Annotated in this window: 49 protein-coding genes and 9 pseudogenes (1 of these 58 running past the window's edge); 31 read left to right on the forward strand and 27 right to left on the reverse strand. The window is 56.6% G+C overall.

Going from position 1 to position 57,671, the window contains the following annotated elements:
* Positions 1-755 (reverse strand): LysR family transcriptional regulator (locus tag FS804_RS23845; protein ID WP_144579255.1); only part of this gene is annotated, 755 nt, incomplete at its 3' end.
* A 96-nt stretch (positions 756-851) separates the two neighbouring features.
* Here FS804_RS23845 and FS804_RS23850 point away from each other — a divergent pair.
* Positions 852-2,270: an aldehyde dehydrogenase family protein gene (locus FS804_RS23850; RefSeq protein ID WP_144579256.1), complete on the forward strand. Its 1,419-nt coding sequence runs from the start codon at positions 852-854 to the stop codon at positions 2,268-2,270.
* Positions 2,271-2,291: 21 nt separating this feature from the next.
* Here FS804_RS23850 and FS804_RS25295 read toward each other — a convergent pair whose 3' ends face one another.
* Together FS804_RS25295 and FS804_RS23855 are read right to left on the reverse strand one after the other, a co-directional pair.
* A complete protein-coding gene (locus FS804_RS25295) occupies positions 2,292-2,468 on the reverse strand; it encodes a zinc-binding dehydrogenase (RefSeq protein ID WP_371417905.1) in 177 nt (58 codons plus the stop codon).
* Positions 2,469-2,533: 65 nt separating this feature from the next.
* A pseudogene (locus FS804_RS23855) lies at positions 2,534-3,286 on the reverse strand (NADPH:quinone reductase); the annotation flags it as partial.
* A 107-nt stretch (positions 3,287-3,393) separates the two neighbouring features.
* Between FS804_RS23855 and FS804_RS23860 the strand changes: the two are divergent.
* The gene (locus tag FS804_RS23860) at positions 3,394-3,732 is read left to right on the forward strand and encodes a helix-turn-helix domain-containing protein (RefSeq protein ID WP_144579257.1); all 339 of its coding nucleotides are present in this window, start codon (positions 3,394-3,396) and stop codon (positions 3,730-3,732) included.
* Here FS804_RS23860 and FS804_RS23865 read toward each other — a convergent pair.
* Positions 3,729-4,613 carry a LysR family transcriptional regulator gene (locus FS804_RS23865; protein WP_144579258.1) on the reverse strand — a complete coding sequence of 295 codons (885 nt, stop codon included), beginning with the start codon at positions 4,611-4,613 and terminating at the stop codon, positions 3,729-3,731. The genes FS804_RS23860 and FS804_RS23865 overlap by 4 nt on opposite strands.
* Positions 4,614-4,752: 139 nt before the next feature.
* Here FS804_RS23865 and FS804_RS23870 point away from each other — a divergent pair, with 139 nt between their 5' ends.
* From FS804_RS23870 to FS804_RS23890, 5 genes are all read left to right on the forward strand, one after another.
* The gene (locus FS804_RS23870; protein ID WP_144579259.1) at positions 4,753-5,328 is read left to right on the forward strand and encodes an isochorismatase family protein; all 576 of its coding nucleotides are present in this window, start codon (positions 4,753-4,755) and stop codon (positions 5,326-5,328) included.
* A gap of 63 nt (positions 5,329-5,391) precedes the next feature.
* Positions 5,392-6,141: a pirin family protein gene (locus FS804_RS23875; protein WP_144579260.1), complete on the forward strand. Its 750-nt coding sequence runs from the start codon at positions 5,392-5,394 to the stop codon at positions 6,139-6,141.
* A 215-nt stretch (positions 6,142-6,356) separates the two neighbouring features.
* Entirely contained in the window at positions 6,357-7,517 is a 1,161-nt protein-coding gene (locus FS804_RS23880) for an ABC-three component system protein (RefSeq protein WP_246665948.1), read from the forward strand.
* Positions 7,514-8,017 carry an ABC-three component system middle component 2 gene (locus FS804_RS23885; protein ID WP_186376978.1) on the forward strand — a complete coding sequence of 168 codons (504 nt, stop codon included), beginning with the start codon at positions 7,514-7,516 and terminating at the stop codon, positions 8,015-8,017. Before FS804_RS23880 ends, FS804_RS23885 begins: the two co-directional genes overlap by 4 nt.
* A 2-nt stretch (positions 8,018-8,019) precedes the next feature.
* On the forward strand, positions 8,020-9,852 hold the full coding sequence (locus FS804_RS23890; protein ID WP_144579261.1) for a hypothetical protein: 1,833 nt from the start codon (positions 8,020-8,022) through the stop codon (positions 9,850-9,852).
* An 89-nt stretch (positions 9,853-9,941) separates the two neighbouring features.
* On the opposite strand, the gene FS804_RS23895 is transcribed toward FS804_RS23890, so the two are convergent.
* The 3 genes and pseudogenes from FS804_RS23895 to FS804_RS23905 all read right to left on the reverse strand — a co-directional run.
* Positions 9,942-10,817, reverse strand: a complete 876-nt coding sequence (locus FS804_RS23895; protein WP_144579262.1) for a hypothetical protein — start codon at positions 10,815-10,817, stop codon at positions 9,942-9,944.
* A gap of 7 nt (positions 10,818-10,824) precedes the next feature.
* Positions 10,825-12,057, reverse strand: a complete 1,233-nt coding sequence (locus tag FS804_RS23900; protein WP_144579263.1) for an AAA family ATPase — start codon at positions 12,055-12,057, stop codon at positions 10,825-10,827.
* A 307-nt stretch (positions 12,058-12,364) separates the two neighbouring features.
* Positions 12,365-12,792: pseudogene (locus FS804_RS23905) on the reverse strand (DUF763 domain-containing protein); the annotation flags it as partial.
* Between the two features lie 230 nt (positions 12,793-13,022).
* Between FS804_RS23905 and FS804_RS23910 the strand changes: the two are divergent.
* The 4 genes from FS804_RS23910 to FS804_RS23920 all read left to right on the forward strand — a co-directional run bounded on the left by FS804_RS23910 (position 13,023) and on the right by FS804_RS23920 (position 20,310).
* Positions 13,023-14,477 (forward strand): Shedu immune nuclease family protein, encoded by a 1,455-nt coding sequence (locus FS804_RS23910; RefSeq protein WP_144579264.1) that lies wholly within the window; start codon positions 13,023-13,025, stop codon positions 14,475-14,477.
* Between the two features lie 62 nt (positions 14,478-14,539).
* Positions 14,540-15,757, forward strand: coding sequence for a hypothetical protein (locus FS804_RS25300; protein ID WP_246665949.1), 1,218 nt, complete (start codon positions 14,540-14,542; stop codon positions 15,755-15,757).
* Positions 15,758-15,777: 20 nt separating this feature from the next.
* Entirely contained in the window at positions 15,778-19,308 is a 3,531-nt protein-coding gene (locus FS804_RS23915) for an ATP-binding protein (protein ID WP_246665950.1), read from the forward strand.
* 198 nt (positions 19,309-19,506) lie between these two features.
* The gene (locus FS804_RS23920; RefSeq protein WP_144579265.1) at positions 19,507-20,310 is read left to right on the forward strand and encodes a hypothetical protein; all 804 of its coding nucleotides are present in this window, start codon (positions 19,507-19,509) and stop codon (positions 20,308-20,310) included.
* Here the strand turns inward: FS804_RS23920 and FS804_RS23925 are convergent.
* The 3 genes from FS804_RS23925 to FS804_RS23935 all read right to left on the reverse strand — a co-directional run bounded on the left by FS804_RS23925 (position 20,307) and on the right by FS804_RS23935 (position 24,940).
* Complete coding sequence (locus FS804_RS23925) at positions 20,307-21,827, reverse strand: UvrD-helicase domain-containing protein (protein ID WP_144579266.1); 1,521 nt, start codon at positions 21,825-21,827, stop codon at positions 20,307-20,309. The genes FS804_RS23920 and FS804_RS23925 overlap by 4 nt on opposite strands.
* On the reverse strand, positions 21,824-23,494 hold the full coding sequence (locus FS804_RS23930) for an ATP-dependent endonuclease (RefSeq protein WP_210244462.1): 1,671 nt from the start codon (positions 23,492-23,494) through the stop codon (positions 21,824-21,826). Before FS804_RS23930 ends, FS804_RS23925 begins: the two co-directional genes overlap by 4 nt.
* Positions 23,495-23,800: 306 nt before the next feature.
* Entirely contained in the window at positions 23,801-24,940 is a 1,140-nt protein-coding gene (locus tag FS804_RS23935; protein ID WP_144579267.1) for an RHE_PE00001 family protein, read from the reverse strand.
* A 189-nt stretch (positions 24,941-25,129) separates the two neighbouring features.
* Between FS804_RS23935 and FS804_RS23940 the strand changes: the two genes are divergently transcribed.
* From FS804_RS23940 to FS804_RS23965, 6 genes are all read left to right on the forward strand, one after another.
* Positions 25,130-26,275, forward strand: coding sequence for a tyrosine-type recombinase/integrase (locus FS804_RS23940; RefSeq protein WP_144579268.1), 1,146 nt, complete (start codon positions 25,130-25,132; stop codon positions 26,273-26,275).
* A 47-nt stretch (positions 26,276-26,322) separates the two neighbouring features.
* Positions 26,323-27,486, forward strand: coding sequence for an ATP-binding protein (locus tag FS804_RS23945; RefSeq protein WP_144579269.1), 1,164 nt, complete (start codon positions 26,323-26,325; stop codon positions 27,484-27,486).
* Positions 27,487-27,596: 110 nt separating this feature from the next.
* Complete coding sequence (locus tag FS804_RS23950) at positions 27,597-28,730, forward strand: tyrosine-type recombinase/integrase (RefSeq protein ID WP_144579270.1); 1,134 nt, start codon at positions 27,597-27,599, stop codon at positions 28,728-28,730.
* 88 nt (positions 28,731-28,818) lie between these two features.
* Entirely contained in the window at positions 28,819-29,085 is a 267-nt protein-coding gene (locus FS804_RS23955; protein WP_144579271.1) for a type II toxin-antitoxin system Phd/YefM family antitoxin, read from the forward strand.
* Positions 29,082-29,504 (forward strand): type II toxin-antitoxin system VapC family toxin, encoded by a 423-nt coding sequence (locus FS804_RS23960; protein ID WP_144579272.1) that lies wholly within the window; start codon positions 29,082-29,084, stop codon positions 29,502-29,504. The genes FS804_RS23955 and FS804_RS23960 overlap by 4 nt, the downstream gene beginning before the upstream one ends.
* 37 nt (positions 29,505-29,541) lie before the next feature.
* Positions 29,542-30,186, forward strand: coding sequence for a hypothetical protein (locus FS804_RS23965; protein WP_144579273.1), 645 nt, complete (start codon positions 29,542-29,544; stop codon positions 30,184-30,186).
* Between the two features lie 134 nt (positions 30,187-30,320).
* Here FS804_RS23965 and FS804_RS23970 read toward each other — a convergent pair.
* Together FS804_RS23970 and FS804_RS23975 are read right to left on the reverse strand one after the other, a co-directional pair.
* Positions 30,321-30,975 (reverse strand): annotated as a pseudogene (locus tag FS804_RS23970) (IS5 family transposase); the annotation flags it as partial.
* 71 nt (positions 30,976-31,046) lie between these two features.
* Complete coding sequence (locus FS804_RS23975; protein ID WP_246665951.1) at positions 31,047-31,490, reverse strand: hypothetical protein; 444 nt, start codon at positions 31,488-31,490, stop codon at positions 31,047-31,049.
* A gap of 842 nt (positions 31,491-32,332) precedes the next feature.
* Here FS804_RS23975 and FS804_RS23980 point away from each other — a divergent pair.
* The 5 genes and pseudogenes from FS804_RS23980 to FS804_RS24000 all read left to right on the forward strand — a co-directional run.
* Positions 32,333-32,496 (forward strand): annotated as a pseudogene (locus FS804_RS23980) (type II toxin-antitoxin system VapC family toxin); the annotation flags it as partial.
* Positions 32,497-32,625: 129 nt separating this feature from the next.
* Positions 32,626-32,770: pseudogene (locus FS804_RS25305) on the forward strand (bifunctional transcriptional activator/DNA repair enzyme protein Ada); the annotation flags it as partial.
* 194 nt (positions 32,771-32,964) lie between these two features.
* On the forward strand, positions 32,965-33,624 hold the full coding sequence (locus FS804_RS23990) for an isocitrate lyase/phosphoenolpyruvate mutase family protein (RefSeq protein WP_144579274.1): 660 nt from the start codon (positions 32,965-32,967) through the stop codon (positions 33,622-33,624).
* A gap of 975 nt (positions 33,625-34,599) precedes the next feature.
* On the forward strand, positions 34,600-34,848 hold the full coding sequence (locus FS804_RS23995) for a type II toxin-antitoxin system VapB family antitoxin (RefSeq protein ID WP_144579275.1): 249 nt from the start codon (positions 34,600-34,602) through the stop codon (positions 34,846-34,848).
* A pseudogene (locus FS804_RS24000) lies at positions 34,845-35,257 on the forward strand (type II toxin-antitoxin system VapC family toxin). The gene FS804_RS23995 and the pseudogene FS804_RS24000 overlap by 4 nt, the downstream one beginning before the upstream one ends.
* A 15-nt stretch (positions 35,258-35,272) precedes the next feature.
* On the opposite strand, the pseudogene FS804_RS24005 reads toward FS804_RS24000, so the two are convergent.
* The 6 genes and pseudogenes from FS804_RS24005 to FS804_RS24035 all read right to left on the reverse strand — a co-directional run.
* Positions 35,273-36,046: pseudogene (locus tag FS804_RS24005) on the reverse strand (tyrosine-type recombinase/integrase); the annotation flags it as partial.
* An 81-nt stretch (positions 36,047-36,127) separates the two neighbouring features.
* A complete protein-coding gene (gene repC / locus FS804_RS24010) occupies positions 36,128-37,342 on the reverse strand; it encodes a plasmid replication protein RepC (RefSeq protein ID WP_144579276.1) in 1,215 nt (404 codons plus the stop codon).
* Positions 37,343-37,539: 197 nt separating this feature from the next.
* The gene (gene repB / locus FS804_RS24015; protein WP_144579277.1) at positions 37,540-38,565 is read right to left on the reverse strand and encodes a plasmid partitioning protein RepB; all 1,026 of its coding nucleotides are present in this window, start codon (positions 38,563-38,565) and stop codon (positions 37,540-37,542) included.
* Positions 38,562-39,785, reverse strand: coding sequence for a plasmid partitioning protein RepA (gene repA / locus FS804_RS24020; protein ID WP_186376979.1), 1,224 nt, complete (start codon positions 39,783-39,785; stop codon positions 38,562-38,564). The genes repB and repA overlap by 4 nt, the downstream gene beginning before the upstream one ends.
* A 951-nt stretch (positions 39,786-40,736) precedes the next feature.
* On the reverse strand, positions 40,737-41,942 hold the full coding sequence (locus FS804_RS24030) for an OpgC domain-containing protein (RefSeq protein ID WP_144579280.1): 1,206 nt from the start codon (positions 41,940-41,942) through the stop codon (positions 40,737-40,739).
* A gap of 597 nt (positions 41,943-42,539) precedes the next feature.
* Positions 42,540-43,460: a LysR family transcriptional regulator gene (locus FS804_RS24035; RefSeq protein ID WP_052686832.1), complete on the reverse strand. Its 921-nt coding sequence runs from the start codon at positions 43,458-43,460 to the stop codon at positions 42,540-42,542.
* Between the two features lie 111 nt (positions 43,461-43,571).
* On the opposite strand from FS804_RS24035, the gene FS804_RS24040 reads away from it, so the two are divergent.
* The 3 genes from FS804_RS24040 to FS804_RS24050 are packed head-to-tail and all read left to right on the forward strand — an operon-like array spanning position 43,572 to position 45,876.
* A complete protein-coding gene (locus FS804_RS24040; protein ID WP_144579281.1) occupies positions 43,572-44,405 on the forward strand; it encodes an oxidoreductase in 834 nt (277 codons plus the stop codon).
* Entirely contained in the window at positions 44,402-45,154 is a 753-nt protein-coding gene (locus tag FS804_RS24045) for an SDR family NAD(P)-dependent oxidoreductase (protein WP_045534893.1), read from the forward strand. Before FS804_RS24040 ends, FS804_RS24045 begins: the two co-directional genes overlap by 4 nt.
* Positions 45,155-45,168: 14 nt before the next feature.
* The gene (locus tag FS804_RS24050; protein WP_144579282.1) at positions 45,169-45,876 is read left to right on the forward strand and encodes an SDR family NAD(P)-dependent oxidoreductase; all 708 of its coding nucleotides are present in this window, start codon (positions 45,169-45,171) and stop codon (positions 45,874-45,876) included.
* A gap of 246 nt (positions 45,877-46,122) precedes the next feature.
* On the opposite strand, the gene FS804_RS24055 is transcribed toward FS804_RS24050, so the two are convergent.
* Positions 46,123-46,542: a hypothetical protein gene (locus FS804_RS24055; RefSeq protein ID WP_144579283.1), complete on the reverse strand. Its 420-nt coding sequence runs from the start codon at positions 46,540-46,542 to the stop codon at positions 46,123-46,125.
* An 86-nt stretch (positions 46,543-46,628) separates the two neighbouring features.
* On the opposite strand from FS804_RS24055, the gene FS804_RS24060 reads away from it, so the two are divergent.
* A complete protein-coding gene (locus FS804_RS24060) occupies positions 46,629-47,165 on the forward strand; it encodes a TetR/AcrR family transcriptional regulator (RefSeq protein ID WP_371417906.1) in 537 nt (178 codons plus the stop codon).
* A gap of 239 nt (positions 47,166-47,404) precedes the next feature.
* On the opposite strand, the gene FS804_RS24065 is transcribed toward FS804_RS24060, so the two are convergent.
* Positions 47,405-48,340 carry a LysR family transcriptional regulator gene (locus FS804_RS24065; RefSeq protein WP_144579285.1) on the reverse strand — a complete coding sequence of 312 codons (936 nt, stop codon included), beginning with the start codon at positions 48,338-48,340 and terminating at the stop codon, positions 47,405-47,407.
* 188 nt (positions 48,341-48,528) lie between these two features.
* Between FS804_RS24065 and FS804_RS25310 the strand changes: the two are divergent.
* Together FS804_RS25310 and FS804_RS25315 are read left to right on the forward strand one after the other, a co-directional pair.
* Positions 48,529-48,789, forward strand: a pseudogene (locus tag FS804_RS25310) (alcohol dehydrogenase catalytic domain-containing protein); the annotation flags it as partial.
* Positions 48,790-48,936: 147 nt separating this feature from the next.
* Positions 48,937-49,449, forward strand: a complete 513-nt coding sequence (locus FS804_RS25315) for a zinc-binding dehydrogenase (RefSeq protein WP_246665954.1) — start codon at positions 48,937-48,939, stop codon at positions 49,447-49,449.
* 68 nt (positions 49,450-49,517) lie between these two features.
* Here FS804_RS25315 and FS804_RS24075 read toward each other — a convergent pair whose 3' ends face one another.
* Positions 49,518-49,898, reverse strand: a complete 381-nt coding sequence (locus tag FS804_RS24075; protein ID WP_144579287.1) for a helix-turn-helix domain-containing protein — start codon at positions 49,896-49,898, stop codon at positions 49,518-49,520.
* A 47-nt stretch (positions 49,899-49,945) separates the two neighbouring features.
* On the opposite strand from FS804_RS24075, the gene FS804_RS24080 reads away from it, so the two are divergent.
* On the forward strand, positions 49,946-50,755 hold the full coding sequence (locus tag FS804_RS24080) for an SDR family NAD(P)-dependent oxidoreductase (RefSeq protein WP_063947947.1): 810 nt from the start codon (positions 49,946-49,948) through the stop codon (positions 50,753-50,755).
* A gap of 810 nt (positions 50,756-51,565) precedes the next feature.
* On the opposite strand, the gene FS804_RS24085 is transcribed toward FS804_RS24080, so the two are convergent.
* Positions 51,566-51,832 carry a DUF982 domain-containing protein gene (locus FS804_RS24085; RefSeq protein WP_144579288.1) on the reverse strand — a complete coding sequence of 89 codons (267 nt, stop codon included), beginning with the start codon at positions 51,830-51,832 and terminating at the stop codon, positions 51,566-51,568.
* A 645-nt stretch (positions 51,833-52,477) separates the two neighbouring features.
* Between FS804_RS24085 and FS804_RS24090 the strand changes: the two genes are divergently transcribed.
* A complete protein-coding gene (locus FS804_RS24090) occupies positions 52,478-53,212 on the forward strand; it encodes an SDR family NAD(P)-dependent oxidoreductase (RefSeq protein WP_210244463.1) in 735 nt (244 codons plus the stop codon).
* A 12-nt stretch (positions 53,213-53,224) separates the two neighbouring features.
* Positions 53,225-54,429 (forward strand): annotated as a pseudogene (locus tag FS804_RS24095) (TCR/Tet family MFS transporter).
* A gap of 518 nt (positions 54,430-54,947) precedes the next feature.
* Here the strand turns inward: FS804_RS24095 and FS804_RS24100 are convergent.
* The 5 genes from FS804_RS24100 to FS804_RS24120 all read right to left on the reverse strand — a co-directional run.
* Positions 54,948-55,241, reverse strand: a complete 294-nt coding sequence (locus tag FS804_RS24100) for a hypothetical protein (RefSeq protein ID WP_144579289.1) — start codon at positions 55,239-55,241, stop codon at positions 54,948-54,950.
* Between the two features lie 90 nt (positions 55,242-55,331).
* A complete protein-coding gene (locus FS804_RS24105; RefSeq protein ID WP_045534870.1) occupies positions 55,332-56,132 on the reverse strand; it encodes a GNAT family N-acetyltransferase in 801 nt (266 codons plus the stop codon).
* 22 nt (positions 56,133-56,154) lie between these two features.
* Positions 56,155-56,625 (reverse strand): GNAT family N-acetyltransferase, encoded by a 471-nt coding sequence (locus FS804_RS24110; RefSeq protein ID WP_144579290.1) that lies wholly within the window; start codon positions 56,623-56,625, stop codon positions 56,155-56,157.
* Between the two features lie 15 nt (positions 56,626-56,640).
* A complete protein-coding gene (locus FS804_RS24115) occupies positions 56,641-57,216 on the reverse strand; it encodes a helix-turn-helix transcriptional regulator (RefSeq protein ID WP_045534928.1) in 576 nt (191 codons plus the stop codon).
* Between the two features lie 403 nt (positions 57,217-57,619).
* A protein-coding gene (locus tag FS804_RS24120; protein ID WP_144579291.1) for a class II histone deacetylase crosses the window boundary here: on the reverse strand, positions 57,620-57,671 show its final stretch. 1,064 nt of this gene lie beyond the right edge of the window; only the last 52 of its 1,116 coding nucleotides appear in the window; the start codon falls outside the window, past its right edge; it ends in the stop codon at positions 57,620-57,622.

The following is a 57,671-nucleotide window of genomic DNA, read 5'->3' on the forward strand; positions in this document are numbered from 1 at the left end:
ACGTCGTCCCCGACCTGCCATTCGTTCAGATAGGCAAGTCCGGCTCCGTCGCGGGCAGCCCGGAGCATCAGGTCGCTATCATCGAGCATGAGCTTGCCCGGAACGTCGAGCGTGAAGCTCTCGCCTCGCCGCTCGAACTCCCAGCGATAGATGGTCCCGCTCGCCATTCGGGCACGGATGCACATGTGGTCTTCGAGATCTGCCGGGACCTGCGGCTTTCCATGGCGGCGGAAGTAACCGGACGACCCAACTATGGCCGGTCGGATGCTGTCGCCAATCGGGACGACCACCATGTCCGGAGGAACGGCCTCTCGGATCCTGATGCCGGCGTCAAAGCCCTTGGCGTTGACGTCGACCAGCGCCCCTTCCGTGACGATCTCCACCGACATCTGCGGGTTCCGCCGCATGTAGTCCAAGATCAGCGGAGTGAGGATCATCCGGGTCGCGCCCACCGACGTGTTAATGCGCAAGGTTCCCGTAGCTTCTGCCCGGTGCTCGTCAACGTGTTCTACGGCACTGCGGATTGCCTCCAGCGCCGGACCGACGCTCGCCACGAACTGCTCCCCCGCGGCTGACAGCACCACGCTCCGGGTCGACCGGTTGAACAATCTGACGCCCATGCGCGTCTCCAGCGCAGCGATCTGCTGGCTGAGCGAGGACGACGACATCCCTAGCTCGCGAGCCGCGGCCCGGAACCCGCCCTGGGATGAGACAGCGAGAACCGCTTCGAGTTCTGCGAGCGAGCCACGCATCATTGTCCGTAATCTCCTATCAGCCTGAGCGCTTTTCACCAGCTTATCAGGACAGTCTCGAAATGCCAGATATGACTGGACAGCTAAAAGGAGTTTGAGATGCGCAACATCGACAAGATTTATATCAACGGAAGCTTCGTCACACCGAGGGGATCGGAGACTGCTGACCTCCATAATCCATCCACGGAGGAGAAAATCGGCACGGTAAGCCTTGGCGGCATCGAAGATGCGCGTGAGGCTGTCGCCGCCGCGAAACGCGCCTTCCCCGCGTTCTCGCGAACAACAAAAGCCGAGCGTATCGAGATGCTTAAGGGTTTGAACGCAGCCGTCGCCGCGCGCGTCTCCGATCTGACAGAAGCAATGGCGCTTGAATACGGCGCTCCGCAAACCTTCACACGGTTCGCCATCCCGCATGCTGCTTCAAGCTTCCTGACGATGGCGGATGTCCTCAAGGACTATGATTTCGAGCGACAGATGGGCCGCGCCCGCGTCGTCATGCAGCCCTCCGGCGTCGCCGCTGCCATCACCCCGTGGAACAGCAATATCGGCTTCATCACCTCGAAGCTCGCAACCGCCATCGCCGCCGGCACGACCATCGTCATCAAGCCCAGCGAGATGAGCGCTATACAGACGCAGATCCTCACCGAGTGCCTTCATGAAGCGGGTTTGCCAAAGGGCGTGTTCAATATCGTCAACGGGCTCGGCAATGTCGTCGGCGCGGAACTCAGCCGGCATCCGGACATCGCGAAGGTCATCTTCACCGGGTCCACAGCGGTCGGCAGAGAAATCCTGCGAAGTGGTGCCGACACCTTCAAGCGCGTGACGCTGGAGCTTGGCGGCAAGGGTCCGAACATCATCCTCGACGATGCCGATCTGAACGCGACTATTCCCGCCGTACTGCGGATGGGGTTCATCAACAGCGGCCAGGCCTGCATCGCCGGCACCCGCATCCTGGCTCCCGCCCATCGGCTCGACGACGTTTTGGCCAGGCTGAAGCAGGAGATCGAAACATTCAAAGTCGGCGCGCCAGACGATCCGGACGCGATGATTGGGCCGATGGTCAGCCGTAAGCAGTACGATCGGGTCCAGTCCTATATCGAGCTGGGAACGCAGGAGGGTGCAAGCCTCCTGACGGGCGGGCTCGGCCGGCCGGCCGGACTGGATCGCGGCTGGTTCACGAGGCCGACCATATTCATTAATGTCGACAACCAGATGCGCATCGCGCGCGAGGAGATATTCGGGCCGGTGCTGTCGGTTATCGCCTACAGCGACGACGCCGAAGCTGTGTCGATCGCCAACGACACTCCCTACGGACTTCAGGCCTATCTGCATGGCACCGACGCCTCCCGGATGCAGGCGCTTGCGGATCGGCTCGACAGCGGACGCGTCGTTGTCAACGGTGCACCCCATGAACCGCTCGCTCCATTCGGCGGGTTCAAGCAGTCGGGCATCGGCCGCGAGTACGGCGTGTTCGGCCTCGAAGCGTTCCTGGAGCCGAAGGCCGTCATCGCCGGATGAGCTGAGATTGAGCAGGCCGCGTCACGGGTTCTGAATTCGGACGATGATCTTTCCGACGGCCGTGCCGCTCTCCTGAAACTGGTGTGCCTCTACAAGCTCGTCGAGGGCATATGTCTTCGCGATCCGCGGAGCATATGCCCCAGACGCGGCACAGGCTGAAATCTCCTCAGTTGCCTGACGCATCGCTTCTTGCGGCATGGAGTAGACGTAGACGAAACGGAACGAGAAGCCACCCAGCAGCGCCGGGAAAAGGGGATCGTCAGCATGGCCTGCGGCGTTTCCGTCGAATAGGCCGTGACGACGCCGTCGCGCGCCAGACAGGCGACTGCCACGTCAATGTTGGCGGAGATGTCCACATCGACAATTCGATCGACCCCGTGGCCACCGGTCGCCGATCGCACGGTTTGAGCGACATCCTCCTCGTGCCTGTTGACAACTAAGTCAGCCCCCGCCGCGCGCGCGACCTCAGCCTGCTCCTCGCGGCTCACCGTCGCCGCCACCCACGCTCCCGCCCATTTCGCAAGCAGGATTGCCGCATTGCCCACGGCGCCAGCTCCCCCCTGCACGAGAACCCGCTTGCCGCGCAGGTCCCCATCGGCGAACAGACACCGATGTGCCGTCATTGCCGGGACACCAAGGGACGCCCCGCTTTCGAAGGATACGTTGTCGGCCAACCTTACGGCCTGCGCGGAGGGCACGACGACAAATTCCGCCGCAGTGCCGAACGCACGACCCCATTGGCCCATGTAAATCCAGACCCGCTCGCCGATGCGCGTCTCAGGCACACCGGAACCCACCGCATCGATGACGCCCGCTCCGTCCTGATGCGGCACGATCCGCGGAAACGGCATCGCCTTGCCGCCAAATCCGGTTCGCGTCTTGATGTCGGAAGGATTGATGCCGGAGGCGACCACCCTCACCCGGACGTCTCCCGCGCCAGGCAGAGGATCGGGTATGTCTCCGACCGTCAGCACATCCCGCGCAGTCCCCTGTCGATCGTAAAAAGCAGCTCGCATCGTGCACCTCTAAAATAGTTGCCCCCAACTAGGAGCGACGCATACGAACTTGCAAGTAGGCAACAGTTCTGCCTATAGGGATAAAAAGTGCACTATTGGAGAACATGATGACCGTCGGCCCGAAATGCCCCGTCGAAACCACAGTCGACGTCACCGGCGGCAAGTGGAAGCCGATGATCATCTACCGCCTCCTCGACGGTCCGCATCGGTTCGGAGAGTTGCGCCGCCTGGTCGGCGATGCGAGCCAGCGTTCGCTGACGATGCAGCTCCGCGAACTCGAAGCCGACGGCATCGTCCACCGCGAAGTCTTCGCCGAAGTCCCTCCGCGCGTGGAGTATTCGCTCACGCCTTTTGGGCAGACGCTCGCGCCCGTGCTGATCGCCATGCGCGACTGGGGCGTGGCCTTCCAGAAGCGGCGTTCACAGTCCGAGGCTTCTTTGCGTTAAGTAGCGCGAGCGTTCGCGGAAAACCTCTCGACAAAGAAGTCGATCAGAACCCTGACTTTCCGGGACACGTGCGATCCTGGCGACCGCACGATGTAGACGCCGACTTCCGGCAGGCTATAGTCCGACATGATTGGCACAAGGGTTCCGGCTTCCAGGTAGCTCTGCGCGATGACGACAGGTAGTGCCGCGACGCCGAGCCCTGCTGCCGTGCCTTCGGCGATACCCGCAGCGCTGTTCGCCTTGAACCGTCCTTGGCCGTTGACGACAACTGCCTTGGTGCCGTCCGAGACCTTCCAGCTTTCGGTCCCCTGCAGGATGGCCTGGTGTTCGAGAAGATCTGACGGCTTCTTCGGAACGCCGTGGACCCGCAGATATTCCGGGTTTGCAAAAAGGGCTGCCGCAAAGGCGCCGATCTTGCGCGCCGTGAGGTTCGAATCCTGCAAGTAGCCAACACGGATCCCGCAGTCGAAGCCTTCAGCGACGAGGTCCACGTATCGGTCGCTATAATGCGCGTGAAGCTGCAGTAGTTGATGGCGGCGGGCGAGCTCGGCCAGTGCCGGCGCGAAATGACCGGGACCGAACGACGAAGGAACTGCCACGCGCAGCCGTCCGCGCAGCTCTCCGGTTGGCAGCATCTCTTCGCGGGCCACGTCCATCTCCAGGCACATGCGGGCGGCGTGCTCCCGGAAGGAAGCGCCCGCTTCTGTCAGGGACGCGCCTCTGGTTGTGCGCGCCAAAAGCTGGACGCCGAGCTCGCTTTCGAGGCGGACCAGCCGCCGGCTGACGATCGACTTCGGAAGCCCGAGACGTCGCGCGGCGACCGTGATCCCGCCGCCGTCCGCCACCTCCACGAAGGTCTGCATGTCCTCGAAGCTGATCATCTTGGCGTTCCATTTTTCGTTCTACAGAGTGGTCAACCATAGAGCTACTGTACCGTCGATCGCAACGCTAAATTCCAGTCATCGAGCGGATCACAACGAACTTCACCAACAGCCGCCGACATGAAAAAGGAACACGACAATGCATAAGGACGTATTCACCCCCGAGAACTCCGCCATGCTGCTGATCGACCATCAGATCGGGACGATGGCCTGGACACACTCGCACGACATCAATCTGGTCAAGCAGAACGCGCTGAAGCTCGCCCGTATCGCCAAGGCTGCAAACATCCCTGCGATCCTGACCTCCAGCATGGAAGACCAGATCCAGGGGCCACTGCTGCCGGAGCTGGAAGCCATCCTGCCGGAAGCGTTCGAGGCCCGCGTCAAGCGTCCCGGCATCGTCAACGCCATGCACCATGACGGCTTCAACCAGGCCGTCAAGGCGACCGGCCGCAAGAAGCTGTTCGTCGCCGGCGTGACAACGGAAATCTGCGTGACCTTCCCGGTTCTGCAGATGCTCGACGAAGGCTACGAGGTTCAGGTCTCCGCCGACGCCTCCGCTTCCTACACCAAGTACGGCGACGACATCGCACTGCGCCGCATGGAGAAGGCCGGCGCGATCATCACCACCGTCGACCAGATCATCTCCGAACTCGCCGTCGACTGGACGAGTCCGCTCGGTCAGAAGCTGGTCGGCATCCTGAACTACCATTGAGCGCGCAAAAGGCGCGTTCGGCGCGGGCGGCAGAGCCCGCGCCCGGATCGAAGGAAGGCAATCATGACCATCACCAAGATTCATGCAGGCCGGATGCGCGGCGATTTCAGGCAGGGCTTCGGGGTCGAGATACTCTATCCCGGATTGACGCTGACCTCGGACGATAGCGGGATCGGCCCCATAGGGAGAATTGACCGCGCGCAGGTTCAGCCCGGTCATCTGATCGGTATGCACCCTCACAAGGACGACGAGATCCTGACCTATATCCGCGGCGGCGAGATGCTTCACCGCGATACGGTCGGAAACGAGAAGACGCTCGACAAAACGCACTTCATGATGATGAACGCCGGCCATACTTTCCAGCATGAAGAGCTGATGCTCGGGAACAGTCCGGTTCGAGCGCTGCAGATCTTCCTGCGACCCAACGCTCCTGATCTTGAGCCGATGGTGCAGTTTCATGATTTCGTTGGCGAGAGCAGTGACAACGACTGGCGATTGATTGCCGGGCCACAGGAGGCGCCGCTGAAAGTGCGATCCGACGTCCGCGTGTTTGATGCCCGCATTACGAAGGGCACTCGGCTAAGCTTGCCTGTCGCAACCGGTTCTCAGACGGAGTTTCTGCTCTATGTCTTCGACGGGGCGATAGATTTCGGCGAGGTCACGATCGCAAGTGGCGAAAGCGCGTTTGCGCGTTGGGTTGATGACAAGCCCACAGCCAGGACCGATTCCGATGTCGTCCTGTTCGCGTTCGACCTTGAGGCCGAGGTATTTCGTGGCGGTATGTTCAGCGGGAACCAGAAACGCATCGGTTGAACGGCAGATGCACATTTATGGATGGCGGAGTGGAGAGATCATCGTTCTGCTCCTCCTCGCCTTGAAGGGATATGAACCGCCGGCCCTTGCATTGTTTTGCTTTGGTTGCGCACCAAGTAGCTGATAAGGCAACGATCTGCGGAAAATCTCCCACACACAAATCTTGCATTTCTGCTCGAAGACAACTAATCGATGAGGGAAACTGGTCAATAACATTGAAATCGCTAGCCGTTTCGGGGGAGACGCTGGGCAACAACTCCAAAACGCAGCTCAAAATTGCAACGGCTGAGCCGATCCCGAGCCCGACGCCTTGGCCAAACGCCAACGCGCGCCTTCTTGGGCTGGGCGTTGGCCTACCAGTTAAACCGCTCGATCGGCTTGCCCAGTTCAGTCCTCTCGAGTTCGAACGCTTCACTCTCGAATGGGCGACGGACTATCTTTCGAGTATTGAGGATGTCGTGGAAGTTCAGCAGCGTGGGGGTGCCGGTGACAAGGGTCGCGACGTAATCGTCTGGCTCGATTCCTCTGATATCAGCCCCCGGCGCTGGCGTCTTTATCAGTGTAAGCACTACGCCTCCCGTCTCGGCACGGCGACTGCTTCGAGCGAAATTGGCAAGGTTCTGTACTACACCTTCATCGGTGACTACAGTCCGCCGGAACAATATTGGTTCGTCACACATCTAGGTGTCGTCGGAACGCTGCAAGACCTCCTCGATGAACCTTCCAAGCTGAAGGCGCACATCCTGGCGAACTGGTCAGATCATTGTGCAGACAAAATAATGAAGGAAAGCGTTCCGCTGACAGCGGAACTAACCAAGCATATCCAAGCCTTTGATTTCAGCATCTTCAAGGCCAAGCAGCCGCTTGACCTCATCAACGAGCACGCGAAAACCCGCTATCACCTCCCAGTCTTTGGATTGCCGCTGGTAGATCGGCCGAAACCTCCAGCCCCTCCGTCAACGGTTAGCCCCGGTGAAATGGGATATGTGTCCCAGCTGTTCGACGTGATCGGTGAGAACCTAGGCATTTCGGTGGGGCAAGCGACGGACTTTGCGCACAGCGACCCCCATCGACGGCTTTTCGAGAGATCCCGTATCACCTTCTACTGCGCAGAGAACCTCAAGGAGCTCGCTCGCGACCAAATGGCAGACGCCGGATTTTTCGAAACCCTGGTCGATGAATTCCATGATGGACTTTACCATGTGCATACGGACGATGCCGGAACCGGTCTCAAAAACCTAAAGGCGACAATTCAAGCAGCTCAAAGCCTTCAACTTGGGGGACATGCTCTTTCCCAGCACGTCGTTGCAAACGATCGCGAGGGGATCTGCCACCACATGGCGAATGATGATCGCGTCCGGTGGTGTAAAACATGAGTTCTGACCTTCGCCGCAAATCTCGGCCATTCAACTCGCCACTCGAGTGCGGGTTGCGGATGCTCTTCATTCTCACTGCTCAAGCCGAGCGGTTCGCGGACCTGCAAAGGCTTGTGAACTACGATTATTTACTAGTGCACTCTGGAGATGTCTCCGACGGGCCTAAAAGCCTCCACCCGGATGTGCCGTTCCGCGGGAATGAGTTGCTGGTTAAGCGTGACCTTGTGCACGCCGGGTTGAATACAATGTTCTCGAGGGAGCTGATAGAAAAATCCTTTACGATCATGGGCATCATGTATCGCGCCAATGAGCTGACTTTCGCGTTTACAAAGCTCCTTCGCTCATCCTACGCAGACGACTTGCGTTCACGTTCGCAGTGGCTCGTGGAGCGTTTTGGTGACATGCCGGATCACGAGCTCGAAACATTCATGAGCGCTAATGTTGGTAAGTGGGGAGCTGAGTTCGAGCGCTTCACCGCAGCGCGAGATTTGGAACCGTAAACATGCAACTGCGCAAGATACGCCTGTCTGGGCCAGATGTACCCAAAGCCGAAATCGAGTTCAATGCGGGCGCAAATGTTCTTGCCGGTCAGTCGGACACAGGCAAGAGCTACCTTCTCCATTGCCTGGACTACATCCTCGGAGCTGATGAGCTAAGGAAGCGCATACCAGAAGCTGAACCATATTCACAACTCCACGTCGAATTTCAGGAGCCCCTTGGCGATTACCTCACACTAGAGCGCAACCTGTCAGGAGGCGAACTCGCTGTCCACAGATGCAGGATGGATGAAATCGTCGATGATGGCGAGAGGGTCATCCGGAGCAGATCTGGAAGCAGTCAGGCCAAAGATCTGACATCGGTATTGCTTCCATTTGCCGAAATGGCTGGCGAAGCGAGGCTTCGGAAGAACGATCGCGGAGAAACGCAGCGCCTGACCGTCAGGACCCTTTTGCCAATTTTTCTCGTCAACGAAATCGCAATGATCGATGAGAAATCGCCTGTCGTCGGCGATGGAACCTTTGATGCCACCGCTCGCAAACGCATGTTCGCTTACCTGTTGTCCGGCAAGGATGACACGGGGATCATTGCAGCCGAACGCCGCGATATCATCCGTGCGCGCGATCAAGCAAAGCTTGGGCTGATCGCGGACCTGCTGGAACCTCTTCAACGCAAGGTCAAGTCCTTCTCGGATGACCCTAGCGATACGATCGAGAAGGTCGAAAATGCGATCGGATCGATAACGGCCGAGCTAAATGCGACCAGCGAAACCCGCACCGCAGTGCTGCGTAACCTTAAGACAGAAATAGCGGAACTGCAGCGCGCTGAGACACAGATCATTGCAATAAGCGAAGTACTCGATCGGTACAAACTCCTGTCGGCGCGATACAAGTCTGACCTGGGGCGGCTCGACTTTATCGCTGAGGGCGCACACTACTTCGATGGCCTTCAAGAAGTACACTGCCCGCTATGCGACCAGCCAATGAGCCGAGACCATTCGCACGTCGCACAGGAAAGAAGTGCAGATGTTTATGCGGGTGCAAGAGCAGAAGCCGCCAAGATCAAGGCACTGAATACGGACCTTTCCCAAGCGATCACAACCCTCGAGGAACGGCTCGCTGACTGGCGCGAAGGCGAGGCTACATCGCAAAAGAACATCAAGGACTTCCGGGAGCGCCTGGATCGTCAGCTGGCGCCGGCGCTTTCAGACTTGAACGCCCAGCTCGAGAAACTGATACGCCGGCGCGTTGAACTCGAAGGCGCGCGAAACGACAAAGACCAACTCGAAAATCTCCAATTGATGAAGGCTGAGATCGAAAGAACGAGCACTGGCAAGACCGGCACGTCGAAGTGGGAGCCGCTGCCATCAGTCGCATTGCGAAACCTTTGCAAAAGCATCGAAACCGTTTTGATCGAATGGCAATGGAGTGCCGAACCTCGAGTTGAGTTTGATCAAGCGGATTTCGATATCGTTGTCGACGGTCAGTCGCGTCAGTCGCACGGCAAGGGTGTCCGCTCAATCCTTCATTCAGCCTTCGTGATCGGGCTTCTACGCTATAGCTCCCAATACGAGAAGCCTCACCTGGGTTTCGTCGTGCTCGATTCGCCCTTGACCAGCTATCGCAAATCTCCGTCTGTCAACAACGGAGACGGGCCGATCCCGCCAAGGATCGAAGTGGGATTTTGGAAGGCATTGGCAGAAGTCAGTTCGATGGTTCAGGTCATCGTGATCGAAAACAAGGAGCCGCCCAAAGAGGTGGCTGACGCGATTTCGTACACATGGTTCGCCGGCGACGACGCCAAACCCGGTGAGCGCAAGGCGTTTATTCCCTCATAGCGGGAAGGCTCGATCGCGTAATCCGAACCGTTTTTGAAGGTGGCTGTCGGAACGCTTTACACATTTCAGCTTAGCTCAGCCCGGATCAGCTAAAGAGCTGGCGGTGCCCGTGAGAGATCAAATCCATAGGCCAGACACATCTCGTAACCTCGCCGAGCGGCTACTGCATCGACCTCCCATAGCCTCTTGAAGGCCCGCACACATGCTGCATGCGGGACGTGCGGACCGTTCAGCTGTTCAATGGCCGCAAGTTTTTCAGCGCTCGCGGTTCCGCGATCGCGCTCTTCCAGCAGCATTCCGATCGAACCGATCATCTGCGCTCGGTCACGATGAAGCGTGTCTCGCTTGTTCAGTCCAAAGAAATCGATAATGATGCGACCGCGCAGATTGAGAGGCCCCTCGCGGTGTGTTGGCACGGCAGTCGTTAGCGTGAACGTTATTAGCTCCTCCGGATCGAGATCACCTTCTCCGAGGGGATAACATAAGAATGCTTGCTCCTGATCAACAGCATCGGTCTCGCTCAAAGCGCGTACCGCGGCTATAGGAAACCAGTTGAGCTTGAAGATGGAGTTGCACACTTTACAGGAGGCCGCGTAATTCCGCAGCTCGTAAGCAAGCCAATAATAGCCGTTCGCGGACGCTGTCCCAATATTCGTGTAGATTAAGTCGGAGTGACGCGTCGGATCTGGCCAGATATCCACATTGGATTTCGGGCGAAAATGCTCGAGGTCCCAGGTTACGGGGCCATAGGCGCCACCCTCCAGCCGCTGCTCGCAGAAAACACATTTATCGTGCTGCAGCCGCATGTAGACGGGCTTTACCGTGCTCCAGATCGATGATGCCTCTTCGTAGGCCTTCTGCGCTATGAATTTCGCAGTCCGTTTCCTAGCCTTATTCAACCAGTTTGCGTCGAGCTCGGCGACAGCCTCTTCGACCGCAGCGATGTCAAATTGATGGCGTATCATAAGGTTCTTATCCGGCGGACCGAGATGGCGACGTAACTCGCTTCAAGAATTCCAGCGCAGCCCCGGAATCGCCATCTGCGACACGTTTGAACAAGCTCTGTGATTCCTGTTCAAACGATTCCGGCCGCGTTGTCGTCAGACCGAAATAGGAAGATAGCAACATTTGTTCGACGCTTTGGCCAAATGCGTGCTCGGCGATCTGGCTAATCGTTGCAGTTCCATTCTCAGCGCGATCGGTGATGAAGATGTTCTCGCGCTTTACGCTCGTGGCGACAAGAGGACTGTGTGAGGTGAATACGAACTGAAGGCGTGGGAACGTTTTCGACAAAAGCTGTACGACCTGACGCTGCCAAGAAGGATGAAGATGAAGGTCGATCTCGTCCACAAGGACGATTCCGTTAATCGAGTTTAGCGGTTCATCCTGCGACGCAACGTCGGCAAGATGGCCAATCAGATCACCTACCCAGCCAATGAAGGCCTTGTAGCCGTCGGAGAGCGAATTGAACGGCGTCGGTGCGCCCTCGAAATCAAACAGATACTGTTCGTCCTCGGGTAGGAAAGCGCCCGAAAACGCGATGTCATTGGGCAAAACTTCGTTAAGCAGGCTCACTGCTTCAGCAAACCGCCGACTGCCTGGCTTTAGGCGGCTCAGCCACGTCGTCAGCGGTCTGAGCGCCACGTGATCCTCGAACAGGCCGGCAATACGCTGATAACGCAGACCGCGCGAGCGGCGGGCACTGCTCTCTGAATAATCTCCGGTTTCAACCCTGCGTGTGGCACCGTAACCGACCACGAAAAAAGCAGGCGAGAAATCATCCTCAAGCAGGGGCGTCACTGGAGAGTCCGGCGTATATTCGAGATATATTCGATCGAGATTGCCGCGGGCTGGCGGATCAAGCCGCGCTAGGAGCTCAATCCGGTTCTTTAGACCCAGAGCTCCTTCGTGAGAATCGGCCTTACCAATCACCTTCAAGAGGCAGTGTGAAACTTCGGGCATTCCCGGTACCTGACGGCGGACGAGACGGTATGGCACAAAACCCGACCGCTGCAGCGCTGGTGCCAGTACCGCGATTGCGAGAGCCCGAAGAACGGACGACTTTCCACCTCCATTGTCTCCGAGGATGAGGTTCACGTTCGAGATCACGGAAGAGCCTGCCGTCTTACGGCCCGGGTATTGAAGATCGAGCTTCGCTCTCTGGAAGCATTTGAAATCATAAATCGTCAGAGACTTGGCGTACACTCTGGATCCTCGGATGGTTCATCGACAGAATTATCATTAATTCGTTGTGCGGTATACTCATTAACGCGGTGGCAGGCGCCACAGACCGACTCCGGTGGGGCCCGAAAACTCGTTTTGCTGTCTTTTCCCGGCCGCCTTGCCCAAGGTGCGAATATCAGATCGTTCCGAGAATCCGGAATCTGTGTGTCGCAGTCGAACAGCGGCGGACCAAGTGTCCCTTTCCGTTAGCTTTTCCCTTGACCAAAAGAGCTTGATCCGACTGGCGGATGACCACTGCATTCTCGCCGGCGTGACCTGATTGAGATCCTCAGTTTGTGTTTCTTGTTGAACACGCGCGTCTCTCATGTGACGTCGCGGAGCCTTCCTCGACATCGACCTCATGTCCAAATATGGACCGCGCCCCAAACCCAGCCGAATGTCGGAATTCGCCCGCGATGATTTCTTTGAGATCATGCCCTGTCACGTAGCGCTCCAGTGGTCGGGCCTGGTCGTCAAGACGCTTTATGGCAATCAGCCTAATGACTTAGCTGCCCCTTCTTCACCGCCGATCTCATCACCCGGATCGTCTCATCATAGTTTTTGATTGGGACGGGATAAGGGTGCCGATCCTTTCCACCGTGGGCCAGGGAGAAGCGAGCTGGGTCAGAAAAGCGGCAAGGCCCCATGAATGACTTCGGTAACCATCGCCAGGGCACTTACGGTTCGGGACCTAACATTCTGGGTGAGCAGCAGATCCACCTCGGCGCAAGTGAGCATGTCCGTCGCCTACAGCCTGCCTGGGTGCGAGCAACACTAGGAACCGGCTGCCTGGCCTCACCGACGACCGAAGCTGGGCTGAAAGCCTATTGTACCGAATCGAGGACAGCACCCTAATATCATTCCAGTTTTCCTCTACTATTCCGATTAAACGAATTGTCGCTTGCACTCACTAGTCTTATATTTCCCCGATATTTATAGGATCGCGCATGGCAACGTTCGGCCCCCAATTCGGTAACGACGATAAAGGGACTCTATTCCTGCAGAGAAAAGGGCCTGGCCTCGTTGAGGTGTTTTTCACACCGTCGGATAGGCGGATCGCGATTGCTGACCTTGCCGAGATCAATACGACGCAAGTGCTTTTACGCTTCGATGCGGCCAAACACACGACCACGTTGTTCCCGATCAACACTATGCCGGAATCCGAAGATTTCCTGATGCCGAAATACGATCCGATTATCTCGATCGAGATCATAGAAGATGAAGGTTTTTTCCAGGAATTCAACGGCTTCCGAGATAGAGAGGATGTCGAAGCCTACCTCGCCGAAGGCATGCCAAGGGGTTTCGTCAAAGACCCGAACTACGGGCTTGGCCTAGATCGCAAGCTTTCGTTCATTTTGACTGCTATAAGGCAAGTGGAAGGCGTGACAAACCTGCGGATCACCGACGAGCGTGAGTTGGACGTCGCCGTGACGGATGGCGGAACGACCTACGAGATCGGCTACAAGCTCTTTGACGAGTTGCGCCGGAATGCCAACCGCTTCGAGACGAAGGCGCAGGGTTCAGCGCGAAGGAAGAAGCTGCAGACTGCTTATACCAACCTTCTTACTCGCCTGGACCCTAAAAAATTCCCGGTAAGGATTTTCGACCGCGCCCCCGACGACATCGCCGACGTGATCGGCAATACGATCACGGATTCGAAACTCTCGGAAAATGACCGGGCGGCTGTAGTCAATATGGCCGCGGCGTCTGTGCGCACCTCGTTGAAGTCGCAGCGCGTCGGCCTGGTCAAGCTTCACGACGAGATCGAACTGGCCTCGCTCGATGAACTGATCGCTCGTATGGAAGAGCGGTTCGCCGAAAGAACGAGCGAGCTGCAATGGCAGAAACTCCTCGAGGCCAACCCGTTCATCCTCGACATGGCGTTCAACGTGCCGGTCCTGCTTCTGCAGGGCCAGGCGCATGTGGGCGGAAAGGTGCTGAACGGCTCCGGCGAAAAGATTGCCGATTTCCTTATTACCAATAAGCTGACCGACAGCATCGCCGTGCTCGAGATCAAGACGCCTGGCATGGAGCTGATCGGCAAGAGGGAATATCGTGGCGGCGTTTACACTGCATCTGCCGAGCTCGTCGGCGCCGTGGCGCAGGTGCTCGATCAGATCGACAAGTTGCGTAGCAATATCTATCGGCTCCAGTCGGAGAACCGGCCGATCGCGCTCGAGACCTACGGCATCAAGGGAACGATCCTGGCGGGAACGATTCCCGAAGGTCCGCGAAAGCGTGCCTTCGAGCTTTATCGAGCCAGTCTCGCAGGCGTCGCCGTCGTCACGTTCGATGAGCTGCTGTTGAAGCTGAAATCCCTTCGTGACCTTCTGGGCGGAAAAGCCGACATCGCCGTCAGCAAGAAACCAAAACCCGCGCAAGAATTCGAGGATCTGTTTTAATGGCCGCTCGCAGAACAGCACGAACGTCAAGGCCGGCCGGAGGACGCGCGACCGAAGGAGGGATGGATTTTCAGGCGGAGGTCGGCACATGGCTTGCGGCGCATATCTTGGCCCGTGTTCCGGTCGGCGGCCGGTTCGGCCTCGCCAACGTGGCGCTGCCCATCAGCCTGCGCCTCGAGACCGGCGAAGGCCTCGATGACATCGAGCTCGGCCAGGATGACGGTAGCCGGATCGAGTTTCAGAGCAAAACGAGCGCTGGCCTCACGCTGGATCCTGAAAGCCCTCTCGGCAAGACCATCGCGCAGCTCGTCAGCACCATGTTCGAAGTGCGCTCAACAGGCGTTGCCGTCGATACCGCGCGGTATCGCGCCGTTCTCGCGGTCGCAGCCGATGCGCCCCGCACGCTCGACAATCTCGAAAGGGGATGCCGAGCCTTCGATACCGGAGGCAACTGGACAAGCGTGAAGGCGCAGCGCAGCCAGGCCGAAGCCGACGCGCTGGATCTCTTGGAGACCCACGCCCGCAACGCCTGCACGGCGCGTTCCGCAGCGCCTCCAAGCGACGACGAGCTGGTGACGATGGCGCGGCTGTTCAAGATCGTTCGTTTCTCGATGGACGAGGGCGAAGATAATTGGCGTGAGGCCTCCCGCATGCTCGGATCACGTGTCTATGGCTCGGAGACTGCTGGCGACGCCCCGTTGCGAGACCTAAAAACCATTGTCCGGGACCTCATTGGCAGTGGTGCGCCGGCGGACCGCGAAGGGCTTGTGCGTGCCCTACGCGCCGTAGGGCACAACGACACCGCGGCTCCCGGTTATGATGCCGATCTCGCTCGCGTCTCCGCGGTCACCGATGCAGAACTTACCCGGCTGGCTGGCCATACGCGTCTGCCGATCGCGGGCGGGATACCGATTCCCCGTCAAAGTGACGGCCCGATGGCGACGGCGGTAGCGACCGGTTCGCTGATCGTAATTGGCGAGCCCGGCGCAGGAAAGACCGGAGCCCTCGTGGCGCTGGCACAAGCGCGACGCGCTATCGGCGAGACGGTCGTGTTTCTCTCGGTCGATCGCTTCCCAGGCGTCGCGATTGCGGCCGATCTTCAATCCGAGCTTCGACTCGCTCGACCGTTAGCCGAGGTGCTGGCAGCGGCGCCCGGCGCGGGTCGAAAACTGCTGATCATCGATGCGCTCGATGCGGCGCGTGGTGGCCCTGCCGAAGCCGTTTTCGCGACGCAATCCCCGGCTCCCCGCCCGATCCGGCATTCGCCGATCCGACGCTGAGCAATGTCCGCCATTTCAACGTGCCGCGCCTCAGCGATCTGGATCTCAACCGGGCTGGCACGGACACGGCCGCACTAGGCAGCTTGCTTTATGCGGCACCTGAGCGGCTGCGCGATCTGTTGCGCAACATCTTCAACCTCTCGCTCGCCGCACAACTACTTTCTGATGGCGTTAATCCGGACAGTATTAGAACAGTCTCGACCCAATCGGATCTGATTGATGCCTACGAGGATCAGCGGCTGCCGGGCACGCCGCTACATCGCGCTGCCGGCGCGACGGTTGATGTGATGGTTCGCCGGGGCCGCCTCACCGTCCGCAAGGTGCTCATCGCGCATGACAGCATCGATGAAGTGATCGCCTCAGGCGTACTCGCTGAGAGCGGCGATCTCGTCAGCTTTTCGCATCACGTCCTTTTCGACCATGTCGCCGGACGGTTCTTTTTGGAATGGGACGATGCCGGACGCCTGGTCGCACAGCTGAAAAGCGGTAGCTCGATAGCGTTGATGCTCGCGCCAGCCTTGCGTTTTGCCGTCGAGCGGCTATGGCGCAACGACGGCGAGGGCAAGGGTGCCGTTTGGCATCTCATTGCTGACATCTACGCTAACACCACCGTCGACCCGGTATTGGCCAACGTCGCTTTGCGGACAGCGATCGAGGATGTGAATTCCTCATCTGATATAGCTGGACTGATTTCGCTGATCCAGGCGCGCGCTACCGATGCGGCAATGGCGACGCTGCTGTCGCGGCTCGCTCGCTTTGTAGGGCTTTCAGTCGACACTTCGGGAGGCATTGCGCGCGAGGCGGCTATGGCGTGGGCAGAGGTCGCTGACGCCGCTATCGCAACCGCCATTCGCGAGCTGTCCGATCCGACTCGGTTTCTGCTCCAGATATTGTTCGACAAGGCTGATCTATCTGATGCGCCGCTTCTTAACCTATTCGGCCGCGCTTCGCGCAAACTCCTGACACTCGCGTGGGCAGCTGATCCGCCGATGCAGCAAACCGCCGTAAACGCGATCCGGTTTGTGGGTAAGAGCTTTGCTTCCGACCCTCTGGCATCCCGGGTATTACTGGATCGTATCCTGCGAGATCCTCATTTTTCGACGTATGCCGACAAGGAAGCGGGCTGGCTTTCTGAGCAGATCATACCGATTGCGCGATCAGATAGCGATTTTGCCGTTGAAATATATCGCGTGCTTTACTCCCGCGAGATCAGCGATGACAGTGTCTCGCATTTTGGCGGTCAACCCAGCCGGATCATGCCGCTTTCCTCAAACCGCAGACAGGACTATCTCCATTGCCGATATCACCTGGGCAAACATGCGCAGCAGTTGCTTGATCTATCGGCACATGCCGGTACGCGGGCTGCGATCGAGGTTGCATTGGGTGACATTGGTCGTGACCTTCCGCTCGGCGATCGGCGGGTCCGGGTAAACGTCGTCGGGCGCGAGCCGTTCGATCTCCTGGGCGACGATTTTGCGCCACTCGCTTGGGATCAACCGAACGGAAGGGGTGGGAACACGGATGACAATGTGCTTGGCCATTTTGTCGGCTTTTTGCGAGAATGCCCGACGGCGGCATTTGCCAAATGCATCCAGGCAGCGGCGACAAACTACTCAAGTCCCGCCGTGTGGGCGCGGCTGCTTGGCGTGGGGACGGAACGGGTCGCCGAGTTCGCAGAAGATATGTGGCCATATGCGAGCAATCTGACGATCCTCGTCCATCAGGGTACGGTCAGGGACGCCGTCCGCTTTCTGTCGGCTGCCTATCCTCTTCGATCGACCGAGCAGCGCGCCGACTTTGAAGCAGAAGCACTACGTCCCGGTCTGTTTCTCGACGAGCATGACCAGCGCTGGTGGCGACGGGTCTTGAGCCGGTTCCTCTCATCGGTCGACGAGGCATCAATAGCAACGGACGCGATGCATGCGCTGCGCGCCGAACTAGCCGCAGCAGGCGAACTCGGGGGGAATCCTCCTCTTCGCACGATGACAGTTACCTCGAGTCCAGCGCGGGGAATGATGCGAAGCATTCTCGAAAGAGAGGGGATCGATATAGACACTGGCGTTGATGCGCAGATGCTCACCCAGTCGGACGCACTTGCGGAACGAGTAAGAGAAACTTCATCGGAAAGCGACGCTGCCACTCTATCCGCTTTATGGCTGGAGACGGAAGCAACCATTGCCATGTTCGACGCGAACGCCCCGGCCCTCCATGCAAGCGCTGAACAACCTGTTTGGGGCAATATCAGCAATGCGGTCGAACGGATTGCGGGTAGCGTGGCGTATATTCCAGGAAGCGAAGGGATGCCGTCGATCGACGCGTTGCTACGCGTGCTGGATCGCCTCTGGGCAAGCCGCTTTCCGGAACCGGGAGAGACAGAAGGCTCCGCGCGCAGCTATGGCAACTGGGAAGTTCGCGTTTATGCCGCCGAAGCCTATGTTCAACTTGCAGATAGGTTCGGAGAAGAACGCCCCGAAATAATCGACATGATTGAAGCGGTTCTTGCAGACGCGGTGCCAGTCGTGCGGATGCAAGCGGCCGAAAACCTACAGGTTCTAAGGCGTGTCGCGCCAGAAAAAATGTGGGAGCTCGCCGCCCGTGTCGTGCGCAATGAACCGAATGTCGACGTACTTACTTTCCACGTCGGTGGCGTGCTTACGCGTTTGATTTGGCATGACATCGACCGCGCTGAAGGACTGATAGAGATCGTCGAACAGCGCCGCCGCGGCTTCGTTCGGAAGGAAAATCTCGGTCGAGATAAACTTTCTGAAGTTATGGGTGGACTCGTAGCTCAGCTCTGGGTTGGGCAGAACAGAGAAAGGGCGCTGCAGTGGCTTTTAGAATGGATGCAGGATCTGGTCACGAGCGAGGATCTGCTAACTTCGTTTATCTCGCCGCTTCGCGAGGCTTTCATCGCGCGCTATGCCGCGGGCAAAGACAACGACCCGTCGCTTTCTGATCGCGCGCAGCGTGGGGCAATGCTTATCCTCGAAGCCTGTTCATCCGCCGCCACGGAAAGCTACGCGGCCTTGATTGCGGACAACTGCGAGGGGGCAGCGCGAGAGGCGACGATTGCAAGGTACCGGGCCGCAGAGCACATCATCAACCATCTCATGAATCAGCTTTACTTCGGTTCGGGGGCATACAGGGAAAGCAGCGACCCAAGTCAGGGGCTTGCGACCGTGGACGCCATGCGCAGTTTCATGGCCGACTATAGACAGATGCTGTTACTGCTGTCGGAGTCTCACGAGCCGGCGACGCATCATCATCTCATCGAACTCTACGAGTATTTGATACCTGGCGATCCCGCTGCCGTCTTCAAGGCACTCCATGGGCTGTTACTCGGTGCCGGTATGCGGGAAGGCTATCATCACGAAAGCCTCGCGCTCAAATTGATCGTAAGGATCGTCACACGCTACCTTGCCGACTATCGTACCCTCTTCGAAGATGAAGCATGCCGCACCTGCTTGCTCGAGATCTTAAGGCTGTTTTCGGATGTCGGCTGGCCCGACGCAATGAAGCTGCTCTATGACCTGCCGGAGCTCCTACGCTAACCTTCCCGTCGATGGTATCGATTATGTTGGACTTGCATGGGATGCCGACTCGGTGCACCCTGCTATTCGTGGTTGGACACCCGCGACTTGTCGCCGAGTCAAACGTCTGGAAATCTAATTATCTTCGCAACTGCAACCGCATCCGACAGCGGCTTGCTGCGTAATCGGCGAACGGCATGCCAAGAACTGGAGATGCTGATGTTCGAACTCAAAATCAATCCAAGTTTTGAAAACCTCGAGGCTGCAAAGCACGAGTTGCTGAAGAAACTTCCAGCGGTGAAATCATCCCACCGATGTGAAGCGCTCGGCAGGAGCCTTGGCTACGGAAGCTATTCAGCGGCGCGGGCTGCGTCGAAAATGACTGCTGACCCAGTTACCGTCGACGGGCAAGCGTTTCAGAAATATCTTGAAAGCCAGGGAGTCAACGTTTCTCCAAATGTTCTATATCGAGCGATCGCAAAGGTGGCCATTGCTAATGTCGTCACTGCCAACGAGTTGCTCAGCATATGGGGTATTGGATATGGGAGGTCGCAACGCAAGCCCGATGGAGAATGGGAAGACCCCCAGGAGCGCTACGCGCGCTTCAAGGAACACCGATCGGAGTTGCTTGATGACTACGCGGTCACACCCTTCCTCTTGTCACTTGCCCTATTGGCAAGGGTTGTCCGCACAAAGACAATCCGGCAAGGAACTGGTAGTTACGGGGTGAAGCACATCGCCGAGAATTTTAAATGCACCTATCCAGACGGCGAGAAGCTCGGACCGCATTATGTGCCGAACGGCGTGCTGATAGCTGCAGCAATCCATGCCGGATTCATGACGAAATCCCACTTCGACGAGCTTGGCTATCACTCGCTGAATGTAACGTTCAATATGTCGAAGCCTTGCCTAGATGACCTCGACTATGAAGTTCGTCCCGACAGCAGCCGGTCTCAAGATCGGAGACGCGATGAGGAACGCCGGAGACTAAAAAAGGCGTCTCCGACAGTATGGGGGCGTTAGAAGCTGAATAGCGGTGTCGGATTATCGCGGCACACGACAAGGGTCAGGCTCTTCTTCGCTCTGCTGAGCCCGACATACAACAGCCGGCGCTTGTATTCTGTGTTCGAAAACGAGCTTTTGTCACACATCAGCACCAATGCACTTTCGCACTCGAGGCCCTTCGACTTGTGGACGGTGCTGATGCATTTTCTCGGAGGTTGCGGGTGCGAAAAGGTCCTTCGTCTGGTGATTTCGGCCAGACCTTCCTGGGCGGAACCAAAGCCACCAAGTTTGATTGCATCGTGAAATTCGCTTTTGAGATCAATGGATATCGTAGCAAAGCCCGCCGTTTTATTGGCGATAAGACCATTGAGATACGAAAGCGCAAGCCCGATGCCTTGATGATCAGGCCTTTCCAAGAGGATGCGGCTCAACGCTTGCAGTTCCGCCGGCATCCCACGCGTTGGTTTGACGCACTTGTCCTCGACTTCTCTTCTGACGCGTTGGCCATGCGTCGACGCGGTAAACCCGGTGCAGGTGCCACCTACGAAATTTATGAAGGCATCCGTTATATCTGCAGCCGAGCCCCGGTAGCGCTCGGCACTGTTCACCAACACTGAAAGCGCGTCACGGCTGTGGCCTTCCCAGATGCGCATCGACCGATAAAAGAATGCGTTCAGGTGATCGACCCGATCATTGCCGGAAGTAAGCACGAGCAGTTGCCGAGACCCCCTCGCCAGGTCTGAGATTGGCCGACGGTCTTCTCTCGACATCGCAAGTGCCTTGCGGGCGTTGCTGGCCGAATTGCTGGCATGTAAAACTGTCAATCCCCTGGGAAGCGCACCGGCAAGGCTTATGGCACGTCCATTTGAAAGCGTCTCGCGAGCGTCGAGAATCCATTTTCCGAGCTCAGGAGAGCCCTCCTTCCATCTATGGGGAACCCTCAACTGGCCGAACCCGCCCAAGGTTGTCAGTTGCCTCCAGCGTTCGAGCGCCAATCGCGTGCCATTGCCGGCTCCGCCATAGATGATCTGCATAGGATCGCCAAAGAACCTGATCGTTGAACCCGCTTTGTGCAGAGCCATCACCGCCGCGTGCTGATCAGCGCTCGCATCCTGGTGTTCATCGCAAACTATGATCGGATATCGTCCGGCGGCAGCCTTTGATACTGACACAGCACGCTCGAGCAGCCGTCTGCAACGAGCTGCCACGACATCGTAGGCCTTGTTTTCACGAGCCCAGCTTCCCACATCGGCCGGCAGATCCAAGGCACGATGGTACACCGCTGCAATCTCGGTCAGGAAACTGTCGATTGTCCGGATCTCTACGCGATTGGATTCACTTCTGGTGCGGTCAGCGAATACCGACCTGGCGGCGTGCGTATGCGTCAGAATTAGCACTCGACCCGCTGGGAGCGTCCGTGCAATCTCTGAAGCATAACGAGCCCCTTGGTAGGTCTTTCCGCAACCTGCTGGCGCTTCGATCACGACCAGCCCTTGATCGGAGCATAATAGCGAAAAGACGTCCTCGTCTGTCAAAACGACAACTCCCCGGACACGAAAGCCTCTTCGCCAACCGCCAATCGTATCGCGTTGATGAAAGGCAGCAGGTCCGGCTCAATCTTCGGCCACAGTCCCAGGTCGATCATTTTTCTGCAGAGCTCAACACCACCGCCAATCGACTTGAACCAGCGTTGGCTGTGCTTGCCCCATTCCTTGGCGGTTCGCTCATCCGGCGCCCCGTTCCGGTCTCCCGTCGCAGCTGCGACGATGACCGTCCGAAGAGCTGCGGCAGACCCGCAAGCCTTCAGGATATCAGCCTCCTCCTTTCCCTGAATACTTAACCGGTCGGCAAGGGTACGGAGGCGCTCCCCACCGAGACCATCTTCGTCAAAAGTGAGAGAGAGCAATTTATCGTCGGGGACATGCGCAATGATGTTTTCTTCAAGACATCCGGATGGCCACTGGAAGAGCTTGGCGCCGGCAGAAGACTTGAGGCTTTGCCACCGTCCGGAAAACCTGCCCTCGTCGTCGCAAAAGCCGGCGGCACTGATACCAGCTGCATGGAGAGCTTCTAAAAGGCCGAGCATCGCATCATTCCCGCCACCGTCAGCAATGCGAATTCCGTAGATGTATTCCCGCCCGTCAAAAACTAGACGCAACAGGGTGCGGACAAATCCTACCTCGGTCACGCCTTCAGCGATAATCGGGACACGCGACAAGAATGTCTCGGGATCGCGGCTCTGCTGCCTTTCAACCTTTTCCCGATGAAGTTGGCCAATTCGTCCGCTCCCATCCATGTACCAAAGAGCGGCTGCTTTTGCCGCCGCAATGACTATAGGGCTATGCGTTGTCAAAAAGCATTGCTGATCGTCAGATGCCAAAACATCGAGAAGCTGACGCAGTCGATAAGGTTCGAGCCCACGCTCGATTTCATCAATCACCGTCAGACGGGTCGAGGCCTCGATCGCCCCCGCGACCTGAAGTGCCGCCATTCTGCGCGTTCCGGCCCCCCAACTCGCGAGAGGGAGAAGAGTGCCGTTCTTGTCGGCCAGCAGGCCGACAAGAACACCAATCGAGAGCCCTTGGCTGCTCGTCAAGCCGATATCAAGATTGTGCGGCAGACCGGCTGCCCTCAATGTCTTATCGAGATCCTGTAAAGCTTTAGCTTCTTCGCCGGTAAAGGCACCCGAGACATCGACCGAAGCGACCTTTGCACTTATACGGGACTTCAGGTTGCCCTTGGACAGAAGTCGATCGAGCGCAGAGCCTGTCACGAGCCGCAAATCTCGATCATTGCGATCATCGTTGGCGAGCCGCACTACACCTATCTTTCGACGAAGACCTATTGAAAGAGCAACGGGCTCCATATTCGGCTGCACGACTTCCCATATCAGTTCGAGATCCGGCGTGCCTCTGACACGCATTAGGTGAACGGGGTCGTTGCTGGCGCCTTCCTGCTCGGGGTCTGGCAGAACGACATCCGTTCCATTCCATTCCCAAGGCCAAAGTGTCTGCTGGAAATTTGCTAGTTCCATCGCCGTCGGCAAACTAACCGCGGCCTCAATCGAGAAGCCTGGCTCAAGTGATCTGTTATAGTAGTCAGTCTCGAAAACTTGGGCAGAATTTGTCGGGCTGAACAGCAACGCTATTGCATGGAGAAGCGTCGATTTGCCGGAGTCCCCACCTCCGATCAGCAGGTTCATCTTGCCATTCGGATACCATACGGTGTTGGCGAGCCCTCGGAAGTTTGTGACCGCAAGGCGTCGTATACGTGGCTGCTTTATCATTGCCGAACCGAATCGATAGATTGTGAGATCAACCACAAGCTGTCGAAGTTTTAAAGAATAGCAAGCTTCTGGAAATGAAGCATACATAGAATAGGGCAGAACAAGCGGCCGATATGGCTAGCGCGTTGACCTGATGACCACTGACTGTGGCAATGACGTGCTTCTCCTAAGTTATCACCGTCGCTCTGATCACCGATTACTGCAGTCTTTCACAGTACCTCGTCACAGTGTTCCCCATGCCCGAAACCTCCCCCTGCCCGTCATCTCCCTCAAGCCCAGCTCCAAAACGATCCGCCGCGCCGCCTGCGGCGTCACCTCCAACGTCTTCGCCACCATCCCGGCCGACACCAACGGCTTCGCCATCACCAGCTCAACGAGTGCCGGCAATTTCGAGGACGTCCGCCTTCCTTCCATTTTTCGCTCGAAAATCGTGCGCGCCAGCGCCAGCCGGTCATGCTCTTTTATGCCGATCTCGGCGGCTGCTGAGAATCCGTGGGCGATGGCCAGCAACCGGGTTTCTCGGTCGCGATGCCGGCGCCGATCGACCGGAATGGTTCTGAGGCCAAGATTGACGGCGCCGAGATGCGCGCCCGACGTGACACCGGCCTGGCGCAGGATCGACGCGGCAAATAGCCGGCCGAGCCAGGGCGCATGCTGCAGAACAGAAAGCTCGTTCCAGGCATCGAGGGCGACGATCGCCTGCAGCACTGCTGGCAGATTTTCCGCCTGTCGCAAGACGCCACGCCATTCGTCGAGCCTGGAATCCTCGTCCCAGTCGAGATCATAGACCAGTGCGTCTCTGTCTGCCGCGCTGGCGCGACCGGGCCGTGTGGCGTTCTCGATCGCAGCTTCGGAACGGGCCAGGACAGCATCGATGGCGGCGTAGTCAACACCGGGTAGATTTTCGATGTCGTCGGCGACGTCCCCCTCCCCTTCCGGATCGGCCGCGACCGCGGGCCTGTTGGCGCCGGCCGTCTCCGCCTCGTAAGTGTTGACCTCCGTGATCTCTGAGGTTTTTCGCAGCGTGCGAACGCCGTCGGCGGACAGTGCCCAGCCGGGGAGCTGCGCGGCAATGCGCCTGCGGGTGCGCAGCACGTCGCGGGCGATTGTTAGCTCATGGGTCGGTGTGCGAATATCCCGCGTGGCATCATGGAGGACAAGGTCTTCGAGATGGACGAGTTCGCCGTCGATCCAAAGAGAGGCGCAGGCATCGGCGAAATGGGTGCGCTCGAGAAAGCCCGCGCCGACGGGCGAACGGGCGATACGTTCGTCGAGACGCGCCAATTCGATACCGGCGCGAAAAGCCGGCTCCATCAGGGCTGTGATGCTGATTTTCGCGAGATCATAAGCCATTGAAATCATGGTAAATGATTTGCTACAGGAACTCTATCTAAATATTAGGGTTCCTTACATGGGATGATCGCCGGTTGTGGCTCTAACCATCGATAAGTATCCCTTATCGATGGTTGTTGATTTCACGGCGCAAATCACTGAAAATCGCTGCTAAACGCCGGTCATCAGGGCCGAATGAATCAGTCTTTTGGAGCGCCCATGACCAGGAAATCGTTGGACGCCGTCGAGCGCCGCGCCGAAGAACTCGACACCATCGCCGCCGTCCTGCCGCTCGAGCGCCGCGACGAACTCGCTGAGCTGTTGACCGATAAGGACGTCGAGACGCTGCGCCATCTCGTCAACCAGGGAATGGGCGACAATACGCTAAGAGCACTGACCTCCGACCTCGCCTATCTCGAAGCCTGGGGCCTGGCTGCGACCGGACAGTCCCTGCCCTGGCCGGCGCCCGAGGCGCTGCTGCTAAAGTTCGTCGCCCACCATCTGTGGGATCCGGAAAAGCGCGCGAGTGACCCCAAACACGGCATGCCTGATGATGTCGGCAAAAATCTAAGGCATCAGGGTTTCCTGAAATCCACCGGTCCGCACGCGCCCGACACGGTGCGTCGCAGGTTGGCCAGTTGGTCGACACTCACCAAATGGCGCGGTCTCAACGGCGCTTTTGCCTCCCCTGCCCTCAAACAGGCGATCCGGTTGGCTGTTCGTGCCGTTCCCCGGACGCGCCGTCGTAAAAGCGCAAAGGCGGTCACAGGCGATATCCTTCAAAAGTTGCTGGTCACCTGCGCGGATAACAGCCTGCGCGACATCCGCGATCGGGCGATACTTATGGTAGCCTTCGCCTCGGGTGGTCGTCGACGTAGCGAGATTGCCGGCCTTCGTGTCGAGCAATTGACAATTGAGCAGCCGATCGAGGTGGAAGACGGCCCTCCCCTCCCCTCGCTCGCCATTCATCTCGGCCGGACGAAAACAACCACGGGCGAACAAGATGAGATCGTCTACCTGACGGGCCAGCCGGTGGAGGCGCTCAATGCCTGGATGGCAGCCGCAGCTATTGAAAAGGGCAGCGTGTTTCGGGGGATTGGCAAGTGGAATACCGTTTCGAAGCGGGCGCTCGACCCGCAGTCGATCAATGCCATTCTCAAGCAGCGAGCCAAAATGGCCGGGCTGGAGCCGAGGGAGTTCTCCGCGCACGGGTTGCGGTCAGGGTATTTGACCGAGGCGGCAAACCGCGGCATCCCGCTCCCGGAGGCGATGGAGCAATCACGCCATCGATCCGTGCAGCAGGCTTCGAGCTACTATAACAACGCTGTACGGCGAAGCGGTCGAGCAACCCGACTTCTAACATAATTGATTTTTCCCTTGCAATTACGGAATACAACTCCATAAATGCAAGGATGATTGAACGAAGAATTGAAACCGAAGTCCGACATCTGGTAGACGAAAGTCCTGCTGTTGCACTGTTGGGGCCACGCCAGGTCGGCAAAACAACGCTAGCAATCAATATTGGCGAAAGCCGGCCCTCGATTTATCTCGATCTGGAGTCGGAGGCGGATCGGGCCAAAATGGCGGAACCAGAACTCTATCTTGCAAGCCATGATGACAAGCTGGTCATCCTTGACGAAGTTCATCGTCTCCCAAACGTGTTCCAGATTCTGCGGGGCTTGATCGATCGCCATCGCCGTGCCGGACGGCGCACTGGCCAGTTTCTGCTACTTGGCTCGGCTTCGATCGACCTCCTCAAACAATCCGGAGAAACATTGGCTGGCCGCATTGCCTATCTTGAAATGCAGCCTGTCGACGGATTGGAAGTGCCGGTAGATGCACTCGAGAGACTTTGGCTACGGGGTGGTTTTCCCGACAGTTTCCTTGCTTCCAGCGACCGTGGAAGCATGCGCTGGCGACAGGATTTCATTCGCACCTATCTCGAACGCGATATCCCGCTTCTCGGGCCGCGCATTCCCGCCGAGACATTGAGGCGCTTCTGGACCATGCTGGCACATCACCAGTCTAATCTTCTCAACGCAGCCGAACTCGCCCGTTCGCTGGGGGTAGATGGCAAGACCGTCACTTCTTACCTCGATCTTCTTGTCGACCTGCTACTGGTGCGTCGTCTCGAACCCTGGCATGCCAATGTCGGCAAGCGGTTGGTCAAATCACCAAAAGTCTATGTCAGGGACAGCGGCATTGCCCATGCACTGCTTGGGCTTGGAAGCGCTGAACAATTACTTGGTCATCCAATTGTCGGCTCCAGTTGGGAAGGCTTCGTGATAGAAACACTGATCGCGTCCTCGCCAGATGGCACTACGGCCAACTTCTACCGTACAGCTGCCGGAGCCGAAATCGATCTCCTGCTAACCCCTCCAGGCGAAAAGCCATGGGCGATAGAGATCAAGCGAAGCCTTACTCCGAAACTTGAAAAGGGATTTTATCTTGCCTGCGAGGATTTGCAGCCGCAAAAGCGGATCGTTATCTATCCCGGTCAAGAGGCCTTCCCCCTTCCGAACGGTGTGACGGCAATGTCGCTCTCTGCCGCAGGTCGCCTATTACTTGACCGATAGCCAAATATTGGTTGATGAGTAAAGTGTATAGGCCAGCTTATCTCCTCGGCACTTTTTCTCCAAATGTCTGATAATCGTGCATTATCGGACGTTTTCCTCATTATAGAGAAATGGCCCAAATCATCGAGCAAAACACCAAAAATCACGTCGAGGAGACCTCAGCTCCGTTGCTCAGCACGGCGGCTGGGCGTGATGTTTCCGCGCCGGAGGTGTCAGGCGCAAGCCCCCTCCCCTCTCTCGCCGGCGGCGGCGAGACACCTGCTCATCTTGCCAGCCTCGCCGATCGCGCTCGTGGCTATGTTCAGGCGGCCAGTTCCGCCAACACGCGCAAGGCCTACGCGGCCGAGTGGAAGCATTTTTCGGCGTGGTGCAGGCGCTCCAATCTGGCCCCCCTGCCCCCGCATCCGCAAACCGTCGGACTTCACATCACAGCCTGCGCTTCCGGCACAGCTGAACGGTGTGCAAAAGCGAACTCTGTCTCGACCATCGAACGCCGCCTCTCCTCACTCTCCTGGAACTATGCCTGGCGTGGCCTCTCGCTCGATCGCAAGGACCGGCATATCGCCACCGTGATGGCCGGCATCCGCAACAGCCACGCCAAGCCACCTGTCCAGAAGGAAGCGGTCATGGCTGAGGATATCATTGCCATGGTCGAATCGCTCGATCGCGGCTCCCCGCGCGGCCTGCGTGATCGGGCCATGTTGCTCATCGGCTTTGCTGGCGGCCTTCGGCGCTCCGAGATCGTCGGCCTCGACCTGAAGGCCGACCAGACTGAGGACGGTCGTGGTTGGATCGAGATCCTCGACAAGGGTATGATTATTACGCTGCGCAGTAAAACCGGATGGCGAGAGGTCGAGGTCGGTCGCGGCTCGGCCGATGCGACCTGCCCGGTCGCCGCAATCGAGACTTGGATTAAGTTCGCCAAGCTTGCGCACGGTCCCCTCTTCCGTCGCGTGACGGGACAAGGCAAAGCAGTTGGGCCGGAACGGCTGAATGACAAGGAAGTGGCTCGTCTGGTGAAGCGGGCCGCAATGGCGGCCGGCGTTCGCGGTGATCTCAGCGAGATCGAACGCGCCATCAAATTCTCCGGACATTCCCTTCGCGCTGGCCTCGCTTCTTCTGCCGAAGTTGATGAGCGATATGTCCAGAAGCAACTGGGGCGCGCGTCCGCAGAGATGACCCGCAGATACCAGAGACGCCGTGATCGCTTCCGCGTGAATCTGACCAAGGCATCGGGGCTTTAGCTGTTCACTCCCCTTTCCCGCTAAGTGCTTGCAGCAGGACCGTTTGCGTATTATAGTCACAATAGTCATTTTGGTTATAGGTGAGACGATGCAAGCATCAACGCATGAAGATATGAGCTGGACGGTCGCTGGCGCGAAGGCAAAGCTCTCCGAAGTTATGGAACGTGCGCAATTGGCGCCTCAGACAATTACCCGCAACGGAAAGCCTAGCGTGGTCGTCGTTTCCGCAGAAGAGTGGCAGCGGAAAACTGGGCGCAGGGGATCGCTCGCGGAATTTCTGTTGGCATCGCCTCTGCGCTGCGCGGATCTGGATCTTGAACGGCAGCACGACGAGCCACGTGACTTGTCGTTATGAGGCTGCTCCTCGATACGAACGTTCTGTCGGAAGTTACGAAACCTCGCCCCCATGAAGGTGTTCTGAAATGGCTTCACGGACTGGACGAGGACCGCACCTTCATCAGCATCATGTCGATTGCTGAAATTCGTCGAGGCATTGCGTTGATGGATGGCGGGCGAAAACGCGATGCCCTGGACGAATGGCTCGCGCATGATCTGCCTCAACGCTTCGAAAGCAGGATTTTGCCGGTGGAAGGGCCTGTCGCCTTGGCCTGGGGCGATCTCATGGCGCTTGCCAAGCGAAATGGTCGCGGGCTTGCCTCGATGGACGGTCTGATTGCCGCTACGGCCGTCGCCCATCAGCTAACGCTTGCGACGCGCAACACCAAGGATTTCGAAGGCTTTGGAATAGACATCATCGACCCATGGGTGGACTGATTGGGTTCTTGTTTGTCGATTGAAAGGATTGGTCGCGGTGCTCTCCTACAGCTTGCTCAAAAATCACGCCGGCATCCTGCTCGTCGGGGACTATACGTCATTGAGCTGGCTACATGAGGTCGTCCATGACGTAAATGAGCGCTCGCCAATTGTGAAAGACAAGGAAGGCTCGTTCCTCGGATTGGCCTACGATGTGCGCAAAGCATATGAACGGCAGCGCGAGGTTATTCAGCCGCCAAAGCATTTTGAAGAAATTGGTGTTCGATATGGTGTCCAGATCCTCTGGCCCGTCCTTCTTCTTCAGCAAAGGCTGTTAAGGCAATCCCTCGCGTTCCTCAGCCATACGGCCAAAACGCAATCCATCACCTACGCCCTGGAAGCCATCATCGAAGCTGCGCTGCGTGAGGATTTTGGTGCGCAAGCGGAACGCATCATTGATCACTGGCAGCGCCTTGACCCAGCTCAGCCTGAGGTATTCGACATGATCGACAGCCGCGGCGGGATCTTTTGTTCATGGACGAAAGCGCAACGGAAGGCCGGCTTTGCGCAGCTCCTTTCTAGTTTCGATCCGATGTATGACCGCTTCTACGCTATGCGATTGAAGAACGGCGAAAAGAACCTGATCTCTCCGACACAATTCGCGGGCTGGGAAAATGCCGAATGGCCGAATCCTCGGTGGTAAATCACGGGCTCATCAATAGTGGTATCACCCGGACAGACGCCCCTCCCCTGCTCTCTGTTGAAACCGCACGCTCGGAAACCAAAGGCTGAATCTCCGCTAATCGCTGCAGTTGAAATCGGAAAGTAAAAGCCACACCGTCTGTAACATTTCAGTTTGCTGAAGAAGCTCTCGATGAGGTTCCTCTTTTTGTACAGCCAAGGGCTGAAGACGAGCGATATCTTCCGGTTGGATTGGGCGGAATGTTTGCCCAAGACCGCTTTGTTTTCACCTTTGCGCGTAGCCAATCGGCGTCGTAGGGTTTGTCTGCCAGAAGCATGGCACCTACGGGAAGTCTATCGAATAATTCGTCCGCCGCGGTCAGATCATGGGCATTACCAGGGGTGATGGCGATCTTGATCGGTAGCCCGTTTCCATCAGTCACGGCATAGATTTTTTGGTGGTAAGTCTACCACGACTTCGGCCAAGGCAGCGATCCTGATAATCACCCTGAATGATGCACGCGAACCGAGGTGCCATCGATCATCGTGACGCCGTCATCAGACGGGCGCGTGATTGCCTCCATCAGCCTGTCCCAGATTCCAGCAATGGTCCAACGCCTGAATCGATTATAGCACGTTGTGTACGGGCCATATCTTTCTGACAAATCACGCCATGGGGCACCTATCGTAGAACCCAGAAAATACCGTTGAGCACACGTCGGTCATCGACGCGAGGCACGCCTCGCGGCTTGTTAGGCAGGAGTGGCGAAATCATGCGCCATTCAAAGTTGGTCAGATCATAACGGCTCATCCCCGAATCTGAATCAGGTGATACGACTACAGGAAAGGCACGAAACTGAAGTGGGAGAGCGATCTAGTCCATCAACTTGGGAAAAAAGACCAATCCTCGGCCATGAATTCGAGCGTTTCATCGCGGAAATAATATAGAGAATGCCGAGTACTGGCGGTGTCTGCTCCGATCTTTTCCCAAGACACGGCATCGCGGTCGGGGTCAGGACCGATCAACTCATAGAACTCGCCCCAACGAGGAGCAACACCGCTGTACCGGCCATGGCCGTCTGTCTTATACCATTCATGATCGTTGGTGCTGTCCCAGCAAAGTGCCCCACGTCTCTTCAAATTTTGAACTGGGCTTCTAAAACAGGGCCACAGCCCTGCGAATACCGTTCGGCTTTTGTCGTCCACGACCCTGTACGAGCGGAAGCGGACGTTGGCGGCGGAGGCCTCAACTGAAACCTGCGGCTCTGGGGCATTTGGATCGGCCACCCAACCCTGGCCGAGTTGCAATTTGACAAACTTTAACATGCATTACGATTGGCCAACTTGCACAGTCTACACCACTCAATTTATGAGTTCACGCCCTATATACGGGGATGCTTGTTTCCGATGCAACGAGCCCCACCCCTCTCCTCCTCCGCAAAAAGCGGCTTTGCTATATCACCAGTTCCGACGCTTGCCTTGAAATTTAAATTAGCTCCGATCTTGTCCGGGAATAGGTCCGAGTAGCAACGTTCAAAGCAACCAGCCCTTTCCTGGCGGACCGTCCGCAACCTCCAGAGCCAGCACTCTCGTGTAAATCGCAGTGCCGAAGTCCCGCGCGGTCACGAACCATTTCAACCCGGATGGTGGAAACCTTGTCAGCTGACAAGGTTTACGACGTTAGTAGTGTCCGCGGTGCACCGCCAGAGAACCGAGCGGCTGCAAATTTTCTTGCATTTCCTTAGTATAATGCGCTGCCAGCTGACATTGTTTCGCAGTGGCAGTCTGCTCCAGCCTTGTCGAAGTACCACTTTTCCACGGACCGATGCACCTCGGATTAGATTAGAATCTTGTCAGCTGACAAGGTTCTGGGGCGGTAGTAAGGTCCCGGGTACACGATCAGAAAACCGAGCGACCGCGAATATCGCATTACTTCGGTGGCAAAAACCTTGTCAGCTGACAAGGTTTTCGTATCCGACCTAAGAGGATATAACCCGGACTATCCTAACGGAGTGCGTCGGGGCCTACTTCAACAGGCTTGTGAATGGGGTCGCTAGCGCGGCTTCCTAGATCCCAGAGGCGTCGAGCAAAGAATCACAGCAGTAGCGCCTCGGGCGCCGGCAGGGAAGAGAATGCCCCACAATAGCGGGGGCGGTTGGTGTGATCGCTTTGATATCCAAAAGATCAGACCGGATCAGCGTGCAGATCGTCTGGAAGAAGGACTTGTGAGGTGGCGTCGCTGGTTCTCCAACAGGATGTTTGCCTTCATGGAAGAAGCGGCATTGGCCAATGGCAATGTCATGTTGGAGGAGCTGCGTGGCAGGGTAGGGGACCGGTTGCGCAAACGGATTGAAGCTGTTGGAGCGGCGGAAGCGCGGAATTTGATCCTGTCACCGCGGAAAGATGAATAGACGCGCGAAAGTCGGCGGCGTGTTGTCTTTAGCAAGGCTAGGAACTCCGCATGATATTTAATCTTCCGGACCCTGACACACTCTACGCAGCTTTACTGGCCCGAAATGAACTTTTCGGTGGTCAAGACTTCGTGTGTGTCACTTCAACCGGCGTTTTTCGCCGTCTGACCTGCCCTGCGCGAAAACTGCACTTTCTATCCCACGATCGGCGAATCCGTTGAGGTTGGATACCGCCCTTGCAAGCGTTGCCATCCTCTTCAGGCGGCTGCACTTGCTGATCCGAGGATTGCTGCCCTCCTACATGCTCTCGACATGCGGCCTGACCTTCGTTGGTCTGAAAACCATGTGATCAAACGCGATTATGACCTCAACCGTGCGGCGGAACTTCCGTGGCGCGCGCTGGTTCAAAAGCTGTTGCGACCAGCAGCTGGTCCGTTGCTGCTGCCCAAAATTACGCAGATGGCCAACAGCTTCCCTTGGAGCAGATGCTTGCAGTTGTCATCAGAATCGCAAAACCGGTGAAGCTACCAGTCACCGTCGATTTTGAGGGTGGGTATGCTGCCGATCCTGAAACTGTCGGGCAGAATGTCCGAAGGCTACTAGAACTCGGCATTGTCTGCTTCAATTTTGAGGACCAGATCGTGGATGGCCTCGGCCTCTATGGTGTTGAGGATCAGGCTGCTCGGATACCCGCGGCTCGCCATTCGGCCGATTCTACCGGTGTTCCAGCGTTCATCAATACCCGGACAGGCGTCTTCCAAAAAATCGATCGGGGAACCGCACACGCTGATTTAGTCGAGGAGGCGCTTGCCCGCGAGAAAGCATATGCAGCGGCCGGCGCTGACTGCTTTCTCCTTCCTGGATTGACAGATGATGCGTTGATCCACCGAGTCTGTGACGTGGCAACAATGCCTGTTGATGTGATGACAACTAGCAGCCAGGACGTACATAGGTTAAGAGAGTTGGGCGTGGCCCGCAGCAGTTTAGGACCGGCACGATATATCGCTCTCATCTCTGCCGTTGAAGAAGAAGCGAACGCTCTTCTGTAACTTGGAAGGATGTTCCGGAAATTAGATTATCCCCTTGGCCCTATAGTGCTCAGCAGCCACTGAGTCCATCTCATGGACCTGGTCGTCGGTGGAGAAGCGTGGCGTAGTCGATAAGGCGTTTTGGGGCGAACTGATTGGCAGATGCTGCTTGCCATAATTTTCGCACGCCTTCTTCAGGTGCTTTGTAAAGAACGGAGGCGTGCGAATTGGTCAGTTGCAGGCGCGCTACATGATTCAAACGCAGCCTCACCAGAGGCGAGAAGCGACGCCAGATGGGCGGGAGGCCAGTTAGTTGCGCAGATGTACACTGATGACCGTGCGTGGCCGCAAAGGCTGGGATTAGAGGCGTAGCGGGGACGCAGATTTGCAACCCATCGGACTGCGCTGGAATTTGTTGAACGTGGCGATACCTTCGGCCAAGAAAGGCCGGTTTTACCTTCGCCAGCTAGTGAGGTGCGGGAACCGCTTTAGGGAAGGACTAACTGCCGTCAAGAATTGCTGCTGCGGCCCACGAGCCTTGCCGCGCAATTCCAACTAGCGGTAATCGGGATACAATTAGCGGTCTTGCCCGAGCAGTCGCCAAACTTCACGTGAACCGGTCCGTCACCTTCCTTATTGGCGGTCAGATTGTTGGGGTATGTAGGTTGGTATCGTTTTTCTCGACATAGAAATTGAACAGTTGCAAGCGTGTTTTATGACCTAAACGCAGGCTCACGACCCTCGAGATCCGATGTCGGACGGCGGTCTGGGTGAAACCAGCGTAAAATGTGTTTTGGTGGCCGTCTACGGCGGAATTGCTCAGCGCATAGCGTCCGGGGGGGGGTACGTGTTGGTCTCCACGCGGGACGGCCGTGCATGATGGACGAAAAGACAGGCCGCCAAATCAGAAATACCAGATAGCCATCAAAATGGCAGATGCCATCTTGATGGCGATGTCGTTCTTAGTTAAATTTGATCCACAGGAAGGAGCACTTAATGGTAACCCCGCAACTATCGGTCCGCAGTTCCAAAGCGCGCGACCTTGCCCATAAGCTCGCCCGCCGAGAAAATCGCACGATTGCCGAAATCGTCGAGCGCGCGCTCGAATCCTATGAGGCCCGAGAGGCGGGACGTGAACCCGCTGCGAAATTCTATAGCCGCCTTTCATCCCCGTCGGGTACGGATATCGATTTCGATAGTATCATCAATGAAAACAGACGCGCTCACAAAGGCGTAGAGCTTTGATTTTTCTGGACACGAATGTGATGTCTGAGACTTTCAAGAAAGCTCCCGATTCTGCGTCATAACATGGCTGGTTCGCCACGATGCCGAATTGGCATTGCCGACGGTTGCAGTTGCTGAGATCGCTTTTGGTATTCAAAAGATCAGGCCGGATCAGCGAGCAGATCGCTTGGAAGAGGGACTTGTGAGCTGGCGTCGCCGGTTCTCGGACAAGATGTTTGCCTTCACGGAAGAAGCAGCATTGGCCTATGGCGATATCATGGGAGACGCTGCGCGGCAGGGGAGGAGGATGTCGGCTCCGGACGGCATGATCGCGGCTATAGCGCGGATCAATGGTGGCCGGCTGGCGACCAGAAACCTCAAAGATTTCGAAACAACAGGACTCGAATTGATCTCGCCTTGGCAATTCTAACAGTGATGTCGGATCCTAGAACAATCGGACCGCACGCCCGCTTTGCTTTGTCGCGTTGTTGCAGTAGCTGGACGCCTGTTGCACTGATCGATGGCGCGACTGTATCCATCGTCTCAGGTAGCGGAATGCCGCGATCGGCGGCCTCCGTCAAATATCGTGACCGCAACCGTGCGCAGAAAACTCCCCGCGATCCAACCCCGCCATTTCCGCTCGATGTTTAAGGATCGCGTTGATCGATTGCGGATCGAGCGCCCGGCGCGAGACCGTTCCCCACCTTCCAATGCCCGGAAACACGCTTCCCATGTCGATCCTCGCGGCCGTCAGCCAGGCATTCAATGCCTCGACAGGCCGGCCTGTGAGATAGACGACTTCGTCGTCCTCTCCGGTCGTCGTTTTGGTCCGCCCAAGATGAATTGCCAACGAGGGTGGGGGAGGGCTGTCAGGCACCTCGATCGGCGTTTCCTCGGTCAGTTGCTCCATGCGGAGGCCTGCGATCTCGCTGCGCCGGCGACAACCTGACGCAAAGGCGACCATCAAAACCGCTCGGTCCCTGATGTCACGCAAGCTGTCACTTGCGCACGTGGCGAGCAGCATTAGCAGGATGTCCCCCGTGACCGCTTTTGCGCTTTCTGGACGACGCTTTCGTGGAACGGCGCGGACCGCGAGCCGGATCACCTGTTTGAGGGCAGGGGAGGAGGAGGCTCCGGATAAGCCGCGCCATTGGGTCATGGTTGACCAATCCGTAAGCCGGCGCCGCCCTGTATCGGGGGCACGGTAACCTGCGCTCCGCCTTGAATTCACGGTCCGTTGGGCTTCAGCTCGTCTGGAGGAACAATCTTTGTTCCCACCCGCACTTATGTTGCCTCAACATTACCCAGTGGCTTTGACGTTGTGGCCGCCGGCACGCAGCAGAGCCATTAGGACCGGACCAAGTGAAAATTCGCCTCGCTTAGCCTTGCTTGTCAAATCTCTGAGATATCCGCCCGGTGAATTAATATGACCACCCCGCTCCAAAATGCAGGCAATCGTTACCGCCGCGTTCTCTGGACCCATTGCCTCGCAGGCTTCCTGATATGCAGACGGGCTGACCCCAAGCATGGATCTGACGACCACTGCGGCTGTCATTAGTTCACGCCAGTTGCGAATTTCGCCTTCGGGCCCGTAGCTGGAAATCTCGGGGCAGGCCCGCAGCACAAGTCCGATTGGGAAAGCCTTGATCGGCACATGCTGGGGCTGCCTGTCCTCACTCGGCTTCGCTCCCTGCTCCTTTCGAGAGCTAGGTTCAAGTTCATTAGGAGGGTTGGTATTTGAATTCTGTATGTGGCGCTCAATATGAGCATCATTGGCGTTCATTTTTGACGAAAAGTCTCCCGAATTCAGGAGTTTGACGATGTCGTGACGTAGACTGCTCATCCTGAGACCGAGGTCCTTGAGTTCAGCCAAGGTGGGATTGCGCGGAATTTCTCCCACGATCGCGATATAGCGCTCCTCTATTTCGTCCCAGTTGCCTGCTGCCCCTTCCTCGACAGCCGCAGTGATCAGCTTGCGGATATCCCGCCGCCAGATCGTCAGATTTTCCTTCGCCTGTCTAAAGGCGATCCGATCGGCAGCAACCTGCTGGGCGAGGCACGCAAGCTCCTCAGCTCTCATAAGAAGAGGTGATATGTCGAATCCGTACGCATGCTCGATCGAGCCATCGTCGCCTTTTCTCGCGTAGCGTTTCCCGTTGGCGCTATCTTTGCGGATAATCAAGCCGGCGTCAACGAGGGCCGCAAGATGCCGACGCAGGGTCGCGCCTGCAATGCCATGGGCACGAATTGACAGCTGAATGTTCGAGGGAAAGACGACGAGCCGCGCGTCTTGGCGCAGTTCGTTCTCCGGATAGAAGCTCAAAAGCGCATCGAGAACCGCGAGGCTTCGATCCTGCAGACCAAGCACCTCCCGAGCTTCAGATGCATCGCGAAAAACCTTCCACTTGTTTGCCGATTTACCTTCCTCGATCCTGCTCGTGGCAATTTGCCGCCTCACAAGCGCAAGGGTAACCTGTCGCCGCCCAAAGGGCGTCGTTACTTGTCCACCTTCCATGTCCTCGCCTCTCAAAAAGGCAAAAGAAATACGCTCACCAAAACGGTGCCAAAGACTCTTGACTAGGATTCATGGAAATGCGATTCTCAAGCTCTCACACAACGAGAAGGGCTTCCATGACGGCAACGTTTCGGGGGCCTTTTTCTTTTGCGCGCTTTCCTTCCGTAATTCGTGTCGAAATCCACTTGCGGCTTCGATCAGTTCTTGGACTTCGCACGACTGAAGCGCTCAGCCAGCGTCGGCAATTCCGATTCAATAAAGCTCAGGAATTCCTTCGCGGACGCTGTGTGCGCTGAAATACGAACCTCGTTGGCCGTGCGCACAAGCCGCCCCAGTTGCTCGCCTGCGGGTCCAGCAATGGCCTTGCCAGTGTCCTTCGGGGCGGCCTTAGGTTTGAGAGCATTGAATGCTGCAAGAAACTTCTGATCCGATCCCAGACGCTTTTCGGCACTGCCGGATAGAACCTTGCTCAATGCATCGTGGAGATCCGGCCGTTCAGAATAGGTCTTTGCAAAGTCGGCCCATCTTGGACGACCGACCTTGCCGGCCCGCCCGATTGCTTCGATGATTTCGGTCGGAACGACACGATAAACGGATCGCATGCGAGCGAGTTCGGGGTCATCGATAGACAGGGCCGCCTTGATATCCCGAGGCTTTACACCAGCATCATCCATGCGCCGGGCGAAGAGGGCGCGCTCGATCCAGGTTAGATCTTGGCGACCAGCATTTTCAATACCCTGTGCGATAACAAGTTCGATGTCGGAAATCTCGACCTCGATCGCCTTGACCGGAATTCCAAGGTCTCTGGCTGCCTGGAGCCGGCGGTGGCCGTAGATCACCTGATAGCGGTCAGGAGACGAAGGTGATTTACGGACCTGTATGGGAACCTTCTGACCTTCGGACCGTATCGAGTTCCTGAAAGCCTCGAAATCGGCCGCATCATCGTCAGGCAGACGATCAGGAAAGGGCGAGGGGTCGATACTTAAGGGATCGAGTTCGCGGATCGTGCCTCCACCGGCTTCGACCAGCGCCTTCAGGCGGTCGCGTTCAGATTTGATGTCGTCAATCGCCCGATGCGCCGCACCGATTACGCCTGCGCCCACTCGCGCAGTTGGCACGGGCTGCGGAGCGGGGGCCGGGTTCTCGGTCGAGAGCCGGTTTTCCAACTCGGCAGAAAGCAAACCGAAGTTTGCCACAATCGATTTGCGCGACTTGCTCGTCATGTACGCCCCCAACTTGTGTTGATGAGTTTCACGATCGCTTCGTTCACGGCGTCAACCGCCTCGCGAGCACGTTTATGCGTGTCACGACCGATTTGGCCCATTTCGAGTTCATAGATGGAGCGCTTCGCAAGCCCCGCTGCTTCTACAGCCGTGCTCTCGATCAAGGTTGGCAGGAGGACATCCGTGCCAAAAAGATGACGCATCATCGCGACTACCTGCGACTGCGGCGCGTCGTTCGGATCGTGCCGGGTAACCAGATAGCGAATGAAATCCTGATCGAGTTGTGCGCCGCTTTCGTTCAGCACGCTGATCAGGTCTCCCATCATCAACAGGAACTGGCTCATGGAAGCCACGTCAAGCATTGCCGGATGGACGGTGATGATCATGCTGGTGGCGGCGTAGATTGCGCTGAGTGTGAGGAACCCCAGGGAAGGAGGGGTATCGAGAATGACGACGTCGTAGTCCTGATCGACCTCGGCCAATGCCAGTTTCAAGCGCTCGAAGAAAATTGCCCCTGAGCCGGATTTCTGCGCCAGAACCCTAGGCGTCTCGTGCTCATACTCCATTACCTCGAGGTTACCCGGTATCAGGTCGATGCCGTCGAAGTAAGTCTTGCGAATGATGTCGCGGATCGGCCGACGCTCTACATCGTCATAGCGCAACGCCGCATAGATGGTCTCATTGGCGCCTACGTCAAATTCAGGCTGGGCGCCGAAGAGAGCAGACAGTGACGCCTGCGGATCGAGGTCCAATGCGAGGACACGATAGCCCTGCAAGGCGAGATAATGTGCAAGGTGGACGCAGGTCGTGGTCTTGGCACTGCCACCCTTGAAGTTGGCGATAGCCACCACCTGAAGGTGTTCACCCTCGCGGCGCCGGGGCAAGAATCTCAATGCATCGGCAGGTTTCTGGCTTGCGAAAAGCTCCCGCAATTCGTTGATCTGGGCCAGGGTGTAGACGCGATGGTTGTTTTCCAGACGTCCGGGAATCGGGCCACGCCCTTCACTCGACAAGAGTTTCAGGGTGGAATCAGGTATGGAAGTGAGCTTCGAAACTTCGTTGGTCAGGAAAGAACGCAGGCTTTTTTCTGACTTGGGCGGGTACATGCGCGTGCGCAATTCCTGCAATTGCTGGGACAAAAGGCTTGCGTGACGGGCAATCTTGCCACCTGCATCTTCTTTCTGTGCAATTGCCGTTTCAATCTTAGTCGCTATCGCCATGTCGCCCCCTTGGCGGCTAAAGTTCGGTTTGCCGCCCAAAGCCCGCCAAAGATACAGCACGATTCTCGCCTTACGTCCAGAGACCAACGGGTCACAAACCCAAAGGCGCCCCGGACCAAAAACGGAACAAGAATCCAGATATCCTACAATGTTTACAATCCCTCAAGCCATTAGGCCGGCTTTGATCTTTGTTGGTTCAGGAGTCATTTATCGACACATAAATGATGTCGAAGCGCTTCTCTCCCGTCATCATCGGCGAGAACAATGCATGTTCGGTCGTTGGACAGTCTGCGCGATTCGCGGCTGCATCGGCCGCGTTGTTCCTTTGTCGTTTGACGAAAGGTTTCACAGAGATCGGCGGAACTAGACGCACATTATGGCGACACCCTTTTGCAACACGGCCCCGGAGATGGCTGGTGGCATAAACCCAGCGCGACAACGCATGGCAACTGCTGGTTCAAAAAACGCCAAAATCGTCGAGCTCGCAAGAGAACCCGATTAAATAGAACCGCCCCGCCGCGATCCGCTCTACAGACTTGGAGCCTCCGCTTCGCGAGGACGATCGCAGGGATATCCGCCTGTGTCATCTGCTTTGTCTCCGTGAGCGCCACGATGGCGCTACGCAGGCATCATACGGAAGGGAGCATCCGCCCCCTCAGTTCAGCGTTGTTCGCAGGGCAAATCGGAGGGACACGTGGGCCAGTCACTACGACATAGACGCTGTCCCTGGCGCATTCCCGAAATAAGGGAGAAACAGTCACCACGAAGGGCTGGGTTTCGGGAAATGGCCATCGTATCAACTGCAGCTTGGGGTCAACGCGGTTTAGCGAAGTTCATTGGATTATTGAAGCGTCGCTCTTAGCATAGCAATTCGGACTAAGAAGAATTTCATCGTTCTTTTTCTCACAAAAGCTGAACGACTAGCAGGAGACGGCACCTTGTACGACAGGATCAAGTCTGCCTCAGTTTAGGGCCGCCCAACGACATTAGTATCTTTACGAAGGAAGTGATCTTCGCCTGAAGATTTCCGACAAGGGCAGCCAGTCGCCCCCCGTGTCGCATTTCCCGATCAAACAGATAACTCAAAACGATAATGATTGCGCTTATCGACAATGCTTGAAGAACGGCCGATGTGCGAGATTCGGCCGAACCCACCCAAGCGTAAAGGATTATGTTTCCGAACGCGAATGTGAACAAACTGGTCCTTCCGAAAAACACAAACATTTCCATTTTTTTCTTCCGGTCATCAGACAATCCCTGAGTGACGATCACCGCAAGACAGGTAAGCGCAACCGCGCCGCAAAGGCCAGCAGCAAAGTAGAGTGGGTCGCTGTCCATTCGCAGCGACATATCGCCTAGTTCTGCCAACAATGTCTCACGGCCTGAAAAAGCACCCACTGTCAGGGCTAGAGCCGAGCCGGCAAGTAAAAACAGGGCTCTTTTTTCAACGCTGCCCTTCATTAACGAGCCAGCTGCGCGGTCTCCCGCGATGAGCCTTCCAAACACCATCCCCGCAATGACCAAGCTTAGCCCATGAAGGATCGACGGACCGCCTAGCTGGGCGTCGCCAACACCGAATAAAAAAGTCACAACTCTCTCTGCATACAGGCTCATCTGAAAGTCGGCAGGGCTCGGCAAACCTCGAAGGATGGGGTGGGCAGCGTGGACAACCAGCGCGCCAAAGAGGAGAGGAAGAAGACCGATTCTTTCGCGCAACTGCAAAAGGATCGGGGCGAGGAAAAGGACGACAGCGTAGAATTTCAGGATGTCGGTGAACGGTGTAACTCCCAGAAGCATCATTGTGGCCAGGGAGAATTTCAGCGAATAATCATCTGATAGCACATACAGCACGACGACCGACAGGCAGTATAGCAACCAGCACTGTATCGCACGCGAAAAAAGTCGCATCGTGACAAGCCGTCGTTCCCCCAATATAAATTTCGGCCGATAGACGATTTCAAGCATCGTGCCGAAAAGCAAAACGAAAGTGGGCGTCGCCAAGGCCATCGATGCACGCAACAAGTCTGCAGATGGGCCGCTCCAAAAGCGATCCATCGCTGTGATGACCCAGACGTGGCTGAGCATTGCAAAAAAAATTGCGACCGATCGGGTGAGATCTATCCCGACAATTCTCGCGATCACTACCTTTCCCGCCATGAGTGCTCCTACGTCGGGTTTGAGACATTGCGCCGCAATAACGTTACATGTCCTCCTGAGGACGCCGCAACCTCAAATGTGGGCCGAAAGCCACGCGCCGGAGCAAATGCGCAACTCGTCGAACTTAACGGCATCGCATGCGAACGATCAGCCAGTCTTACCTGGGGAGCACCTGACGATGAGCCCCAACAGTCGGTCCTATTGCGATAGATGCCGAAAGTGGGACCGATAACTGAAAGCGCGATGCCGTGGGTACATTTTGTTTCAGATGGCGCGACGCCGCGTCAGAACGCCCCGTTGAATAAGGAGAGGGGCGGATGAGGAGGTCCCGTCGCCTAATGATGGCCAGGATTTTGCAGGCAACGCAGCGTTTGGTTCAGCCTATTGCCTCTCGCTACAAATTTCCCGCGGTGGCTAGTCGGGCGACGCAAGCCTGCGTGCGAACGTCCAACCAAAGTCGCCCGATAGCGATGATATGGAAGCAACTGCTCGCAGTGTCGTCACACTCAACAGGAACGCCTGAAGATCGATTTCACGCACGTCTCGAGAAAAGCTCCTATCCCGGTGCAGGGGAGAAAGATGACTACGTTACGTCGATTATGCAGTTGTAATTGAAGGGCCCGCTCTCAAAGCATTGATAAAAACGCGCAGGGCAGGAGCCATCTGGCGCTGCCTCGGGTAGCAGATAAAGAGGCCGGGGAAGGGCGCCGACCAAGCCTCCAGAAGTGGGACCAAACGACCCGTGTCGAGATGTTCTATGATGGTGTCTTCAATCGGAAAACCAATGCCAATCCCTTTGAGCGTAGCGCTGAGCGCGCTCTCTTTGTCGCTGAAGATCAACGGGCCGTCGACGGTAACGCTGAACCAGGCATCGTTTTCGAAGAACTCCCAGGCGTAGGGTGTCGCCCGACCCGGCCAACGCCATCTGATACAGCGATGATCAACAAGGTCTCGCGGATGTATGGGCCGTCCATGGCGCTCCAGATAGTCAGGCGTTGCGACGGCAATCTGCCGAAGCTCAGGTCCTAGGCGGACCGCAACCATATCCTTCTCGATCACCTCACCGATCCTGAGCGCGACGTCGTAGCGAGCGGCGACCATGTCGACGACCTCGTCGTCGAGCGTTATGTCGAGAACAATATCAGGGTACTGACTTGTAAATTCTTCCAGGATTGGATCAATGTACTTGCGCGCCGCAGATCGGAATGTATGCACCCTGACAGCTCCAGTGGGTTTTTCCCTCGCTTGCTTGACCTGTGATACCGCGCCGCCCATGTCTAGCGCTGCGATCCGCACGCGCTGAAACAGGCTTTCTCCGATTTCAGTAAGCGACACATTGCGGGTTGTGCGATGAAGCAGCCTAATGCCGAGTTGATCTTCGAGGTTACGCACCATCTGGCTGAGCGCAGATGCTGAAACTCCAAGCTTGTCGGCTGCACGGCTGAAGCTCAACTGTTCTGCTACAACGATGAAGGCGCGAAGCTGATTGTAGTCCTGGCTATTCAGCAGATTGCACACAAAGTTCCTCGTCTTATATTAGCTGAGCTAAAAGCTCCTGTAACTTTTTATAGCATTATAAAGTCTGTGTCGACGCGCCATCTTTGACCTGGTCACTCAAAGGAGCAAAAGATGACGACTTGGTTTATCACGGGTATCTCGCGCGGACTGGGTAAGGCGCTAGCAAAGGCAGCACTGGCGCAGGGCGACACTGTCGTGGGAACGGTTCGGTCCGGCATAGTTTCGTTCGATCACGATGCGGGATCTCTACACATTCTAAACGTCGACCTCGTAGATGGCGCCTCTATTGAAGCTGTCGTGAGAGATGCATTTAATCTCGTCGGTAAGATTGATGTCATCGTCAACAACGCGGGATACGGTCTCCTTGGCGCCCTCGAAAGCGCGACCGATGCGGAAGTTGAGCGCCTCTTTGCTGTCGATGTTTTCGCCCCGTTCCGTCTCATCCGGGCCGCCTTGCCGTATTTGCGTGAACAGGGCTCTGGACACATTGTCAACGTCACCTCTATTGCAGGTAGAGCACCCTCGACTGGATCGGCACTCTATTCGTCTGCGAAAGCAGCCCTGGAAGGCCTGTCTGCCGCGCTATCGTTGGAGGTGGCTCCCCTTGGCATAAAGGTGACAGCGGTTGCACCTGGCGCATTCAGGACGGATTTTCTCTCGAATCATTCGATCCGAAAGAGCGATGAGGCGCACTCAGCCTACGGCGAAACAATCGGAAAGAGCAGCGCGGCCTTTGACGCGGCGGCTGGACGCCAACTGGGCGATCCCGAGCGCGCGGCGGCTGCGATCATAACCATGGTGCGGTCTGAAAATCCTCCCTTGCACCTTCTTCTGGGCAGCGATGCCTTGCGTCGTATGCGTGCGAAGCTCGATCAGGTTGTGGATGAAATCGATGGTTGGGAGGCGATCACGCGCAGTACCGATTATCCGGAGGAGGGGAGATGATGTCGATACCCCAGGGATGGGATCTTTCCGGCAGGGTCGCCATCGTTACTGGCGCTGCGCGCGGGATAGGTCTTGAAACAGTGAACCTGCTGCGATCAAGGGGCGCACGTCTGGTTGCAAGCGATCTCAATCCAGCCGTGCATGAACTCGGTGGGGAGGATGTCGCCACATTCTGTGGCGACGTATCTGAGGAGGCTACAGCGATCGGTACGAGCGGACTTGCACTCCAACGCTTCGGTAGCATCGACATCCTCGTGAACAACGCCGGGCGCACGATGAACAAGCCTCTGATCGACATGAGCACGGCCGATTGGGATGCCATCATGGCGATCAATGCGCGCGGCAACTTCCTGCATTCGCGAGAGGCAGTGAAGACGATGATAGGCAGAGGTGGCGGAGCCATCGTTAATGTCGCATCCATCGTGTCTGCCGTCGGCATGAAGGATACATCAGTCTATGCCGCATCCAAGGGTGCTATCGCCCAACTGACGAAGGTTGTCGCGGTTGAATACGGCGATCGTGGCATTCGGGCCAATGCTGTGGCACCCGGCGTGGTTGAAACGGATATTCTCGAGGGAATTGTCGATAACAGCAGGAGCACTCTCGCAGCTTATGGCGATGCTCACCCAATCGGCAGGGTAGCGCAGCCAATCGATATAGCTGAGGTGATTGCATTTTTGGCCTCGCCTGCATCGTCCTTCATGACGGGCGCCTTAGTGATGGCCGATGGCGGTTACACCGCTCTTTGAGAAAGGGAAACAAAATGAACAAATCGATCTTGATCGTAGCTGCTGAACGCGGCTTAGGGCTTGGTCTCGCACAGCAATTCTTCAAGCGCGGCTGGGACGTGGTCGGCACATCCCGGCCGGGTGCGAAAGTTGATGAACTAAGAAAGGTGGGTGCGACCGATCCTGATCGCATGGCGATTGGAACCATAGATGTGACGGATGCTGCTCAGATTGAGCCGTTTCTCGCATCTCTCGGGGATCGCCGTTTCGATGTCGTTTTCATGAACGCTGGAATCTGGGGTGCCGAGCATCAGAGTGTTCTGGAGGCGACAGATCAGGAATTTGCCGAGATCATGCTGACAAACACATTCGGGCCGATGAGGCTCGCCCGCCATCTTCTTAACTACCTCGCCATGCCGGGCGGCACCCTCGCGTTCATGTCGTCTCATCGTGGCAGTATCGCCATAAACGTCGAGGGTGGGCTTGAACTTTATCGGGCAAGCAAGGTGGCTTCCAACATGCTGGCGCGCGGCATCTACGCGGAGCACAAGAAAAGAGGACTAACGGTTCTGTCCATCCATCCTGGCTGGGTAAGTACCGTGATGGGTACCTTGGGAGGCAAAGTAAAGGCTGAGATCGGGCTTGAGCTCAGCGTTTGCGGCGTTGCCGATGTCGTAGAAAAGCATATAGCATCGGGCGAAAATCTCTATCTTGATTACCAGGATAAACGTCTTGATTGGTGAGCCACTCTACCCGTTCTGGTGAAGCGAACTCTGGCTCACGATGCACGGGAAGCCGGTGCACGGCTACGACGACGCGGTAGATGCACCACGCTGCGGAAAAGGTATTTACCCTGAAATAGGGCTAACACAGGATCTCGTTGAGTCGCGTGACCCTTGCCGGTCGCGAATAGATCGGGGGGGTCCCGTGGCCGGGAACAGCTGTCGTTCTTGGATAAGCGCAGCTCGTTTCGGCCTCGGGGTCCAGGGTTACGGAATTGATCTGCTTGCAATGAAACGCCAGCGCTTGACTGCTGCTTGGCGGTGAGGTTCCGCCTTCAATTTGTAGTCCCGATGTTCGATTATTGAACGCAGGTCCGCGAAGCTGCGATAGCGTACGATAACGATATCGTCCCATTGCTCATCTTCATTGGAAACCAACGTCATGGCCTGCGAGCCTATGTAGACACGCTCAGAGGTAACGCCGAGTTTTTCCGCAATCTGTTGGAAAGCTTGAGCATATCCTTCGTAATAGGCTGATCTAGACGTTAGCTTGGCACCGTCATCAAACCCTACTTCATACAGAGGTTTTTCACGAAAGCGAAGCAAGTTGATCATCACAACTGGTTCGTTCCCAAGCCGTTCAGCTGCCTCCGAAAGGATCTCCATTGAAAGCGGATGATGGTCCATACTTATAACCTCCTGACAAAATATGTTTGAGTGTCAGACATTGACAGTTTTTGTTATTATGTCAAGATTCATTCATGGAGAGATTATTGAACCGAAACGAAAAGGTCGTCCTCGCAGCTGAGGACGTTTTTGTGCGATACGGCTTTGCGCGAACAACGATGGGTGACATTGCGCGCGCCGCGGGTATATCCCGTCCGGCGCTTTATCTTTTGTTTCCCGATAAAGAGACGATCTTCGCGCGGGTTATTGAAATGATGGATGCACGGTCCCTGACCAAGATCGAGCGCGCTGTTGAGCAAATCGAGCGAGTCCAAGATAAATTGCTACATGCCTGTACGGTATGGGGACTGCACGGCATCGAGCTCGCTTCAACCCATCCTGATGCCGCCGATCTTTTTGACTTCCGGTTTCCGGCAGTTCGAGACGTTTATGCGCGATTTCAACTTTTTCTGGTCCGAATGCTGGAAGACAGTGTCGCGAACTGGACGCTCCCTGTCTCCCGAGCTGAATTCGCGGCAACGTTGACATATGGCTTGCGGGGGCTTCGCTATGGGGCCAACGACGTTGAGCATATGAAACATCTGATCGAAGTTCATGTCACCGTCTACGGCGCGTCACTCTGAGATAAAGAAGGTGCTGATGCTATACAGCCCGTCGTACTCTCACACGAAGATGAGCTTTATTTGGCAAAGATCTTCGTCGGCGGCGACGCTACGACCTTGGCTTGTTCTTGATTGGATGACCTCCATAATGGAACATCTTCTCCGCCCGGCCGCGGCAAGGCAGACGGACCCCGCTATAGATAGCCAATGCCTTTTCCTAATGACGGCCGTGTTGGAATTGGCGATGCAGAGGGCTCATGTTAGCTTCCGGAGTTTTGATGGAACCCCGCCCTTATTCTGTGTCTGCCGGCCTCCTTCATGTGGTCGATAAACGCACGGAAAGCGGGTGAAGTTCTTCGTCGGCTCGGATAATATAGGCTGAAGCCGGGCAGGTCTGCGACCCATTCGCTCAGGACTGCGACCAGTTTGCCCGCTTCAAGGTCGCTCGCCACCTGTGAGCGAAGCATGAACCCAACTCCCAGTCCGTCTATGACGGCCGCCCGGATCGCCGCGCCGTCGTCAAAGATCAGCGAAGGCGAAATTTTATAATCAAATTTCCGATGTCCCATTGCCAGCGGCCAGTGAAAAAGACGCGAGGAGGTGACATACCGGTAAGATATGGTGCGATGGTTGATCAGATCATCCGGCCTGGCCGGCGCCGGATTTTCATTGAAGTAGGATGCCGCCCCCGCGATCACGACAGGAGTTGTCGCAGTTATGGGAAGCGCTACCATGTCCTTGTCGACGAGTGTGCCAAACCGTATTCCACCATCGAACCCTCCCGCCACCACATCGTCAAAACCCTCGTTCGTGGATATTTCTATAACCACATGAGGGTAGCGTTGACAGAAAGCAGCAAGCACGGGCCGAACGACACTCTCGAATGCAACCGGGATCATTGTTAGTCGTATAACGCCCGTGACCGCGGCTGCCTCCTCTTGCAAGGCCCGCAATTCGTCATCCAGATCTCGCATCGATGGCCCAAGAATATCCAGCAACCGTCGCCCGGAATCAGTCGGCGCGACGCTCCGAGTGGTTCTTGCTAGTAAAGGAAACCCGAGTTTTTGTTCGAGCTGATTGATTGTGTAGCTCAGCGTTGATTGTTTAATTCCCAGTTCGGAAGCAGCACGCGTAAAGCTCCGACAGCGTGCAACCACTTCAAAAACCGCTAAATCACGGAGGATCATCCGGTCCATTTATCGATCTCATCTCTAGGCTTTTACGAAAGATGGCAGTTTATCGATATCTGGTTAGACGTCTATCCTCTATCCAACCTCTGATGGTGAAGCAGGGCTGAGCCGGCTTCATAGTGAAACGATATGAGGCTGGTTTAGGGAGATAGACTGTGAAGGCAGCTGTTTACGATAAGGCGGGGCCTCCTGACGTGTTAGAATACCGGGAGGTCCCCGACCCGAGGACTGGTCCCGATGATGTTCTGATTGCAACGGCTGCAATTTCAATTGAAGGCGGTGACTTGATAAATCGGCGCTCGGTTCCTCCTGCTGGCTCCGCGTGGGTTGTCGGATATGCCGCAGCTGGACGGGTCGTGGAGGTCGGTGCCAATGTCCATAACCGCAAAGTCGGGGACGAGGTCACGGCCTTTAACATGCAGGGGTCACACGCGGAACTTTGGGCGGTTCCGGCAAACCAAACGTGGATCGTACCATCAAGCGTGGATGCAGCTTCTGCTGCAATCGTCCCCATCGCATTCGGTACCGCCTACCACTGCCTTTTTGCTAGAGGCGGCCTCCGATCCGGGGAAACGGTTCTAATCCAGGGAGCGTCCGGAGGCGTGGGTGTTGCTGCAGTGCAACTTGCTGCTCAAGCCGGAGCGAGGGTGATCGCCATCTCCAGTGGCGAACGACGGCTAAAAAAAATTTCGTCGCTTGGTGTGGACCACGTCATTGATCGGTCCTCCGGTGACGTGGCCGCTGCGGTACAGCAAATCACGAAAGGGAGGGGCGTTGATCTGGTGATTGACCCTGTCGGTGCAACGTTGTCCATATCGCTTGCGACCTTGGCCCAAGGGGGCCGTCTCGTCTTCGTCGGCAATGCGGGGGGCGACAACCTCTCATTGGATCTCTGGCCCGCGATGCAGTCCAACCAGACTTTACTCGGTGTATTCATGGGACCGCTTCTCGATCGGCACGATGTCCGGTCTTCAATCGATGACCTTTTGATCGCTCTCGGAAAGGGGGATATCCAGGTCATTATCGAAAAGACGTTCCCGCTTTCGCAGGCGCGGGATGCGCACGACTTTGCTGAGAAAGCGAAACCACTTGGCCGGATAATCATGACACCGTAGTGGATCGGGAATACGCCGAACAATGTCGCAATCACCATTGTAGCCTAGCAACGGCTTGAGGGCAGAGTTTAACCCTGGCCTGCTGTCGGATGACTTCGCGAATACTCCCTTACCGCCAGCAGGACGGGCATGAGCTCATGACCCGCACGAGTAAGGCGGTACTCGACATGTGGCGGCTGCTCATGGAAGTCTCTCCGCTCAACGAGACCGTCTGCTTCAAGATCCCGTAGGTGCTGCGTGAGTACTTTCTGCGAGATGCTGGACATTTCGCGCAGGAGCTGAGAACTGCGCATCGAGGGGCTGGCAAACAGGTGGAAAAGGATCGGTAACTTCCACCTACCGCTCAGCATCCCCAGAACGTGACCGACATGGGCGACAGAGCCGTCTGGCCCTAGACAGGCAGAACCTTCGTTCATGGGCACTTTAAAGTGCGTAATTGCGTCGTTCATCGACTTCCTCTTTTGTCGTTTCTGAATTGAATGTTGGAGTGATTACGATGGATTTGAAACTGGACGGAAAGATCGCACTGGTCACAGGCAGCAGCAAGGGGATTGGGGAGGGAATAGCCCGCGGGTTAGCGCGCGAAGGTGCAATCATCATCGTCCACGGTCGCGACAAGGCAAAAGCAGAGGAAGTCGCGGACTCTATCTCTCGTGAAGGCGGGCGTTCGTATGTCGTCACCGGCGACTTGACCTGTGAAGACGACGTGCAGCGCCTGGTCGAAAAAGCGCAGGCATTTGTCAGGCCGGTCGATATCCTCGTTAACAATGCCGGGGGCTCGGGCGAGCAAGAGGACTGGGTGACGACGCGGTCTCGCACCTGGACAGACGGGTATGACCGCAACGTCGTCGCGGCTGTGAGGGTCACATCGCGAGTGCTGCCGGCCATGCGCGTCTCGAGGTGGGGCCGTGTGGTCAATATTTCCAGCCTTGCAGGCATGATGCCTCCAGCCGGACGACCCGACTACGCGGCAGCAAAGGCAGCCATGCTTGCGATGACAGCATCGCTGGCGAAAGCTGTCGCTAAAGACGGGATCACTGCAAACACCGTTTCCCCAGGCACGATCCACAGCGCCAGCCTTGAGGCAGCCTTCCGCAAAGTCGCTGTCGGGCAAGGAATTGCGCACGAAGCATCTTGGCCGGAGGTTGAGCAAGGCGTGCTTTCTAAGTTCGCAGAGGTACCTGTAGGGCGGGTTGGCACCCTCGAGGAAATCGCAGACGCAGTGGCTTTTCTTGTCAGTCCGCGTGCCGGCTACATCACCGGCTCAAACCTGAGGCTCGATGGCGGGCTATGGCCAGGACTGTAAAACCAGTGTCGCGTCGTCCGAGCGTGTCCCTGGGCCGCCCGCAGCGTAGCAGTCGTAGTCGTTTGCTTGTCATCGAGTTTTCACCGTGTCACCTCTGTTCGTCGACAGATGCTGTAGCATTTTACACCACACCGCTCTTTGCCACGGCAGCTCTTCAATGTAGCTGGACGATGGAAGCTTCCACTTTGTCGGCGAAGGCGATCAATTCGTCGCGTGCTCCCCTGTAATTGTAAGGTCGGAGAGGGTGACGTCGCCGCGGACTAAGGCGACGGCAACGCTGTGCAATCGCCATCTCGATGCCGGTCGGAACCTGTTCAGGATTGCTGACGCCTTTGCAGAAACGGCTGCATTCCCGACAGTTAAGTCGGCGTTCATTTCCTGCAATATCCGCAGCCGATTTCAGCCCGCGCAATTGTGCCGCGATCACCAACATCCTGCGGCGGACCGACGCCAATCGGGCTACCCGTTAATAGGTGGAGGCGACCTCGCCCATAGCTGCCCGCGCAGACGGCCAGCTCCCCGTGTTATGCGCTTCAGAGCCGGCGACGAAGGCCGGGCCTTCTCGTGGCAAGGGTGGATCCGCTCGTTGTCGCCTCGTTTTCGCAATGAACCGTTTTAGTCCAGCTCACTTACAACAGGCAGGGGCAGGCGGTCTTCAAACGCTCTTTTCCATTGGTTAGGACAAGACGCCGTTTCCAAAAAAAGAACGCACTATGTGACTTTTGCTTGATTTACGTGAGCAGTTTCTGACACGTTTCACCTGTGAGAGGATCAAGGCATTCATTTTCGATGTTTTGACAAAACTGGCACTCACAATTGAGGATCGCCGTCATCCGGCAAGACGACCAAACGTGCTTCATGGGCGGCAGCGACAAAAGCGGCGCGCGCATCGTCCCGCCGCTCACTGAGGCCGTTTTCCAGCACAGCAGAGCAAACCATAACAGCGGTCAAATAGGCCCTGTTATTCTCAGGTCCAGGCCATTTTTTAAAAAGGTAGCTCGCTAGGTCTTTCACGGTTTCAAGCTTAATGAAATCCCCATTCTTGATTGTCACTGGCTTGATGTTAAATCTCTTCATGCCATCACCACGCGCGAAGTGAAGTCCGCTTCAAACGCTGTCCTCAGCAATATCAGGATTTCATGATTTGACGATAATCCTTGAGGATTAGAAATCGCTCATTCGGGTCATGCGTAGCAAAAGCGGTGTCTGGTGTTTTAAAGGAGGCTTCGAACGACGCCCGGTATGTCTTGCGACTTAGGATTGCTCATCTTATGCTTTCCATGCTTCTTCGTGAGACAATGAAGCGCAGAGGGCACGACCAGACCTTGTCTGTCCCCAGGGTGGATCGTCACATGCGAGCCCGCCATTCTTGCAAATGCCGGGCCGCATTTGCGTATGATCGTCAAAATCTTCTCCAATTCTCCTGAACGGATATATAGACTGGGGCCCGGTGGCGCCAAGGTCCGTTGATCCAAAACGGGTATTCTAAGGTTCCAGGCGACTTGCCGATTAATCCCAACCGTGATAAAGCGGCACCTGTCGGAAAAGGCAGTCTTGGTTTGGTAAGCCCAAGGCCTTTCGTAATGAAAGCTCTGATCTTTGGCCACGTGCACAAAGATCCCCACGACGAACGTCGGACGCAAACGTGGCGTCCGAAAGTTCGTCCGTGTGGTGCTCGATGATGAGAAACGCTCCGGTCGAACGACGACTAGGAGCGAGATTATGAGAAAACCACAAAAAATGCTGCCCGTTGCGCTTGTCACAGGTGCAAGTCGGCGACTTGGAATCGGCTTTGCGGTTGCGCAACAGCTTGCAAGGCGAAATTACCATGTGATCCTGGCCGCGAGAAACCTGGAACAATCAGAAGAACTCGCTTTCGGATTGTGTCATCAGGGTTTTAGAGCAAGTGCGATCCGGCTAGATCTTGCTGACAGCTCGAGTATTGCAGACGTGGCGGCGACGGTCGGCAATGCATTCAGTCATGTTGATGTACTGATAAACAACGCAAGCCACATGCCTGACTTCCAAACTGCCTGTCCGCTCGACGTCGACATCAAGGTGCTCCGCGCCCTGTTTGAAGTGAATGTGTTCGGATGCTGGCATCTGACCCAGGCGCTTCTCCCGTTGTTGCAACGGGCTCGAGCTGCGCGCATCGTTAACGTGACGAGTTCTGCGGCACAGCAGATCGGCAAACCGAGGCCAGGCCCGATCTTTTCACCAGCTTACTCCCTTGCTAAACACACGCTCAATAACCTGACAGTTGTACTCGCACAGGCTTTGGCTAACACCGCTGTTAAAGTGAATGCGATAGATCCCGGGTCTGTCGCAACCCATCCCGAACGTGGCGATAACGCGTTCGACCGGTCACCTGAGGAGGCCGCAAAGGATGTTGTTTGGGCGGCGACGCTCGACGCCGCTGGACCGTCCGGGTGCATTTTTTCGGCCGCCCCTCGATAGGCTGGAACCGTCATGAACAAGCCGCTGTCGGTTATCTTCGCAACAATTTGCCTCGACGCCATAGGGATCGGCCTAATCTTTCCCGTCCTTCCGCGATTGATTGAGGATGTGACGCAGGCGCCCAATGTAGTGCCGTGTATAGGCGTCCTCATGGCAATCTACGCGCTCCTGCAATTTATCTTTGCTCCATTCCTCGGAGCGCTGAGCGATCGCATCGGTCGCCGCCCCGTTCTCTTGTTATCGCTCGCCGGTGCCGCGATGAACTACGTTTTGATGGTCTGTGCAACATCCCTGACGATACTGATCATCGGTCGAGCGATTGCGGGGATAACGAGCGCAAACGTCTCGGTAGCAACTGCCTACATAACGGATGTCTCGTCCAAAGAGACCCGCAGCAAGCAGTTCGGCCTCTTAAACGCCATGTTCGGGATCGGGTTTATACTTGGGCCGGTGCTGGGTGGCATCCTCGGGGACTATTGGCTAAGGCTTCCGTTCGCCGCTGCGGGCGTATTGAACGGCTGCAACCTGCTGATAGCGTTTTTTATCCTCCCAGAGTCCCGAATGCCCGACTGCGAGAAGATTACGTTTGTCTCTCCCCTCTCATTGGCGCCTTTGCGGTGGCTTCTTTCTACCAGGTCACTTGCTCAGGTTGTCGGACTTTTTTTGTACTGAGCGCTGCCGGTGAAGTGTATGGAACATGTTGGGCGCTATGGGGGAAGGACGTTTTTGGATGGAATGGCCTATCCATCGGGCTATCACTTGCAATGTTCGGAGTGTGCCAGTCACTGGCGCAGGCCTTTTTGTCTGCTCCAGCCGTGAAATTGCTTGGAGAGCGCCGAGCGGTCCTTACCGGGATCGCCGCAGCATCTCTTGGGCTTCTGGTCATGGCCTTTATTGCCAGTGACTGGATGGTGTACGCGATGATGCCTGTCGTAGCGCTCTCCGGAATTGGCACTCCGGCGTTGCAGTCCCTCGCAACACGCCTCGTGGACGACAAACTTCAGGGACAATTCCAGGGAACGCTCGCTTCAGCCATGAGCATAGCCTCGATCATCGGCCCCCTTGGATTTTCCAGCATCTACTTCCTCGTGCGCGACCAGTGGCCAGGAGCAATCTGGCTATCAGCGCTCGCCCTCGAAGGAGTCGCGGTCCTTCTCGTGTTCAAATTGCAAATCAACGCCAGCTCGCCTAGGCCGACGCAGACGCCAAATCCATAGGGGCTCTTTCACGATAGCACTGCCGCCTCGCACTAGACGTCGTTGAGACTCGACTTGCAATGTGCCGCCTGCAGGCCGTTCACCCTGCCTCAATTCAATTCAGCGCAGTCATTCGGCTGCCGGTCGAATCCAACAGTGACAACTGATCTGTTTTGGCAGTCTTACGTCAGCAATTATCTACCTGCCATTCGATCAGCTGATCGAAATCGCGAGAAAGATTCGATTCCCGTATATCTTGTCCAGTGTGCCAGCCACTGTCGACATTGCACATTCTCGAGCGACCTTGCTTAGTTGAAGGGGGATTAAGCTGGCACCAAGAGTGTTGCGGCCCATCATCTAGACGTCAATATACAGGCAGGACTGTGGCTTGCAGGATCTGCGACATTTGCAGCGGATGCGCGGACCGATCCAGCGCGCTGGGACATCTGTCCGCCTGATGAGATAGCAAATACGTCTGCTCACCCAGACGCAGAAAAAGATGTTTTTCGCGAGGCTGGCTTTGACGAACCCGCCCTGTTTTACGCCGCATTGTCGTTTGCTCGCTGGTCCATGATCGCCTGAACTTGCTTCAACGATCGCGCCGGCAGCGATCGGGCCGTCGCTTGCGAGAACCTTGTAAGAAAATCAAGCTGCAAAAGCAGAAGCGAGAAATTGCCCGGATCTTGATCGTTCGAGCTTGCCAGCCTCGAAGTCAAAAATTGCGCGTGTTTGTGGCCAACGGGCGTCGAGTTAAACAAATTGGCGACCGGCTGCAGCCAGAACATGTTTAAGACCTGCGAGCGTTCGCTCTCGCAGGTCTTTTCCACGCCCAAAAGTCCATTTTCCTCAAGGAAACTCGATCGTCAGTTCCTCGTTAATGGACGGCCGACCAGCAGGCGACTAGCGAGGTATCCTGGGTCGATTTAAAGCGTTATGGGCGACAAGAGTTGGAGCGACCCGTTTACGCGCAGTCCCAGTTTTTCATAAACGGGTCTGCCGTCAGTCGTAGCTTGAAGGCAGACCCGTTTGATCCCGGTGGCGCGACTTGCTTCTGTGAGTGCCTTGAGAGTGACGGCTTCACCGAATCCTCGGCGGCGATGTGTGGACTCGGTTGCAACCAATATAAGAAACAATCGGCCATCGACTACGCACGCACCAGCGCAGGCTACCGGGTCCAACCCTTCATAGGCGACATAGGCGAAGATCTCATCGAGCCATAGCCGCGAGGCACGGAAGGCGACAACCGCGCGCTCCTCCGGCAAACCATAGGCGCGAGCGTTAAGACGAGCATACTCTTCGAGATGCTTTTCGCTCGCGACACGCTCGAAGCGCAACAATGGATGGTGGGGCTCTCTTCTATCAAATATTTCGCCTGACATTCCCCAACATTGAAAGGTGCTTTCCAATCCCTCCTCTTGGGCGAGCCTTGGAAGATCGTTCCTGACATCCGGAGAAATCAGATCGTCAAACAGCCATAGGCATCCCGGCTGTGTACAAGACTGCATGAACTCGGCGGATCGTGCCAACAAATTCCTGGTCTGCTCTTCGTCTTTCAGCGGCTCGGTCGCAACGAGCGCGTTGTAGAAAACAAATGGCGAATCCGCCCAGCGGATAGCAAGCCCCGGCTCCTCGGCAACCGTGCCGCCGACGTCTGCCACCAGCTTGGCCCACATCGCCGCGAGCTGGCTTATTGATTCGCAGGTATCTGAATCGATCGGGAACATCAGACTCTCTCACTTTTTCATTTCACAACATTTTTCCGAAATAAATGACAGGAAGGACGTTCTCCCAGTATGGGCGGATCCTCCGAAAGCCCAGGCCTTCATAAGTCGCGATTGCGGACTTCATATCAGGCATGGTGTCGAGCACGACCCTTGTGAAACCCATCTTTGCGGCTCTGTCGATCGCTTCTGTGACGAGTCTTTTTCCTAGGCCCAAGCCCCGGTAGGTCGGTGCCACGAAAAGACGTTTCATCTCCGCGTCACCGATGTCGCCGAACTTGTGAATAGCCACACAACCTGCTGGCGTCCCGTCTCGATCAGTTGCAAGCAGTAGGGTCCCGCTAGGGGCAGCGTATCGGCCGGGGAGGCCGGCTATCTCCGCGTCAATGTTTTGTGAACTCAGATCGACCAGGTCTTGCGCTACATAATCGCGCAGAAGGGCTCGCACCTGCTGCACCTGTGCGGCGCCGCAAGCTTCAATTATTTCAAATGCCATTGAAAATCCTCAGTTCTACTTGGCTGTCGCCACGAGGTAAAAACAGGGCGCATCCCTGTCGTTCTCAAAGGACACGTCGGTGAGAACGTTGATGCCTATGCTGTCGCCTGCTTTCAGACGATGAGAGTTCGCGCCGATCTGGATGACGATTTCGCCAATCTGCACCCAAATCAGATGCCTACGAGCCCCAAAAGCAGCGGCCGGAAAGATGATCTTTTGGTTGGGAGGGAACTCGATGGCTGTGAGGTCAATCGGATGGTCTGCCTTTATGAAAATTTGACGGCGTCTGTACCCTGTCTCCGGGTCTTTCCATTCTGGTTGGTTCGCGCGGCGCGATACTGGGTCACCTGAATCCTCTGCCTTCAACAGGAACCCGGCTAAGGTGAACCCGAAGGCGGCAGCCAGTCGTGACAGAACCACTGCCGTGGGGCTGGCTTCACCCCGCTCGATCTTGCTGATCGTGCCCTTGCTTACACCCGAATGAGATGAGAGCGCCGAAAGCGACCAGTTTCTCGCTTCTCTCTCCTTTCGCAATTGGCGTGCGATCTCACCTCCGGTGTGTTGCTCGTCATCTACTCTTTCTTCTTGCATGAAGGGCCTCTCTCACCGGCCTAAGCGCGTCTCTATTTCCATACGTTCGTCAATATTAGTGACAGCGTCAATACGGGGTTTATCGTTTCTACGCCGCGATCCTCGGGGACCACCCGCCGTTATGGTGGAAATCGGATAGAATATATCATCATGACGTTTGTCGGTTGCGGAACTCCAGCGGAAAAAATCTCACTCATACAAGCACTTACCGACGGCCGTCTGGTATCCCCGACTACACGGCACAGGGCCTTCGAGACTTTATTTCGTGATAGAAGAGACATTTTCGCTCCAGCACCGCCAACCTAGAAGGGGCATTCTGGAAGGTGTTCATGCAGGTGCCTCCTTCGAGAGACTAGGCTTCCCCCGATGGGCCAGTCAGGCGGAAGCCTCAGTCTAGGCGGTGCTATGGTAAGGGTATCGCGAGCGCGTATTCCTCGATGATGGATTGCACAAAT

This window comes from Agrobacterium sp. DE0009, from assembly GCF_007680755.1.
GTDB classification, from domain to species: Bacteria; Pseudomonadota; Alphaproteobacteria; order Rhizobiales; family Rhizobiaceae; genus Agrobacterium; species Agrobacterium tumefaciens_B.

What these genes read in the sequence shown, in the direction of transcription:
- FS804_RS23850 (WP_144579256.1), top strand. Translation starts at nt 852, where the DNA reads ATGCGCAACATCGACAAGATTTATATCAACGGAAGCTTCGTCACACCG.
- FS804_RS25295 (WP_371417905.1), bottom strand. Translation starts at nt 2,468, where the DNA reads ATGCCGCAAGAAGCGATGCGTCAGGCAACTGAGGAGATTTCAGCCTGT.
- FS804_RS23860 (WP_144579257.1), top strand. Translation starts at nt 3,394, where the DNA reads ATGACCGTCGGCCCGAAATGCCCCGTCGAAACCACAGTCGACGTCACC.
- FS804_RS23865 (WP_144579258.1), bottom strand. Translation starts at nt 4,613, where the DNA reads ATGATCAGCTTCGAGGACATGCAGACCTTCGTGGAGGTGGCGGACGGC.
- FS804_RS23870 (WP_144579259.1), top strand. Translation starts at nt 4,753, where the DNA reads ATGCATAAGGACGTATTCACCCCCGAGAACTCCGCCATGCTGCTGATC.
- FS804_RS23875 (WP_144579260.1), top strand. Translation starts at nt 5,392, where the DNA reads ATGACCATCACCAAGATTCATGCAGGCCGGATGCGCGGCGATTTCAGG.
- FS804_RS23885 (WP_186376978.1), top strand. Translation starts at nt 7,514, where the DNA reads ATGAGTTCTGACCTTCGCCGCAAATCTCGGCCATTCAACTCGCCACTC.
- FS804_RS23890 (WP_144579261.1), top strand. Translation starts at nt 8,020, where the DNA reads ATGCAACTGCGCAAGATACGCCTGTCTGGGCCAGATGTACCCAAAGCC.
- FS804_RS23895 (WP_144579262.1), bottom strand. Translation starts at nt 10,817, where the DNA reads ATGATACGCCATCAATTTGACATCGCTGCGGTCGAAGAGGCTGTCGCC.
- FS804_RS23910 (WP_144579264.1), top strand. Translation starts at nt 13,023, where the DNA reads ATGGCAACGTTCGGCCCCCAATTCGGTAACGACGATAAAGGGACTCTA.
- FS804_RS25300 (WP_246665949.1), top strand. Translation starts at nt 14,540, where the DNA reads ATGGATTTTCAGGCGGAGGTCGGCACATGGCTTGCGGCGCATATCTTG.
- FS804_RS23920 (WP_144579265.1), top strand. Translation starts at nt 19,507, where the DNA reads ATGTTCGAACTCAAAATCAATCCAAGTTTTGAAAACCTCGAGGCTGCA.
- FS804_RS23930 (WP_210244462.1), bottom strand. Translation starts at nt 23,494, where the DNA reads ATGAACCTGCTGATCGGAGGTGGGGACTCCGGCAAATCGACGCTTCTC.
- FS804_RS23935 (WP_144579267.1), bottom strand. Translation starts at nt 24,940, where the DNA reads ATGATTTCAATGGCTTATGATCTCGCGAAAATCAGCATCACAGCCCTG.
- FS804_RS23940 (WP_144579268.1), top strand. Translation starts at nt 25,130, where the DNA reads ATGACCAGGAAATCGTTGGACGCCGTCGAGCGCCGCGCCGAAGAACTC.
- FS804_RS23945 (WP_144579269.1), top strand. Translation starts at nt 26,323, where the DNA reads ATGATTGAACGAAGAATTGAAACCGAAGTCCGACATCTGGTAGACGAA.
- FS804_RS23950 (WP_144579270.1), top strand. Translation starts at nt 27,597, where the DNA reads ATGGCCCAAATCATCGAGCAAAACACCAAAAATCACGTCGAGGAGACC.
- FS804_RS23955 (WP_144579271.1), top strand. Translation starts at nt 28,819, where the DNA reads ATGCAAGCATCAACGCATGAAGATATGAGCTGGACGGTCGCTGGCGCG.
- FS804_RS23960 (WP_144579272.1), top strand. Translation starts at nt 29,082, where the DNA reads ATGAGGCTGCTCCTCGATACGAACGTTCTGTCGGAAGTTACGAAACCT.
- FS804_RS23975 (WP_246665951.1), bottom strand. Translation starts at nt 31,490, where the DNA reads ATGTTAAAGTTTGTCAAATTGCAACTCGGCCAGGGTTGGGTGGCCGAT.
- FS804_RS23995 (WP_144579275.1), top strand. Translation starts at nt 34,600, where the DNA reads ATGGTAACCCCGCAACTATCGGTCCGCAGTTCCAAAGCGCGCGACCTT.
- repC (WP_144579276.1), bottom strand. Translation starts at nt 37,342, where the DNA reads ATGGAAGGTGGACAAGTAACGACGCCCTTTGGGCGGCGACAGGTTACC.
- repB (WP_144579277.1), bottom strand. Translation starts at nt 38,565, where the DNA reads ATGACGAGCAAGTCGCGCAAATCGATTGTGGCAAACTTCGGTTTGCTT.
- repA (WP_186376979.1), bottom strand. Translation starts at nt 39,785, where the DNA reads ATGGCGATAGCGACTAAGATTGAAACGGCAATTGCACAGAAAGAAGAT.
- FS804_RS24030 (WP_144579280.1), bottom strand. Translation starts at nt 41,942, where the DNA reads ATGGCGGGAAAGGTAGTGATCGCGAGAATTGTCGGGATAGATCTCACC.
- FS804_RS24040 (WP_144579281.1), top strand. Translation starts at nt 43,572, where the DNA reads ATGACGACTTGGTTTATCACGGGTATCTCGCGCGGACTGGGTAAGGCG.
- FS804_RS24045 (WP_045534893.1), top strand. Translation starts at nt 44,402, where the DNA reads ATGATGTCGATACCCCAGGGATGGGATCTTTCCGGCAGGGTCGCCATC.
- FS804_RS24050 (WP_144579282.1), top strand. Translation starts at nt 45,169, where the DNA reads ATGAACAAATCGATCTTGATCGTAGCTGCTGAACGCGGCTTAGGGCTT.
- FS804_RS24055 (WP_144579283.1), bottom strand. Translation starts at nt 46,542, where the DNA reads ATGGACCATCATCCGCTTTCAATGGAGATCCTTTCGGAGGCAGCTGAA.
- FS804_RS24065 (WP_144579285.1), bottom strand. Translation starts at nt 48,340, where the DNA reads ATGGACCGGATGATCCTCCGTGATTTAGCGGTTTTTGAAGTGGTTGCA.
- FS804_RS24075 (WP_144579287.1), bottom strand. Translation starts at nt 49,898, where the DNA reads ATGAACGACGCAATTACGCACTTTAAAGTGCCCATGAACGAAGGTTCT.
- FS804_RS24080 (WP_063947947.1), top strand. Translation starts at nt 49,946, where the DNA reads ATGGATTTGAAACTGGACGGAAAGATCGCACTGGTCACAGGCAGCAGC.
- FS804_RS24085 (WP_144579288.1), bottom strand. Translation starts at nt 51,832, where the DNA reads ATGAAGAGATTTAACATCAAGCCAGTGACAATCAAGAATGGGGATTTC.
- FS804_RS24090 (WP_210244463.1), top strand. Translation starts at nt 52,478, where the DNA reads ATGAGAAAACCACAAAAAATGCTGCCCGTTGCGCTTGTCACAGGTGCA.
- FS804_RS24105 (WP_045534870.1), bottom strand. Translation starts at nt 56,132, where the DNA reads ATGTTCCCGATCGATTCAGATACCTGCGAATCAATAAGCCAGCTCGCG.
- FS804_RS24110 (WP_144579290.1), bottom strand. Translation starts at nt 56,625, where the DNA reads ATGGCATTTGAAATAATTGAAGCTTGCGGCGCCGCACAGGTGCAGCAG.
- FS804_RS24115 (WP_045534928.1), bottom strand. Translation starts at nt 57,216, where the DNA reads ATGCAAGAAGAAAGAGTAGATGACGAGCAACACACCGGAGGTGAGATC.